Below are 57671 nucleotides of genomic sequence, written 5' to 3'. Positions count from 1 at the left end.
GTGCTACCTCGCTAAAATCCTGTATGGAGGTGTTTAGAAAATAGTACAAAAAATAAAGAGGTATAATGGCAAAAATGCATAAAAAAGAGGGGGTTAGGTTTTAAGATGAGAGTAAAAACAAAAATGGGGAAGAAATGGTTGAGTATACTATGTACAGTTGTTTTTTTATTGAACATTTTGTTTATAGCAAATGTAACGAATTTACCCAAAGTTGGTGCGGCTACATCTAATGATGGAGTAGTGAAGATAGATACTAGCACATTAATAGGAACAAATCACGCACATTGCTGGTACAGAGATAAACTTGAGACGGCATTGCGAGGAATAAGGTCATGGGGTATGAACTCTGTGAGGGTAGTGTTGAGTAATGGCTATCGATGGACGAAGATACCAGCAAGTGAAGTAGCAAATATTATATCATTGTCAAGAAGTCTTGGATTCAGAGCCATTGTATTAGAAGTTCACGACACGACAGGATATGGTGAGGACGGTGCAGCATGTTCATTGGCGCAAGCAGTAGAATATTGGAAAGAGATAAAGAGTGTGTTAGAAGGCAATGAGGATTTTGTTATAATAAACATTGGTAATGAGCCGTATGGGAACAATAACTATCAAAACTGGATTAATGACACGAAGAATGCTATAAAAGCGCTAAGGGATGCAGGGTTCAAGCACACGATAATGGTTGATGCACCGAACTGGGGGCAGGATTGGTCTAATACTATGAGAGACAATGCCCAGAGCATAATGGAAGCAGATCCGCTGCGCAATTTGGTATTTTCGATTCATATGTACGGTGTATACAATACAGCGAGCAAGGTAGAAGAATATATCAAGTCATTTGTGGAGAAAGGGCTGCCATTAGTTATTGGGGAGTTTGGGCATCAGCATACAGATGGTGACCCTGACGAGGAAGCTATTGTCAGGTATGCAAAACAATACAAGATAGGACTTTTTAGCTGGTCTTGGTGTGGCAATTCGAGCTATGTAGGGTACTTGGACATGGTAAACAATTGGGACCCCAATAATCCAACTCCATGGGGGCAATGGTATAAAACTAATGCGATTGGTGCCTCTTCAGTACCTACTTCAACACCAACACCGACACCAACTGCTACACCAACAGCAACACCAACACCAACACTGACTCCAACACCGACACCTACACCAACACCAACGTCAACACCAACTGCTACACCAACAGCAACGCCAACACCAACACCGACGCCGAGCAGCACACCTGTAGCAGGTGGACAGATAAAGGTATTGTATGCTAACAAGGAGACAAATAGCACAACAAATACGATAAGGCCATGGTTGAAGGTAGTGAACACTGGAAGCAGCAGCATAGATTTGAGCAGGGTAACGATAAGGTACTGGTACACGGTAGATGGGGACAAGGCACAGAGTGCGATATCAGACTGGGCACAGATAGGAGCAAGCAATGTGACATTCAAGTTTGTGAAGCTGAGCAGTAGCGTAAGTGGAGCGGACTATTATTTAGAGATAGGATTTAAGAGTGGAGCTGGGCAGTTGCAGGCTGGTAAAGACACAGGGGAGATACAGATAAGGTTTAACAAGAGTGACTGGAGCAATTACAATCAGGGGAATGACTGGTCATGGATGCAGAGCATGACGAGTTATGGAGAGAATGTGAAGGTAACAGCGTATATAGATGGTGTATTGGTATGGGGACAGGAGCCGAGTGGAGCGACACCAACACCGACAGCAACACCAGCACCAACACCAACCCCGACCCCAACACCAACTGCTACACCAACGCCAACACCGACTCCAACACCAACACCAACTGCTACCCCAACACCGACGCCGAGCAGTACACCTGTAGCAGGTGGACAGATAAAGGTATTGTATGCTAACAAGGAGACAAATAGCACAACAAACACGATAAGGCCATGGTTGAAGGTAGTGAACACTGGAAGCAGCAGCATAGATTTGAGCAGGGTAACGATAAGGTACTGGTACACGGTAGATGGGGACAAGGCACAGAGTGCGATATCAGACTGGGCACAGATAGGAGCAAGCAATGTGACATTCAAGTTTGTGAAGCTGAGCAGTAGCGTAAGTGGAGCGGACTATTATTTAGAGATAGGATTTAAGAGTGGAGCTGGGCAGTTGCAGGCTGGTAAAGACACAGGGGAGATACAGATAAGGTTTAACAAGAGTGACTGGAGCAATTACAATCAGGGGAATGACTGGTCATGGATGCAGAGCATGACGAGTTATGGAGAGAATGTGAAGGTAACAGCGTATATAGATGGTGTATTGGTATGGGGACAGGAGCCGAGTGGAGCGACACCAACACCGACAGCAACACCAGCACCAACACCAACCCCGACCCCAACACCAACTGCTACACCAACGCCAACACCGACTCCAACACCAACACCAACTGCTACCCCAACACCGACGCCGAGCAGTACACCTGTAGCAGGTGGACAGATAAAGGTATTGTATGCTAACAAGGAGACAAATAGCACAACAAACACGATAAGGCCATGGTTGAAGGTAGTGAACACTGGAAGCAGCAGCATAGATTTGAGCAGGGTAACGATAAGGTACTGGTACACGGTAGATGGGGACAAGGCACAGAGTGCGATATCAGACTGGGCACAGATAGGAGCAAGCAATGTGACATTCAAGTTTGTGAAGCTGAGCAGTAGCGTAAGTGGAGCGGACTATTATTTAGAGATAGGATTTAAGAGTGGAGCTGGGCAGTTGCAGGCTGGTAAAGACACAGGGGAGATACAGATAAGGTTTAACAAGAGTGACTGGAGCAATTACAATCAGGGGAATGACTGGTCATGGATGCAGAGCATGACGAGTTATGGAGAGAATGTGAAGGTAACAGCGTATATAGATGGTGTATTGGTATGGGGACAGGAGCCGAGTGGAGCGACACCAACACCGACAGCAACACCAGCACCGACAGTGACACCGACAGCAACACCAGCACCAACACCAACCCCGACCCCAACAGTAACGGCAACCCCGACACCGACACCAACACCGGTGCAGACAGTAATACCAATGCCAACAGTAACTCCAAATCCAACATCAACACCGAGTATTCTTGATGATACAAATGATGATTGGCTTTATGTAAGTGGTAATAAAATAGTTGATAAAGATGGTAAACCGGTATGGTTAACAGGTATTAACTGGTTTGGATACAATACAGGTACAAATGTTTTTGATGGTGTATGGAGTTGCAATCTAAAAGATACTCTAGCTGAAATAGCCAATAGAGGCTTTAATTTGCTAAGAATTCCAATATCAGCCGAGATTATACTGAACTGGTCGCAAGGTATTTATCCAAAACCAAATATAAACTACTACGTTAATCCAGAGCTTGAGGGCAAAAACAGTCTTGAAGTATTTGACATAGTTGTACAAATATGTAAAGAAGTTGGTTTGAAAATTATGTTGGATATTCACAGCATAAAAACAGACGCAATGGGACATATCTATCCAGTATGGTATGATGATAAATTTACTCCAGAGGATTTTTATAAGGCGTGTGAGTGGATTACAAATAGATATAAAAATGATGATACTATTATAGCTTTTGACCTAAAAAATGAGCCACATGGAAAACCATGGCAAGACACAACATTTGCAAAATGGGATAATTCAACAGATATTAATAATTGGAAATATGCGGCTGAAACATGTGCGAAACGTATACTAAATATAAATCCAAACCTTCTTATTGTAATAGAAGGAATTGAAGCGTATCCAAAAGATGACGTTACATGGACATCAAAATCCTATAGCGATTACTATTCAACATGGTGGGGCGGTAACTTGCGAGGTGTTAAAAAGTATCCTATTAATCTGGGTAAATATCAAAATAAAGTAGTATATTCACCTCATGATTACGGACCCTCTGTTTACCAGCAGCCGTGGTTTTATCCAGGCTTCACAAAAGAATCTTTACTACAAGATTGTTGGCGTCCGAATTGGGCTTACATCATGGAAGAAAACATTGCGCCGCTGCTGATAGGTGAATGGGGTGGTTATCTTGATGGAGCTGATAACGAAAAGTGGATGAGATATCTACGAGATTATATTATAGAGAATCATATTCATCACACATTTTGGTGCTTTAATGCTAACTCAGGTGACACTGGAGGTATGGTTGGATACGATTTTACGACATGGGATGAAAAAAAATACTCATTTTTAAAGCCGGCTCTTTGGCAAGACAGTCAAGGTAGGTTTGTTGGATTAGATCACAAGCGACCCTTAGGTACAAATGGGAAAAACATTAATATTACAATATACTACAACAATAATGAACCAGCGCCAGTTCCAGCCGCAAAATGATAAAATACGGTAAATGGGAATTTGTAGATATATAAGAAAGATTTGAGGACAGTAAAGGACTGCAAAGTTGAAGTTATAAACAAGTAAATTTAAAAAAAGAAGGGGTGATCTAAAACAGATAGAAATATATGTAATTATATTAAGTAACTATTAAACATTTATTTGTGGGAACAAAGTATGAGTTTCGAAATCATAACATCCAATACGATTAATTAAAAATTAACTATCAGATCAAAAAAGGGGGTTAGGATTAAAAATGCTTAAACTAAAAAGAGCAATAAAAATGATTACATTTTGTGTTGCTATGGTATTTCTATTGCAGGTTTTCTTTCTATTTTCAGGATATAATAACAGTGAAGTAAAAGCAGCAACAACCTTTAACTATGGTGAAGCTCTTCAAAAAGCGATCATGTTTTATGAATTTCAGATGTCAGGTAAACTACCATCATGGATCCGTAACAACTGGCGCGGGGATTCTGGTCTAAATGATGGCAAAGATGTAGGTTTAGATCTTACTGGTGGCTGGCATGATGCGGGCGACCATGTAAAGTTTAATCTACCAATGTCATACAGTGCATCAATGCTTTCGTGGGCAGTTTATGAGTACAAAGCAGCATTTGAGAAAAGTGGTCAGCTTGAACATATACTTAACCAGATTGAATGGGTAAACGACTACTTTGTAAAATGCCATCCATCAAAGTATGTATACTACTATCAAGTTGGTGACCCAATTGAAGATCATAACTTCTGGGGTCCAGCAGAAGTTATGCAAATGAAACGACCAGCATACAAGTGTGACTTAAATAATCCAGCAAGTTCGGTTGTTGCAGAAACAGCAGCATCCTTAGCTGCAGCTTCAATCGTCATACGTGAAAGAAATAGTCAAAAGGCAGACACATATTTGCAGCATGCGATGGTACTCTTTGATTTTGCCGATAGAACTCGTAGTGATGCAGGGTATACCGCAGCAACAGGCTTTTACACATCAGGTGGTTTTATTGATGATCTTGGTTGGGCAGCAGTGTGGTTATATCTTGCGACAAATGACAAATCATATTTAGATAAAGCTGAGGCACTTATGGCAGAATATGCCGGTGGCACAAATACATGGACACAGTGCTGGGACGATGTAAGATACGGAGCAATATTGCTTTTAGCAAAAATTACTAATAAAGACATATATAAAGGTGCTGTTGAAAGAAATCTTGATCATTGGACATATAACATAACCTATACACCTAAAGGTCTTGCATGGATAACAGGGTGGGGCTCACTTAGGTATGCCACAACTGCAGCTTTCTTAGCGTTTGTTTATGCAGATTGGTCAGGATGTCCAGAAAATAAGCGAACAGCTTATCTAAAATTTGGTGAGAGTCAGATTAACTATGCATTAGGTTCAACAGGAAGAAGCTTTTTGGTAGGATTTGGGCAAAATTATCCACAACATCCACATCACAGAAATGCACACAGTTCATGGGCGAACAGTATGCGAATACCTGAATATCATCGACACATACTTTATGGTGCATTAGTAGGCGGACCAGGCTCTGATGATAGTTACAATGATGATATTACTGACTATGTTCAAAACGAGGTGGCTTGTGACTACAATGCTGGTATTGTAGGTGCTCTGGCAAAAATGTACCTTATGTATGGAGGAGACCCAATACCTAATTTCAAAGCTATCGAAAAGCCAACTAATGATGAAATTTTTGTTGAATCCAAGTTTGGTAATTCACAGGGTACAAACTATACCGAAATAATTTCATACATTTATAACAGAACGGGATGGCCGCCTCGAGTCACAGATAATCTAAACTTTAAGTATTTTATTGACCTAAGTGAGTTAATCAAGGCTGGGTATGGTCCTGATGTTGTTAAAGTAGAGACATATTATTCAGAAGGTGGAAAAATATCTGGACCATACGTATGGAATGCATCAAAGAACCTTTACTATATATTAGTTGATTTTACAGGAACAAAAATATATCCAGGTGGGGAAGTAGAACACAAAAAACAAGCTCAATTTAAGATATCTGTGCCACAAGGTGTTCCATGGGATCCAACTAATGACCCATCTTATGCAGGATTAACAAAAGAACTTAGTAAAAATAAGTTCATAGCAGCTTATGAAGGTAACGTGCTGGTATGGGGACAAGAACCAGAGGGTTCGTCAAGTTCAACCCCAACCCCAACACCAACACCAACACCAACACTGACTCCAACACCGACATCAACTGCTACACCAACACCGACACCTACACCAACACCAACGTCAACACCAACTGCTACACCAACAGCAACGCCAACACCAACACCGACGCCGAGCAGCACACCTGTAGCAGGCGGGCAGATAAAGGTATTGTATGCTAACAAGGAGACAAATAGCACAACAAACACGATAAGGCCATGGTTGAAGGTAGTGAACACTGGAAGCAGCAGCATAGATTTAAGCAGGGTAACGATAAGGTACTGGTACACGGTAGATGGGGACAAGGCACAGAGTGCGATATCAGACTGGGCACAGATAGGAGCAAGCAATGTGACATTCAAGTTTGTGAAGCTGAGCAGTAGCGTAAGTGGAGCGGACTATTATTTAGAGATAGGATTTAAGAGTGGAGCTGGGCAGTTGCAGGCTGGTAAAGACACAGGGGAGATACAGATAAGGTTTAACAAGAGTGACTGGAGCAATTACAATCAGGGGAATGACTGGTCATGGATGCAGAGCATGACGAGTTATGGAGAGAATGTGAAGGTAACAGCGTATATAGATGGTGTATTGGTATGGGGACAGGAGCCGAGTGGAGCGACACCAACACCGACAGCAACACCAGCACCGACAGTGACACCGACACCAACACCAGCACCAACACCAACCCCGACTCCAACACCAACTGCTACACCAACGCCAACACCGACTCCAACACCAACACCAACTGCTACCCCAACACCGACGCCGAGCAGCACACCTGTAGCAGGTGGACAGATAAAGGTATTGTATGCTAACAAGGAGACAAATAGCACAACAAACACGATAAGGCCATGGTTGAAGGTAGTGAACACTGGAAGCAGCAGCATAGATTTAAGCAGGGTAACGATAAGGTACTGGTACACGGTAGATGGGGACAAGGCACAGAGTGCGATATCAGACTGGGCACAGATAGGAGCAAGCAATGTGACATTCAAGTTTGTGAAGCTGAGCAGTAGCGTAAGTGGAGCGGACTATTATTTAGAGATAGGATTTAAGAGTGGAGCTGGGCAGTTGCAGGCTGGTAAAGACACAGGGGAGATACAGATAAGGTTTAACAAGAGTGACTGGAGCAATTACAATCAGGGGAATGACTGGTCATGGATGCAGAGCATGACGAGTTATGGAGAGAATGTGAAGGTAACAGCGTATATAGATGGTGTATTGGTATGGGGACAGGAGCCGAGTGGAGCGACACCAACACCGACAGCAACACCAGCACCGACAGTGACACCTACACCTACACCAACTCCAACTCCAACGCCGAGCAGTGGAATAGTGAAGATAGATACTAGCACATTAATAGGAACAAATCACGCACATTGCTGGTACAGAGATAAACTTGAGACGGCATTGCGAGGAATAAGGTCATGGGGTATGAACTCTGTGAGGGTAGTGTTGAGTAATGGCTATCGATGGACGAAGATACCAGCAAGTGAAGTAGCAAATATTATATCATTGTCAAGAAGTCTTGGATTCAGAGCCATTGTATTAGAAGTTCACGACACGACAGGATATGGTGAGGACGGTGCAGCATGTTCATTGGCGCAAGCAGTAGAATATTGGAAAGAGATAAAGAGTGTGTTAGAAGGCAATGAGGATTTTGTTATAATAAACATTGGTAATGAGCCGTATGGGAACAATAACTATCAAAACTGGATTAATGACACGAAGAATGCTATAAAAGCGCTAAGGGATGCAGGGTTCAAGCACACGATAATGGTTGATGCACCGAACTGGGGGCAGGATTGGTCTAATACTATGAGAGACAATGCCCAGAGCATAATGGAAGCAGATCCGCTGCGCAATTTGGTATTTTCGATTCATATGTACGGTGTATACAATACAGCGAGCAAGGTAGAAGAATATATCAAGTCATTTGTGGAGAAAGGGCTGCCATTAGTTATTGGGGAGTTTGGGCATCAGCATACAGATGGTGACCCTGACGAGGAAGCTATTGTCAGGTATGCAAAACAATACAAGATAGGACTTTTTAGCTGGTCTTGGTGTGGCAATTCGAGCTATGTAGGGTACTTGGACATGGTAAACAATTGGGACCCCAATAATCCAACTCCATGGGGGCAATGGTATAAAACTAATGCGATTGGTGCTGAATAAAGGGAGGTGCGAAAATTATTTGAAAAGTATGATAATTTAATAGGCACTAATGTATGAATTATCAGTCAAATGACAGGGTGGGTTTTCTACACGCCCGCCCTGTTGATTTTATGAAACACACATTATGCAAAAAATATCAAAAATTTGAACCATTAACTTAACCACAACTGAATAGAATGCTTTTTATTCGTATTTATCCAGATTACCCATTCCATAAAAGTTTTATGCATTATCGATTGTTAAAAATGTTGCATTATAGAGTGCTAAATGTATAATTACTAAAATGTCATCATAAGAACTCTGTGCAACTAATGTTATGCTTTTTTAATTGCTAAAACAATAAAAAAATTAAAAAAATTTTTAAACGGTATGATTGTCGACATATACAGTAAAAGTAAAGGAGTGAAAAATTAATGAAGGGAAAAAATGTATTATTATTACTCTCAATTCTGATTGCCACAGGATACTTTATTCTTCAGGTTATTTCCATTGGCTCAAGAGAAATACCAACAACATATTGGGCATCCAAAGAAGAGGGCAGTACAATTGAAGTGAGAATTTCACCTAAGATGTTTATAAAAGACTTCTTTATCTATTTTGGTTATGGAGACGGGAAAGTTGATATACAATTTTTGAACGATAACTCGGTAATATTCCAACAATCTGTCCAATCAGCCTTTTTTCAAGGTAAGGTAATATTAGTTAATAACGTCGTTGACAAAGTGCTTATCGTGACACATGGAAATGGTCTTGAGATTAGAGAAATTGCAGCAAAAAAAGATGACAAACAGTTTATAGATTTTTCAAAAGCAGAAATTGTTATTTTAAAAGGCTTCAAATATTTAGGAAATCCTTATAATTTAGTTGATGAGCAAGCTAAAATGAGAAGTATAGTAAGTTACCGTTACAGTTCATATTTTGATGAGATATATCATGCAAGAACAGCCTACGAACTGTTAAAAGGGCTGCCACCTTATGATTTAGTTCATCCACCCTTAGGTAAATGGCTAATATCAGTTGGAATGGCAGTATGGGGAGTGAACCCATTTGGATGGAGAATTGTTAATTTAATTTTTGGTTCAATTGCATTGGTTCTTATATTAATTTTATTTACTAAGCTACACAAACCCTCATTTTGGTGCGGAATAGCAATTATAATATTGATGGCAAGTGACTTTTTGCATAATAGCTTGTCGAGAACAGCAAACCTTGATACATTCAGTTTGTTTTTTATTCTTTTATGTTCAATTTTTGGAATGTCTTACATTAGTAGCATACTAAAAAAGAAAGAAAAATTATCTAAAACGAATTTAGCATACTTTTTGACATTTTCAACTGGAGGGTTAGCATTTGCTTGTAAATGGAATGCTTTGTATTCAATTATACCTATTTTAACAATTTCATTCTCATATAGAGTGCATAATCTTATAAAAAATAATGACAAAAATTGGGTTGTAAAGGTGATCAAAAATGGATTATTATCCATCATAGCTTTTTTAATACCTTATTATCTTACATACCTTCCAATAACAATAAAATACCCATATCATAATTTACCAGGGGCAGTTATAAGTGATTTTATAATGTTGCAAAACCATATTTGGAAATACCATTCGACATTAGTAGCAACGCATCCATTTTCTTCTGAGTGGTATCAATGGTTATTGGCAACGAAACCACTATGGGCTTATTATGACAATTCGTTGCCAAGTAATTTACGTTCGACTATTGCATATTTAGGGAATCCAGTCATATGGGGTCTGGGGTTGTTAGCACTGGCATATTTATTGATAGTGGCTCTGAAAAATCCAAAAGACAATTTGAGTTCTTTTATAGTAATTACAAGCTATATATCTTCAATTGTTCCATGGATGTTTATAGGTAGAATTAAGTTTATATATCATTATTACCTCGCATTACCTTGGCTTTACATAGCGATAGCTATGGCAATTGATAATCTAAGACTAAAGCAGGGATTAAAAGAAAAAGTTGCAATGACAGTAAGTAGTTTAGCTCTGATTATGCTTATCATATACTATCCTGCTGTGAGCGGTTTGACTGTGTCAGCAAAATACATTAATATGCTAAAGATAATGAAGAGTTGGATATTCTAACAAAGTTGTGTAAATAGAGAAGGGGAGAATGAAAAACAAGATGTCAAATAGAAAGTATGAAGCAGTAAACAAGCTTGACGTTGCAAATAAAAAAGTTGTAGCAATAATAATATACAGTATACTAATTACAATATTGCCGTTAGGCTGGTGGATGGCTAATTTCGGTGAAGTGATGTTTAAAAGCAGGCAGCCGAATAGAATAATAGTGAGCATTATAACAATAAGTGGAATTATTTTTTACAGCTACTATTTAAACTTTTACAACAACAAATCGCAGATTTCAAGAACAGAATTCATATGGATGCTATTTACCGCATTTTTTGTAAGATTGGCTTTAGGCGGTGCAATATCAGGACATCCGATAGATGTAAATTGTTTCAAGACATGGATGAACATTGCTTCACCTGATATTTTCAACATTTACGAGAAGAACATTTTTATTGACTACCTGCCAGGATATTTAATCATCTTAGCATTATTTAAATACATTGCTTCGGTAGTCCACTGTACAATTTCAGAGGACCTACTTATTAAATTACCAAACATTTTAGCTGACATTGCCATTGGAGTAATGGTGTTAGGCCTTAAGCAAAAGTGTGGAAGTCGACCAACTCGTGAGGAAAGTACAATAATTTTGTTTAATCCCGCACTAATTTTGCTCTCATCACTGTGGGGACAGAGTGACAGCTTTGTACTGATGTTGCTGGTTATGCTATTTGTTGGTTTAGTTTACAATACCTATATTTTAGCTGGATGTGTAACAGCCTATTTATTATTCACAAAACCTCAATTTATACTATATTTTCCACTAATAGCACTATACTGGGTATACAATCTTTGGCTTAGAAATAGAACAGTGGACATAATAAAACAAATAATTTCTTTTTGCGTTGTAAGCGGCGTTTTGTATTTTCTTTTCATGCCTCATAAGGAAATTTTATGGCTTCTAAAGTTCTTTATAAAAATAGCAGGAGAATATCCTTATTACACAGTAAATGCATTTAATATCTATTATGCTGGAGGCTTAAATTGGGTCAAAACAGGAGGAATGTACGATTACATAAATATGATTGCTTTAGCAATTGCCTACATTTTGGTTTTGGCGCAGATTGGTGTTAGGTTGGAAAAACCAAGAGATCATTTAATCCAAGTGAGGTATCTCCTGCAAGGTGGTTTTTTAGTTGGATTACTTTCATATAACCTTATGACAGGTATGCATGAAAGATATTCGATATTTGCATGGTTATTTTGTCTTATGGTATATGTACTGATTAATGACATAAGATGGTTAAGGATATCAATGATTATTTCCTTGCTAACCTTTCTGAATATATCGAAGGTTTTGGATCTATCTCTTTCAAACATTTATTTTGTTCAACGAGATCTTTCGAACTTTATAGTGGCAATAGCGAATATTGTCATTCTTTTTGCATCACTTTATATTATTACTAACAGCCTATTAAAGCACAAAAATAATGCAAAAGTATGACAGCATGAATATTCGAAAATAAAATAACATACTTTAGGAGGGTGGCAAAAATGAATAGTAAAAAGAAGAACAAAAGAAAAAAAAACAAGCAAAAAAAACAGCAAACGAAAGTTCAATTCAAAGAATTTTTGAGGTTGCCTATTGTAAAAAGTTTTATAATCGTATTAATTTTGACCTTATTGATAACGACAATATATAGCACAGCAACAATTGTAATTAGAAAAAATATTGCCAAACATTTTTTCACAATCTCAGATGAAAATTATCAAAATGTAGCATATCTTAACAATAAATTGGTTATGTTTGAAAAGAATAGTAAATGGGGGATAATGGATATACAAGGAAAAATAGTAGTAAAGCCTACATATGAAAGGATACTATTAGAAAGTGAAGGAATGATTCCAGTTAAGCTTAAAAATAAATGGGGCTTCATTGATATCTATGGAAAAGTTAAGATAAAACCCCAATTTGACAATGTAACTGCATTCACAGACCAGCTTGCAGCTGTGTGTGTGAACAACAGGTGGGGAATTATAGATAAGTCAGGTAAATATACTATAAAACCTCAGTATCAAGACATAATTATACATCCAAACAAAATGATTCAAACTAAAAAGTATAATAAATGGGGAATTATTGATGAGAAAGGAAATCAAATTATACCATATAAATACAAAGAAATACAAATTTTGAATTATAAGGGAGTCATTGTTGCTAAAGAAAAAGATAGTTACAAAATAATATCGATCAAAAATAAAAAGGAAAGTAAGGAAAACTATAGCAACTTTTCATTAAACATTGGGAAAATGTTACCTGTTATGAGAAACAATAAGTGGAGCATTTTAAATCTTGAAACGTTATCAGAAGTTTTTCCGTTGATTTATGATGAAATATGGGTCCACAATGAAGGCTGGATAGAGCTTAAAAAAGATAAAAAGTTGTACATTATGTTTTCTGACGGTAAAATATTAGATAAAACTTTTAAAAGGGATTCAGTAGTTGTTTCCTCAAACAAAATGATTTCAATAAATCAAAATAATGGAGTCATAACTTTAGTAAATCTTGATTCACGAAAGACAGTAGATATAAAAGCACATGATATAACAGTATTTAACAATGGTTTTGCGGCAGTCAAGGTTAGGGACAAGTGGGGGTTGATTGCAGAAAATGGGAAGTTTGTTATTAAGCCAAAGTATGATTCTATTTGGATAGCAGACAAAGACATAATTGTAGTTTATCTCAATGGGAAGTGGGGGTTAGCGAAAATAAACGGAGAAACTTTAACACCACTGAACTATGATTTAATAGGCGAAGTAAAAGATGGGTACGTAGCATTTCTGAAAAATGGCAAATGGGGTGTGATGCTAAAGACAGGCAAGATACTGTTGAAACCGAAATTTGATCAAATTACACTTCATACAAAGAACTATATATTTGCTAGACAAAATGATACATGGTTTCTCATAGTAATTAAGAATAATAAAAAATATTTCTATAGATTCAAAACGTTCTCTGTGATAAGAGTTAATGACAATATTTGGGCATATACTACAGAGAAAGGTATGAAAGTTATTATTCTAAAAAAATAGTTATGAGATAATTATAATGATTAACCCACAAAAAATGAGTAAGAAAAAATTTTTAAATTGAGGAGGTTCATTATGAATAAAAAGAATCTATTTTTGGTAGTAGGTATATTGCTTATTTCAATTATCTTGTCGTTGTTTATTTTTAAGGATAAAATAGCGAGTATAATTGATGATCATAGGGTAGTGTTAGAGGTAAATGGAGAACAAGTTACCAAAAGAGAGTACAAAATAAGGTTTAATGCCCTGAAAGAGAATGCAATTCAATTTTCATCACGTACAGACATCTTGGATCAGGTGTTTAACGGAAAAACATATAGAGAGTTATTGAAAGATGAGTTGTTCACAATTTTAACAGAAGAATTGTTGTGCCTACAAGAAGCTAGGAAAAGAAATATTAATCTCACAAAACAAGAAGAAGAAGAAATAAAAAAATATATTCAAGAGCTTAAGGCAAATGAGGAAATGAGAGGTTATTTTAACCAATATCTCCGAAAAATAGATTCTGATGAAAATCATTTTTATAGAGATCTGTATAAAACTAGACTCATTAATAAGTTATATAGTTCTATTACAAGCAAAACAACTGTTAGTGACTCAGAGATAGTTAATTACTATAATACCAATAAGAATCAGTTTAAAAAGAGAAAAATCATAGACATTTTTCTAAAGGTGGAGAATGAAGAGGAGGATGCTCGAAAAAGAGAAATTGCAAATAAAATAGTTTCTGAATTAAAAAAAGGAGAGAATTTTGAAAAATTGGTCAAAAAGTACTCAGAGGATGATAGTGCGAGTACAACAAAAGGAATAATTGATTACTTTAGAAAAGGCGAAAAAGAAGCAGAGTATGGTAGTGTTTTTGAAGAAGAGGTGTTTAAATTAGCTGTTGGACAAATCAGTAATGTAATAAAGACAGTTAAAGGCTATCATATAGTAAAAGTACTTGATGAAAAATATATGCCTCTTGATGAAGTTAAAGAAGAAATTCAATCAAAGTTGATGAAACAAAAGAAAGACGAAGCTTTTAGGTTATACATTGAAAATTTAAAAAAATTATCTAAAATCAATGTTTATAAGGATAGAACAAAAGATCTTTAATCAAAAATTTAAATTGATTCTACTTGCATAGAAGTTTAGGAAAAATGCAACAATTGTTAATATAAAAAAGAGCAATATTGTAATAATTATTTGCAAAATAATGATAGAATTAATTTGCCTTAAAAATATAAAATGATACATGGTAGGAAGCGTGTATAAAATTTAATACAATACGAAAGACAGAAGTGAGGTGATAGAAACTAAAGATAAAGTATAATTTTCAATTACCCAACTCAGACTATTAAATCCATAATTGAAAAGAGGGGGTTAAGATGCGAAGGGGTATAGCGTTATTTATTGCAATTATCTTTTTATGTACAGTAATGTATAGCTTAACTTTTCCAGTGAAGGCAGAGAGTATAGTCACCACTCAAAAATACATTTGGAAAAATGTAAAAATTGAAGGTGGCGGCGGTTTTATTACGGGAATAGTTTTTAATCCTAAAGAAAAAAACTTAGTTTATGTAAGAACAGATATTGGCGGTGCTTACAGAAGTACAGATGGTGGCAATACGTGGACACAGCTTATGAATTGGGTTAGTTTTGATGAGTGGAATTTATTAGGCGTAGAAAGTATAGCAACAGATCCTGTTGATCCAAATCGACTCTACATTGCTGCTGGTACTTACACTAATAGTTGGACAAATATGAATGGGGTCCTTTTACGTTCAAAAGATAAAGGTAATACATTTGAACGTACTCCTTTACCATTCAAATTGGGCGGTAATATGCCTGGTCGAAATATGGGAGAGAGATTAGCTATTGATCCGAATCACAATAATATCTTATATTTAGGTACACGCGAAGGAAATGGACTATGGAAAAGTATAGATTATGGCGTAACGTGGAAAAAAGTAGAGAACTTCCCGAACCCAGGAACATATGTTGAAGACCCGAATTGTCCTCATGATTATTTGAATCATATTACAGGTGTAGTATGGGTTGTATTTGATCCAACGAGCGGTAAACCCGGAGAAGGAAGCAAAGTGATTTATGTAGGGGTAGCTGATAAAAATACAAGCATATACTATACAAAAGATGGTGGGCAAACATGGGAGGCACTACCAGGACAACCTACAGGTTTACTTCCACAACATGCAAAGTTAAGCTCAGATGGGATGCTGTATATAACATATAGCAATACTCAGGGCCCTTACAACGGTGACTATGGAGAAGTATGGAGATATAATACTAAAACTGGCGAATGGAAGAACATAAGTCCAATGCCAGCAAAAGATACTTATTTTGGATATGGAGGATTAGCTGTTGATGCTCAAAATCCAAAGGTGGTAATGGTAGCAGCTTTGAGTTCATGGTGGCCTGATACTTATATTTGGCGTAGTACAGATGGCGGTGAAACATGGAAGTGTATATGGGAATGGGCTGGATATCCTAACAGAACGCTTCACTATACTATGGATATTTCTGCAGCTCCATGGTTGAATTTTGGTATTACGAATCCAATTCCTCCCGAGACAAGTCCAAAGCTTGGTTGGATGGTTGCAGCCCTTGAGATTGATCCATTTAACTCTGATAGAATGTTATATGGGACAGGTGCTACGTTATATGGGTGTGATGATTTAACTAAATGGGATAAAGGTGAAAAGATAACAATTAAAGTAAAAGGAATTGGAATAGAAGAAACATCAGTTGCAGCATTAGTAAGCCCACCAATCGGACCACATTTATTTAGTGCAATATACGATATTGCTGGGTTTAGACATGATGATTTGGAGAAAGCACCCAACTGGACATATACTCAACCCAATATGGGTTCGACTACTGATATAGATTACGCTGAATTGAATCCAAACTTTATGGTGCGTGTAGGGAATGTTGACAAAACATGGAATCCAAACACAAATAGAATTGGTTTTTCGTATGATGGTGGGAAATCATGGTTCCAAGGTAATCAAGAACCTCAAGGAATGACAGAAGGTGGAACAGTTGCTGCAGCTGCTGATGCTAGTGTAGTTGTGTGGGCACCAAAAGGAGCTCCTGTATCCTATTCCACAGACAATGGTAATACATGGTATCAATGTGCCAATGTACCTTCCGGAGCGATTGTATACTCTGATAGAGTTAATCCAAACAAGTTTTATGCTTTTAAAGATGGAAAATTCTACATTAGTAGTGACAAAGGAAAAACCTTTGTTCAATCACCAGCTTCTGGCTTGCCAACAAGCGGGAACTTTAAAGCTGTTCCTGGTCGTGAAGGTGATATATGGTTAGTCGGCAATAATGGAATGTGGCATTCGGTTGATGGTGGTTATACGTTTACAAAAATTGGAAATGTAGAAGAAGCAGCAAGTATTGGGTTTGGTAAACCTGCAGAGGGAAAAACATATCCGGCAATCTACACTTATGCAAAGATAAATGGAATCAGAGGAATATTTAGATCTGATGATGCAGGTGCAAGTTGGGTAAGAATAAATGATGATAATAATCAATTTGGTTGTGCTAATGCAGACATTACTGGAGACCAAAGAGTATATGGAAGAGTATTCGTTGCTACTAATGGTTTAGGAATAAAATGGGGTGAAATTGCTGATAGTGCTACAATTCCAACATCAACGCCAGCACCAACAGTAACTGCTACACTGACCCCAACACCAACTGCTACACCAACGCCAACACCAACACCAACACCAACACCAACATCAACTGCTACACCAACACCGACACCTACACCAACACCAACGTCAACACCAACTGCTACACCAACAGCAACGCCAACACCAACACCGACGCCGAGCAGCACACCTGTAGCAGGTGGACAGATAAAGGTATTGTATGCTAACAAGGAGACAAATAGCACAACAAATACGATAAGGCCATGGTTGAAGGTAGTGAACACTGGAAGTAGCAGCATAGATTTGAGCAGGGTAACGATAAGGTACTGGTACACGGTAGATGGGGACAAGGCACAGAGTGCGATATCAGACTGGGCACAGATAGGAGCAAGCAATGTGACATTCAAGTTTGTGAAGCTGAGCAGTAGCGTAAGTGGAGCGGACTATTATTTAGAGATAGGATTTAAGAGTGGAGCTGGGCAGTTGCAGGCTGGTAAAGACACAGGGGAGATACAGATAAGGTTTAACAAGGATGACTGGAGCAATTACAATCAGGGGAATGACTGGTCATGGATGCAGAGCATGACGAGTTATGGAGAGAATGTGAAGGTAACAGCGTATATAGATGGTGTATTGGTATGGGGACAGGAGCCGAGTGGAGCGACACCAACACCGACAGCAACACCAGCACCGACAGTGACACCGACACCCACACCAGCACCAACTCCAACCCCGACCCCAACACCAACTGCTACACCAACAGCAACGCCAACACCAACACCGACGCCAACACCAACCCCAACCGCGACACCAACAGTAACAGCAACACCAACACCGACGCCGAGCAGCACACCTGTAGCAGGTGGACAGATAAAGGTATTGTATGCTAACAAGGAGACAAATAGCACAACAAATACGATAAGGCCATGGTTGAAGGTAGTGAACACTGGAAGCAGCAGCATAGATTTGAGCAGGGTAACGATAAGGTACTGGTACACGGTAGATGGGGACAAGGCACAGAGTGCGATATCAGACTGGGCACAGATAGGAGCAAGCAATGTGACATTCAAGTTTGTGAAGCTGAGCAGTAGCGTAAGTGGAGCGGACTATTATTTAGAGATAGGATTTAAGAGTGGAGCTGGGCAGTTGCAGGCTGGTAAAGACACAGGGGAGATACAGATAAGGTTTAACAAGGATGACTGGAGCAATTACAATCAGGGGAATGACTGGTCATGGATGCAGAGCATGACGAGTTATGGAGAGAATGTGAAGGTAACAGCGTATATAGATGGTGTATTGGTATGGGGACAGGAGCCGAGTGGAGCGACACCAACACCGACAGCAACACCAGCACCGACAGTGACACCGACACCCACACCAGCACCAACTCCAACCCCGACCCCAACACCAACTGCTACACCAACAGCAACGCCAACACCAACACCGACGCCAACACCAACCCCAACCGCGACACCAACAGTAACAGCAACACCAACACCGACGCCGAGCAGCACACCGAGTGTGCTTGGCGAATATGGGCAGAGGTTTATGTGGTTATGGAACAAGATACATGATCCTGCGAACGGGTATTTTAACCAGGATGGGATACCATATCATTCGGTAGAGACATTGATATGCGAAGCACCTGATTATGGTCATTTGACCACGAGTGAGGCATTTTCGTACTATGTATGGTTAGAGGCAGTGTATGGTAAGTTAACGGGTGACTGGAGCAAATTTAAGACAGCATGGGACACATTAGAGAAGTATATGATACCATCAGCGGAAGATCAGCCGATGAGGTCATATGATCCTAACAAGCCAGCGACATACGCAGGGGAGTGGGAGACACCGGACAAGTATCCATCGCCGTTGGAGTTTAATGTACCTGTTGGCAAAGACCCGTTGCATAATGAACTTGTGAGCACATATGGTAGCACATTAATGTATGGTATGCACTGGTTGATGGACGTAGACAACTGGTATGGATATGGCAAGAGAGGGGACGGAGTAAGTCGGGCATCATTTATCAACACGTTCCAGAGAGGGCCTGAGGAGTCTGTATGGGAGACGGTGCCGCATCCGAGCTGGGAGGAATTCAAGTGGGGCGGACCGAATGGATTTTTAGATTTGTTTATTAAGGATCAGAACTATTCGAAGCAGTGGAGATATACGGATGCACCAGATGCTGATGCGAGAGCTATTCAGGCTACTTATTGGGCGAAAGTATGGGCGAAGGAGCAAGGTAAGTTTAATGAGATAAGCAGCTATGTAGCGAAGGCAGCGAAGATGGGAGACTATTTAAGGTATGCGATGTTTGACAAGTATTTCAAGCCATTAGGATGTCAGGATAAGAATGCGGCTGGAGGAACGGGGTATGACAGTGCACATTATCTGCTATCATGGTATTATGCATGGGGTGGAGCATTGGATGGAGCATGGTCATGGAAGATAGGGAGCAGCCATGTGCACTTTGGATATCAGAATCCGATGGCGGCATGGGCATTAGCGAATGATAGTGATATGAAGCCGAAGTCGCCGAATGGAGCGAGTGACTGGGCAAAGAGTTTGAAGAGGCAGATAGAATTTTACAGGTGGTTACAGTCAGCGGAGGGAGCGATAGCAGGAGGCGCGACAAATTCATGGAATGGCAGATATGAGAAGTATCCAGCAGGGACAGCAACATTTTATGGAATGGCATATGAACCGAATCCGGTATATCATGATCCTGGGAGCAACACATGGTTTGGATTCCAGGCATGGTCGATGCAGAGGGTAGCGGAGTATTACTATGTGACAGGAGATAAGGACGCAGGAGCACTGCTTGAGAAGTGGGTAAGCTGGGTTAAGAGTGTAGTGAAGTTGAATAGTGATGGTACGTTTGCGATACCGTCGACGCTTGATTGGAGCGGACAACCTGATACATGGAACGGGGCGTATACAGGGAATAGCAACTTACATGTTAAGGTAGTGGACTATGGTACTGACTTAGGAATAACAGCGTCATTGGCGAATGCGTTGTTGTACTATAGTGCAGGGACGAAGAAGTATGGGGTATTTGATGAGGGAGCGAAGAATTTAGCGAAGGAATTGCTGGACAGGATGTGGAAGTTGTACAGGGATGAGAAGGGATTGTCAGCGCCAGAGAAGAGAGCGGACTACAAGAGGTTCTTTGAGCAAGAGGTATATATACCGGCAGGATGGATAGGGAAGATGCCGAATGGAGATGTAATAAAGAGTGGAGTTAAGTTTATAGACATAAGGAGCAAGTATAAACAAGATCCTGATTGGCCGAAGTTAGAGGCGGCATACAAGTCAGGGCAGGCACCTGAGTTCAGATATCACAGGTTCTGGGCACAGTGCGACATAGCAATAGCTAATGCAACATATGAAATACTGTTTGGCAATCAATAATTAAGTAGGTAAATGAAAATTTAGCGGGGTAGCACAACTATAAGTATGGTGTGCTACCTCGCTAAAATCCTGTATGGAGGTGTTTAGAAAATAGTACAAAAAATAAAGAGGTATAATGGCAAAAATGCATAAAAAAGAGGGGGTTAGGTTTTAAGATGAGAGTAAAAACAAAAATGGGGAAGAAATGGTTGAGTATACTATGTACAGTTGTTTTTTTATTGAACATTTTGTTTATAGCAAATGTAACGAATTTACCCAAAGTTGGTGCGGCTACATCTAATGATGGAGTAGTGAAGATAGATACTAGCACATTAATAGGAACAAATCACGCACATTGCTGGTACAGAGATAAACTTGAGACGGCATTGCGAGGAATAAGGTCATGGGGTATGAACTCTGTGAGGGTAGTGTTGAGTAATGGCTATCGATGGACGAAGATACCAGCAAGTGAAGTAGCAAATATTATATCATTGTCAAGAAGTCTTGGATTCAGAGCCATTGTATTAGAAGTTCACGACACGACAGGATATGGTGAGGACGGTGCAGCATGTTCATTGGCGCAAGCAGTAGAATATTGGAAAGAGATAAAGAGTGTGTTAGAAGGCAATGAGGATTTTGTTATAATAAACATTGGTAATGAGCCGTATGGGAACAATAACTATCAAAACTGGATTAATGACACGAAGAATGCTATAAAAGCGCTAAGGGATGCAGGGTTCAAGCACACGATAATGGTTGATGCACCGAACTGGGGGCAGGATTGGTCTAATACTATGAGAGACAATGCCCAGAGCATAATGGAAGCAGATCCGCTGCGCAATTTGGTATTTTCGATTCATATGTACGGTGTATACAATACAGCGAGCAAGGTAGAAGAATATATCAAGTCATTTGTGGAGAAAGGGCTGCCATTAGTTATTGGGGAGTTTGGGCATCAGCATACAGATGGTGACCCTGACGAGGAAGCTATTGTCAGGTATGCAAAACAATACAAGATAGGACTTTTTAGCTGGTCTTGGTGTGGCAATTCGAGCTATGTAGGGTACTTGGACATGGTAAACAATTGGGACCCCAATAATCCAACTCCATGGGGGCAATGGTATAAAACTAATGCGATTGGTGCCTCTTCAGTACCTACTTCAACACCAACACCGACACCAACTGCTACACCAACAGCAACGCCAACACCAACACCGACGCCGAGCAGCACACCTGTAGCAGGTGGACAGATAAAGGTATTGTATGCTAACAAGGAGACAAATAGCACAACAAATACGATAAGGCCATGGTTGAAGGTAGTGAACACTGGAAGCAGCAGCATAGATTTGAGCAGGGTAACGATAAGGTACTGGTACACGGTAGATGGGGACAAGGCACAGAGTGCGATATCAGACTGGGCACAGATAGGAGCAAGCAATGTGACATTCAAGTTTGTGAAGCTGAGCAGTAGCGTAAGTGGAGCGGACTATTATTTAGAGATAGGATTTAAGAGTGGAGCTGGGCAGTTGCAGGCTGGTAAAGACACAGGGGAGATACAGATAAGGTTTAACAAGAGTGACTGGAGCAATTACAATCAGGGGAATGACTGGTCATGGATGCAGAGCATGACGAGTTATGGAGAGAATGTGAAGGTAACAGCGTATATAGATGGTGTATTGGTATGGGGACAGGAGCCGAGTGGAGCGACACCAACACCGACAGCAACACCAGCACCGACAGTGACACCGACAGCAACACCAGCACCAACACCAACCCCGACCCCAACACCAACTGCTACACCAACGCCAACACCGACTCCAACACCAACACCAACTGCTACCCCAACACCGACGCCGAGCAGTACACCTGTAGCAGGTGGACAGATAAAGGTACTGTATGCTAACAAGGAGACAAATAGCACAACAAACACGATAAGGCCATGGTTGAAGGTAGTGAACACTGGAAGCAGCAGCATAGATTTGAGCAGGGTAACGATAAGGTACTGGTACACGGTAGATGGGGACAAGGCACAGAGTGCGATATCAGACTGGGCACAGATAGGAGCAAGCAATGTGACATTCAAGTTTGTGAAGCTGAGCAGTAGCGTAAGTGGAGCGGACTATTATTTAGAGATAGGATTTAAGAGTGGAGCTGGGCAGTTGCAGGCTGGTAAAGACACAGGGGAGATACAGATAAGGTTTAACAAGAGTGACTGGAGCAATTACAATCAGGGGAATGACTGGTCATGGATGCAGAGCATGACGAGTTATGGAGAGAATGTGAAGGTAACAGCGTATATAGATGGTGTATTGGTATGGGGACAGGAGCCGAGTGGAGCGACACCAACACCGACAGCAACACCAGCACCAACATCGACATCGACGCCAACACCGACAGTAACACCAACCCCGACCCCAACACCAACTGCTACACCAACACCCACGGCAACGTCAATTCCATTACCAACAGTATCACCATCGTCGGCTGTTATTGAAATAGCAATAAATACAAATAAAGATAGGTCACCAATTAGCCCGTACATTTATGGTGCAAACCAGGATATTGGAGGTGTAGTTCATCCTGCAAGAAGGTTAGGTGGAAACAGACTAACAGGATACAATTGGGAAAACAACTTTTCAAATGCGGGGAACGATTGGTATCATTCAAGTGACGATTATTTGTGCTGGAGCATGGGAATTTCTGGTGAAGATGCGAAGGTTCCAGCAGCAGTGGTATCTAAATTTCATGAGTATTCCCTTAAAAATAATGCTTATTCTGCTATAACTTTGCAAATGGCAGGATATGTGTCAAAAGATAATTATGGTACTGTTAGTGAAAATGAAACAGCTCCATCTAACAGGTGGGCAGAGGTAAAATTTAAGAAGGATGCTCCTTTATCTTTGAATCCAGACTTGAATGATAACTTTGTTTATATGGATGAATTCATAAATTATTTGATAAACAAATACGGAATGGCTTCTTCACCTACCGGGATAAAAGGGTATATACTTGATAATGAGCCTGATTTGTGGGTCTCAACACATCCCCGTATACATCCTAATAAGGTCACATGCAAAGAGTTGATTGATAAATCTGTTGAACTGGCAAAAGTTATAAAAACCCTTGATCCATCAGCTGAAGTTTTTGGATATGCATCATATGGGTTTATGGGTTATTATAGTCTCCAAGATGCGCCTGATTGGAACCAAGTTAAAGGAGATCATAGATGGTTTATAAGCTGGTATCTGGAACAGATGAAAAAAGCATCAGACAGTTATGGAAAAAGATTATTAGATGTGCTTGATTTACACTGGTATCCAGAAGCACGAGGTGGAAATATTCGCGTGTGCTTTGATGGCGAAAATGACACATCAAAAGAAGTTGCTATAGCTAGGATGCAAGCTCCAAGAACACTATGGGACCCGACCTACAAAACATCAGTGAAAGGGCAAATTACAGCTGGTGAGAACAGCTGGATAAACCAGTGGTTTTCAGATTATTTGCCTATAATTCCAAACATAAAAGCGGACATAGAGAAATATTATCCTGGTACAAAACTTGCTATTAGCGAATTCGATTATGGCGGTCGAAATCATATTTCAGGGGGAATTGCTTTAGCTGATGTGCTCGGTATATTTGGTAAATATGGAGTGTACTTTGCAGCAAGATGGGGCGATTCTGGTAGTTATGCAGCAGCTGCATATAACATTTATCTTAATTATGATGGAAAAGGCTCAAAATATGGCAATACAAATGTAGGTGCTAATACAAATGATGTTGAAAATATGCCAGTTTATGCTTCAATAAATGGACAGGATGATTCTGAACTTCATATTATACTAATAAACAGAAACTATGACAGAAAATTGCCTGCGAAGATCAGCATTACAAGTTCAAAAAACTATACAAAAGCAGAAATTTATGGTTTTGATAGCAATAGTCCTACTGTTAGAAAAATGGGAAGTGTGGATAATATCGAAAACAATGTTTTAACTCTTGAGGTACCTAATTTAACAGTTTTCCATATCGTTTTATATTCAACCTCAGTACAAACTAAATAAATCATTTAACGGTATTTAGACACCTTCATAAGCATGGGTGTTTTTGTTGGCTCTGGCGCCATTGCCAGATTGTTAGCGGAATGTGTAGTATGGCTGTCAGGATTTATGTAACAATGTATGGTATGTATTTAAGCATAGGCGTTACAAAGTGCAGGACAGTGTTTATCCAGCAAATAATGAAGAGACAGGTGTGCAGCTTGGGAAGAGGAAATCTGGACTAAGAGTTTAATGGAGTTATTTGAGAGTTGATACTGTCGAAGCTTGAGAATCGAGTAGACTAAAAGAGTTTCTTTGAGCATGAGATAATTATACCGGATAGGATTTAATGGAAAAACACCAAGTGAAAAGGTAATAAAGAGACGAATTAGGCTTTTAAAGAGATTAAGGAGAAAGTAAAACAGGATCTAAGTTTGCAGCAGTTAGAGTTGACGTGTGAATCTTGGCAGGCACCAGAGCTTAGGTTTTACAGGCTTTAGTTTATAGCGCGGAATTGTAGCTATTATTGGAACTTATGAAATATTATTCATAATGATTTATAATGATTATATCTAAATGTAAAATAAAAAATAAAATAGAAAGAGGAGGTTAGTAGATAATATGATGAAGAAATTAGTTAAAATTATAACTCACGTGGTATTGATTACATTTATAGCAGGTGTTTGTTTGTTTGGTACGATGAGTTATTATCCAATTGAAACCAAAGCAGCACCTGACTGGAACATTCCAAGTTTATATGAGAGTTATAAGAATGATTTTAGGATAGGTGTAGCAATACCTGCAAAATGTTTGAGCAACGATACAGACAGAAGGATGGTATTGAAACATTTTAACAGTATAACAGCAGAGAATGAAATGAAGCCAGAAAGTTTATTAGCTGGGCAAACAAGTACAGGCTTAAATTATAGATTTAGCACTGCTGATACCTTTGTAGACTTTGCGAATACGAACAATATAGGAATTAGAGGACATACTTTAGTGTGGCACAGCCAGACGCCTGATTGGTTTTTTAAAGACAGCAGTGGACAAAGGTTAACCAAGGATGCGTTGTTAGCAAGATTGAAGCAATATATATATGATGTTGTAGGAAGGTATAAGGGAAAAGTATACGCATGGGACGTTGTAAATGAAGCCATTGATGAGAATCAGTCTGATGGTTATAGGCGGTCGACATGGTATGAGATTTGTGGACCAGAATACATTGAGAAAGCATTTATATGGGCACATGAAGCAGATCCCAACGCAAAGCTATTTTATAATGACTATAATACTGAGATTTCCAAGAAAAGAGATTTTATATACAACATGGTTAAGAATTTAAAATCAAAAGGAATACCAATACATGGTATTGGAATGCAATGCCATATAAATGTTAACTGGCCTTCAGTTAGCGAAATAGAGAACAGCATAAAGTTATTCAGTTCAATACCGGGCATAGAAATTCATATAACAGAGCTTGATATGAGTTTATACAATTACGGATCAAGCGAAAACTATTCGACACCCCCACAGGACTTACTTCAGAAGCAAGCTCAGAAGTACAAAGAATTATTTACAATGTTAAAGAAGTATACGAATGTTGTTAAATGTGTAACATTTTGGGGATTAAAAGATGATTATTCATGGTTAAGATCTTTTAACGGCAAAAATGATTGGCCATTATTGTTTTTTGAGGATTACAGTGCAAAACCAGCTTATTGGGCAGTAATAGAAGCATCAGGGACATCAACAACACCAGCTCCAACTACAACTATTACGCCGACCCCAACACCAACACCAACACTGACTCCAACACCGACACCTACACCAACACCAACGTCAACACCAACTGCTACACCAACAGCAACGCCAACACCAACACCGACGCCGAGCAGCACACCTGTAGCAGGTGGACAGATAAAGGTATTGTATGCTAACAAGGAGACAAATAGCACAACAAACACGATAAGGCCATGGTTGAAGGTAGTGAACACTGGAAGCAGCAGCATAGATTTGAGCAGGGTAACGATAAGGTACTGGTACACGGTAGATGGGGACAAGGCACAGAGTGCGATATCAGACTGGGCACAGATAGGAGCAAGCAATGTGACATTCAAGTTTGTGAAGCTGAGCAGTAGCGTAAGTGGAGCGGACTATTATTTAGAGATAGGATTTAAGAGTGGAGCTGGGCAGTTGCAGGCTGGTAAAGACACAGGGGAGATACAGATAAGGTTTAACAAGAGTGACTGGAGCAATTACAATCAGGGGAATGACTGGTCATGGATGCAGAGCATGACGAATTATGGAGAGAATGTGAAGGTAACAGCGTATATAGATGGTGTATTGGTATGGGGACAGGAGCCGAGTGGAGCGACACCAACACCGACAGCAACACCAGCACCGACAGTGACACCGACACCTACACCAACACCAACGTCAACACCAACTGCTACACCAACAGCAACGCCAACACCAACACCGACGCCGAGCAGCACACCTGTAGCAGGTGGACAGATAAAGGTATTGTATGCTAACAAGGAGACAAATAGCACAACAAACACGATAAGGCCATGGTTGAAGGTAGTGAACACTGGAAGCAGCAGCATAGATTTGAGCAGGGTAACGATAAGGTACTGGTACACGGTAGATGGGGACAAGGCACAGAGTGCGATATCAGACTGGGCACAGATAGGAGCAAGCAATGTGACATTCAAGTTTGTGAAGCTGAGCAGTAGCGTAAGTGGAGCGGACTATTATTTAGAGATAGGATTTAAGAGTGGAGCTGGGCAGTTGCAGGCTGGTAAAGACACAGGGGAGATACAGATAAGGTTTAACAAGAGTGACTGGAGCAATTACAATCAGGGGAATGACTGGTCATGGATGCAGAGCATGACGAGTTATGGAGAGAATGTGAAGGTAACAGCGTATATAGATGGTGTATTGGTATGGGGACAGGAGCCGAGTGGAGCGACACCAACACCGACAGCAACACCAGCACCGACAGTGACACCGACACCCACACCAGCACCAACTCCAACCCCGACCCCAACACCAACTGCTACACCAACAGCAACGCCAACACCAACACCGACGCCAACACCAACCCCAACCGCGACACCAACAGTAACAGCAACACCAACACCGACGCCGAGCAGCACACCGAGTGTGCTTGGCGAATATGGGCAGAGGTTTATGTGGTTATGGAACAAGATACATGATCCTGCGAACGGGTATTTTAACCAGGATGGGATACCATATCATTCGGTAGAGACATTGATATGCGAAGCACCTGATTATGGTCATTTGACCACGAGTGAGGCATTTTCGTACTATGTATGGTTAGAGGCAGTGTATGGTAAGTTAACGGGTGACTGGAGCAAATTTAAGACAGCATGGGACACATTAGAGAAGTATATGATACCATCAGCGGAAGATCAGCCGATGAGGTCATATGATCCTAACAAGCCAGCGACATACGCAGGGGAGTGGGAGACACCGGACAAGTATCCATCGCCGTTGGAGTTTAATGTACCTGTTGGCAAAGACCCGTTGCATAATGAACTTGTGAGCACATATGGTAGCACATTAATGTATGGTATGCACTGGTTGATGGACGTAGACAACTGGTATGGATATGGCAAGAGAGGGGACGGAGTAAGTCGGGCATCATTTATCAACACGTTCCAGAGAGGGCCTGAGGAGTCTGTATGGGAGACGGTGCCGCATCCGAGCTGGGAGGAATTCAAGTGGGGCGGACCGAATGGATTTTTAGATTTGTTTATTAAGGATCAGAACTATTCGAAGCAGTGGAGATATACGGATGCACCAGATGCTGATGCGAGAGCTATTCAGGCTACTTATTGGGCGAAAGTATGGGCGAAGGAGCAAGGTAAGTTTAATGAGATAAGCAGCTATGTAGCGAAGGCAGCGAAGATGGGAGACTATTTAAGGTATGCGATGTTTGACAAGTATTTCAAGCCATTAGGATGTCAGGATAAGAATGCGGCTGGAGGAACGGGGTATGACAGTGCACATTATCTGCTATCATGGTATTATGCATGGGGTGGAGCATTGGATGGAGCATGGTCATGGAAGATAGGGAGCAGCCATGTGCACTTTGGATATCAGAATCCGATGGCGGCATGGGCATTAGCGAATGATAGTGATATGAAGCCGAAGTCGCCGAATGGAGCGAGTGACTGGGCAAAGAGTTTGAAGAGGCAGATAGAATTTTACAGGTGGTTACAGTCAGCGGAGGGAGCGATAGCAGGAGGCGCGACAAATTCATGGAATGGCAGATATGAGAAGTATCCAGCAGGGACAGCAACATTTTATGGAATGGCATATGAACCGAATCCGGTATATCATGATCCTGGGAGCAACACATGGTTTGGATTCCAGGCATGGTCGATGCAGAGGGTAGCGGAGTATTACTATGTGACAGGAGATAAGGACGCAGGAGCACTGCTTGAGAAGTGGGTAAGCTGGGTTAAGAGTGTAGTGAAGTTGAATAGTGATGGTACGTTTGCGATACCGTCGACGCTTGATTGGAGCGGACAACCTGATACATGGAACGGGGCGTATACAGGGAATAGCAACTTACATGTTAAGGTAGTGGACTATGGTACTGACTTAGGAATAACAGCGTCATTGGCGAATGCGTTGTTGTACTATAGTGCAGGGACGAAGAAGTATGGGGTATTTGATGAGGGAGCGAAGAATTTAGCGAAGGAATTGCTGGACAGGATGTGGAAGTTGTACAGGGATGAGAAGGGATTGTCAGCGCCAGAGAAGAGAGCGGACTACAAGAGGTTCTTTGAGCAAGAGGTATATATACCGGCAGGATGGATAGGGAAGATGCCGAATGGAGATGTAATAAAGAGTGGAGTTAAGTTTATAGACATAAGGAGCAAGTATAAACAAGATCCTGATTGGCCGAAGTTAGAGGCGGCATACAAGTCAGGGCAGGCACCTGAGTTCAGATATCACAGGTTCTGGGCACAGTGCGACATAGCAATAGCTAATGCAACATATGAAATACTGTTTGGCAATCAATAATTAAGTAGGTAAATGAAAATTTAGCGGGGTAGCACAACTATAAGTATGGTGTGCTACCCTTTTTTGTTTGAATACATAAATTTTAGTAAATAAAAATATATGGTAAAATTGCTTAGATAAAGTTGTATAATTTGAAATATGTTTTAAGCTACGAATTTACTATAACATACATATTAAAAAGTAATAACCAACATATAAAATTGCTGTAATATGGTAAAAACTATTTTTAAAGATGCTTAAAATTTTCCTGTCCAAAATAAAATTTTCTTGCTTTAACTGTGACAAGTTGTGTTATAAACTTTATTGTGAAATAGCTTTAGCAGATAAAATTAAAATTCATATAAAATCCAACCATTTTTAGTATTAGGGGTTAGGGGGTTTATGTAGGAAAATGGGAAGAACCATATGTATTAAAAAAAGTGCAAATATGTTCTTAATATTTTTAGTTATGGTTTTTCTTTTTCATTTTCTAATGTCAGTTTTCTTATTATATATGACTAAAGAACTTATTTTGAGAGACATAATTAATGATAAGTCACTTCAATTAGATAAACTTCGCGAAAAAATAGACAATGAACTAAAGAAAATGAATGAGATAGTTACACGTATTCTTACTGATGATGAATTAAAATGGGTAGGGAATCTAAGGGGGTTAAGAGAAAATTCTTTAGATTTATGGGAGTACTTTGAATATTATAAACACTTTAAAGACATAGGCATGATTAATGGAGAGTTAAAACCTATCATTGTACTTTTTTTACGCGAGGGAGAAATAGTATATTTTGCTTCCGAAGAATTTGGCTCTTTTTTTACATTTGGATTTGAAAATTTTTGTAATTACTTTTCACCTGACAGAATGAACTGCCGCGTTTGGCTCAATAAAATATTCGATAAAAACAACAGTAAATGCAAAAATAAGTTAATATCACAAGAATATTCAATTAGTGGCCAAAGAATATTGGCATTGCATGAAACATATTACTTTCCATTTGATAACATTGGAAATCAATTGGCAATTCTTCTGGTAATTATTGATGTTGCTAAATTTTGTAAGCTACTAAAGGAAAACAAATTAAACAGCCAAGATTCAATAATTTTAATTTATGATAGGTGTGAGAAAAAAATATTAACTTCAAATAAAGCAGATATTAATAATACAATAAATAACATATTAGAAAAACTTAGCAAAAATAAGAAATATATTTCTAATCTGTATAATGTAATAACAATACGAAATAAAAAGTATATATTTTTACGGTTGGCTTCAAATGTATATGATTGGGATTATGTTTATCTAGTACCATATAACAGCATAAAAAGTGAAATATACATTTCAAGAACTGTTTATACATTGTATCTAACGGAGTTTACACTTTTCATAATTATTATAAGTTTATATGCTATTTATATCAAATTATATAAAGTAAGGACATATAAAATAACTAAGGGCTTAAAAAATGTAAACGAGGAGAATGAGAATAAAATACTTACTTTTAGGTGCATAAACAAGTTAAAGGAGAAAGACCGTAGGTTAATACACACTAAAATTACAAGTTACAGGATTCTTAATAAAATAACCAGTAAACAAGAATTATTAAACGATATGATAATAGAAAAGCTTATTTATGGTTGGTCTTATAGCAAAGGGGCAATAGAAGAAAAAATCCAAAGTATAGGCTTAAAAATTGGAGGTAAAAAATTTTTAGTTGCCATAATCAAAATGCTCTCTCTTACCAAACAAGTTAGAACAAGAGATATAATAAAAAATGAGTTAGAAAGTATTAGGGTTGACTCAAAAATTAACTTGGTATTTTATTATGTTTACCAACTTGCAGATAGTGATCTTGCTTTAATTTTAGCATTTGATGAAGATGAAGATGAAAAAGTAAGTCAAAATGTAAATCTATGGCTGAGATTGATAGGTGATAGATTAGTAATTAAAATATGTCACAAATATTTAATTGCAGTTGGTCGTATAGTTAATAACATTGACGAATGTAGAATTTCATTTTTAGATGCAAAAGAAATTATTGAAGCTAATAAATTAATCACAACAGAGAACGTTGAGAATGGCATACTGTGGTATTATAATGTTGTTAAGAAAGATAATAATATATGGTATCCAATAGAAATAGAAGAGAGATTAATGTTGCTAGTTAATCTTGGGAAAATATCTGAGATTGAAGAAATTCTACACCTATTATATTATAAAAACTTTGAAGAAAAAGATATATCACTGAGTTTAAAGTATGTGCTAATTAGTGAGTTAATTGGAACAATTATTAAAATTGCAAATATGACAAAAGTAAATATTGACAATCTATTTGACATTAAGAACTTTATTTTTATTGAAGAAAATGACTTTGACAGGTTATTTGAAGATATAAAGCAAGTATTTATTAATATAACAGAACAAATCAAGAGAAACAGGAAGGCTTCTAAGGAAAAATTAATAGAGGAGATATTAGAATTTATAAACAAAAACTTATTTAATCCAAACATGAGTATATCCCTTGTCGCTGAAAGATTTAATTTATCTGAATCTTATTTTTCTAATATTTTTAAAAATGCAGTAGGTATAAAGTTCAGTGATTATGTAGAAAAGTTAAGAATAGAAGAAGCATATAAATTGATAAAGCAAAAAAAGTGGAATTTAGACGATATTAGTAAAATGGTAGGATATACTAACATTAAAACCTTTAGAAGAGCTTTTAAAAGGGTAAAAGGTTGTTTACCCAGTGAAATTTTAAACATAAATGAACATGATATATAGAGAACCATATGTATTTAAACATACCTTAATAAAATCCTATCACATTAAAATTTTCTTTATTCAAAATAAACAAATTAGTAATATAAAATTGTTTAACCATATTATAAAACTAAAGAAGTGTCCCTTGAAAAAAAAATCAAATTAATTATTATTAATAATAACAGTGGAGTAGAGGAGTAAAAGAGAATATTTCTACTCCATACTGTGGATTCAAAAGAATAAGAACACTAAGGGAGGGATGAATTTGTTAGCACATTTTTTGTAAGCAACAGTTAAAGAACTATTTTCAACAAATTTTTGATGCAGACCGTAAATAATTATAACAAAAAAGAGGAGGTTTGGGTGATGAGTAACAGGAAGATTTTAGCCATTGTAGTCAGTTTGATAATGGTTGTTTCATTGTTTACAGGGATTGGGTTGCGTAATGAAGTTGCAAAGGCAGCGACACTTTTAACAGATGATTTTGAAGATGGCAACAGAGATGGATGGTCGACATCGAACGGTAGTTGGAGTGTAGTAGTGGATGGGAGCAAGGTTTTAAAGCAGGCTAGCACAGGTTCTGAGGCGAGAGCATATACTGGTTCATCTGATTGGAGTGATTATACAGTTGAAGCGAAAGTTAAAGTATTAAATGTGAAGGATTCGAGTTCAGGTGCGGGAGTGATAGTGAGATATAAAAACTCAGGTAACTTTTATGCGTTGGTGCTAAGGGGTTCAAAGATAGAAATAGGGAAGAAATTAAACAGTAACTGGAGTACATTGGCGTTCAAGTCATTTACGTTGGATCAGGATACCTGGTATAATGTGAAATTAGAAGTAAATGGGAGCAAGTTAGTTGGATATGTTAATGGGAGTCAAGTATTAAGTGCAAGTGATTTATCGATTACGACAGGAAAAGCAGGTTTAATAGCTGACAGGTGTGTTGCTGAATTTGATGATGTTGTTGTAAATTCAAGTGTGAGCGGTACAGCACCTACTCCGACACCAACACCGACTTCATCAGTGACACCAACACCGACATCGACTCCAACGCCAACCAAAACACCTACTCCAACTTCCACACCAGTACCAACACAGACCCCAGCAGTAACACCGACGCCGACCCCAACGCCGACGACAGTTCCAACACCTGCCCCGACACCTGTACCTGGGGTGAATGCTATTTATGTGGCACCAAGTGGGAGCTCAGATAATCCTGGTACCATTGATCGACCTACTACATTAGAAAAAGCAATCACGATAGTACAACCTGGGCAGATAATCTACATGAGAGGTGGGACGTATAAGTATTCTGCGCAGATCACAATTGAAAGAAATAATAGTGGTACAAGCAATGCAAGAAAATGTATTTATGCATTTCCAAATGAAAGGCCAATATTGGACTTTTCATCTCAAACATATGGGAGTGTGGACTCAAATCCAAGAGGATTACAGATTAATGGGAACTATTGGCACATAAAAGGATTAGAAGTCATGGGAGCTGCGGACAACGGAATCTTCGTAGGAGGCAGCTACAATATAATTGAACAATGTGAAATTCATCATAACAGAGATTCAGGTTTGCAGATAAGCAGGTATATAAGTTCTGCAACCAGAGATGAGTGGCCAAGTTATAACTTGATATTGAATTGTACATCACATGACAATATGGATCCAGATAACGGTGAAGATGCAGATGGTTTTGCATGCAAACTAACAGCAGGACCAGGAAATGTATTCCGAGGTTGTGTAGCGTACTACAATGTTGATGATGGTTGGGATTTATACACAAAAAGTGAGACAGGAGCTATTGGTGAAGTATTAATTGAGGATTGTGTGGCATATGGTCACGGGCAAACATCAACCGGGAGTGCCACATCTAGCAGTGATGGAAATGGCTTTAAGCTAGGAGGCAGTAATATAAAGGTCAATCATACAGTGAGAAGATGTATAGCATTTAATAACAACAAACATGGATTTACTTATAATAGTAATCCGGGTAGCATAACAGTGGAAAATTGTACGGGCTATAATAACGGTTTAAAGGTAAGTGGAAGGAACTTTTATTTTGAAGAAGGTACACACGTGTTGAAGAATTGTTTATCCTACAAAGAGAGTGCATCGAGTGATTTGGTAAGTGGAACGATAATTAATTGTGTTTTGTGGAGTAATAGGCAAGCAATAAAGCTAAATGGTCAACTGGTAACCGATAATGACTTTTACAGCTTAACACCAACCATAACAAGGAATAGTGATGGGGGTTTAAACTTAGGAGACTTTTTAAAGCCAAAGCCTGGTAGTGGTTTAGAAGGAATAGGAGCAAGGTAATTACCTTACCCTCTCCGCTTGAAAACAAAAAATAGAAAGGTCAAGCGGAGAGGGTAATGATAAAATCTAAGAATAAAAAAGAGGAGGTTTGGGTGATGAGTAACAGGAAGATTTTAGCCATTGTAGTCAGTTTGATAATGGTTGTTTCATTGTTTACAGGGATTGGGTTGCGTAATGAAGTTGCAAAGGCAGCGACACTTTTAACAGATGATTTTGAAGATGGCAACAGAGATGGATGGTCGACATCGAACGGTAGTTGGAGTGTAGTAGTGGATGGGAGCAAGGTTTTAAAGCAGGCTAGCACAGGTTCTGAGGCGAGAGCATATACTGGTTCATCTGATTGGAGTGATTATACAGTTGAAGCGAAAGTTAAAGTATTAAATGTGAAGGATTCGAGTTCAGGTGCGGGAGTGATAGTGAGATATAAAAACTCAGGTAACTTTTATGCGTTGGTGCTAAGGGGTTCAAAGATAGAAATAGGGAAGAAATTAAACAGTAACTGGAGTACATTGGCGTTCAAGTCATTTACGTTGGATCAGGATACCTGGTATAATGTGAAATTAGAAGTAAATGGGAGCAAGTTAGTTGGATATGTTAATGGGAGTCAAGTATTAAGTGCAAGTGATTTATCGATTACGACAGGAAAAGCAGGTTTAATAGCTGACAGGTGTGTTGCTGAATTTGATGATGTTGTTGTAAATTCAAGTGTGAGCGGTACAGCACCTACTCCGACACCAACACCGACTTCATCAGTGACACCAACACCGACATCGACTCCAACGCCAACCAAAACACCTACTCCAACTTCCACACCAGTACCAACACAGACCCCAGCAGTAACACCGACGCCGACCCCAAATACGGGTGGTGTTTTAGTTATTACAGATACAATAATTGTAAAATCCGGTCAAACATATGATGGTAAAGGAATAAAAATAATAGCTCAAGGAATGGGTGACGGAAGTCAATCTGAAAATCAAAAGCCCATATTTAAACTTGAAAAAGGGGCAAATTTGAAAAATGTAATAATTGGAGCGCCAGGTTGTGACGGGATACATTGTTATGGTGATAATGTGGTTGAAAATGTTGTATGGGAAGATGTTGGAGAGGATGCGTTGACTGTAAAAAGTGAGGGGGTAGTGGAAGTTATTGGTGGTTCAGCAAAAGAAGCTGCTGACAAGGTGTTCCAACTTAATGCACCGTGTACATTCAAAGTAAAAAACTTCACAGCTACAAATATAGGAAAGCTTGTAAGACAAAATGGTAATACTACTTTCAAAGTAGTTATTTATCTTGAAGATGTAACATTAAACAATGTAAAAAGCTGTGTTGCAAAATCTGATAGTCCAGTATCAGAACTGTGGTATCATAACTTGAATGTAAACAATTGTAAAACATTATTTGAATTTCCGTCCCAATCACAGATACATCAATACTAATCGTTCTTTTAAGATAAGGAATAATGACGTTTTAGTGAGTAAAATAGAGAAAAAAGTAGATGAGAGTGTGTGTGATGAATTTGATATTTATATGAAGTCCTCAAATTCATCACACGCCACTTTTTGGATGAGTCTTTTGTAGATTATTATAATTGAAGATAAAGAGAAAGGTTTTGGAGGGGAGTTTCAATGTTAACTAATAAAAAGCTTAGGGAGTATGTATATTTTGTATCGATTATTTTTTTCATGACTATTATATTGTTAAATGGACAGATAAATGTGAGCAAAAGTAATTTAGCAATGGCGGCAACAGGAAGTCAAATTGAGAAGTTAAATAGAGGATTAATTGCAATAAAAGTAACCAACGGAGTATTTTTGAGTTGGAGAATGTTTGGTTCAGATTTAGCGAATATAGGGTTTAATATTTACAGAAATGGAGTGAAGATAACTAATACGCCGATTCAGAACAGCACAAACTATGTTGATACTGCTGGGACAGCTGCTTCGAAGTATTATGTAAAAGCAGTGATAAATGGTGTAGAGGTAGAGCAATCTGAAGAAGTAAGTGTGCTTAGTAGCAATTATATTGAAATAAGATTAAATAAACCAGCGAATTCTCCACTCGGTGCTTCATATTCGCCAAATGATGCAAGTGTTGGCGATTTAGATGGTGATGGGGAATATGAGATTGTTCTGAAATGGGATCCAAGTGATTCAAAGGATAACTCACAATCTGGATACACAAGCAATGTGTATTTAGACGCTTACAAATTAAATGGCAAGTTTTTATGGAGAATTGATTTGGGTAGGAATATAAGAGCAGGAGCACATTATACACAATTTATAGTATATGATTTAGATGGTGACGGAAAAGCTGAAGTTGCATGTAAAACAGCTGATGGAACAATAGATGGACAAGGGAATGTGATAGGTGATCCAAATGCTGATTGGAGGAATTCCTCTGGTTATATTTTATCAGGGCCTGAATATTTGACTATATTTGAAGGTGCGACAGGACGAGCAATAAAGACGGTTAATTATATTCCGCCACGAGGGAATGTTTCATCATGGGGTGATTCTTATGGAAACAGGGTTGACAGGTTTTTAGCAGCAGTAGCTTATTTGGATGGGAATAGACCTAGCTTAATTATGTGCCGAGGATATTACACAAAAACATATATAGTTGCTTGGAATTGGCGAAATGGTGAGTTAACAAAGTTATGGCAATTTGACACAGGAGAGATTAGAGATGGATATAGAGATGATTACGAAGGACAAGGAAATCACAATTTGAGTGTGGCTGATGTTGACAATGATGGTAAAGATGAGATAATATATGGTGCTATGGTAGTAGATGATAATGGAGCACCATTATATTCAACTAAATTAGGTCATGGTGATGCAATGCATGTGACAGATATTGATCCAGACAGGCCAGGATTAGAAGTTTGGCAGTGTCATGAAGGAAGTACAGGAGCGAGTTTAAGGGATGCACGAACTGGACAGATATTAGTGAGAGTTTTAACATCTGGAGATAGTGGACGTGCTTTGACGGCAGATATTAACCCGCGATATAGAGGATTAGAAATGTGGGCGGCAGGTGGAATAAGTGTTAGAGATTGTAGAGGTAATGTAATCAGTAATGCGACACCACCAATTAATTTTGCAATATGGTGGGATGGAGATTTAGGTAGAGAATTGTTGGATAATGTATATATTTATAAATGGGATTATAACAATAATAGGAGTAATACTATATTCACAGCAAGTGGATGTTCATCAAACAATGGCACAAAAGCAACACCTTGCTTGAGTGCAGATATACTTGGGGATTGGCGAGAAGAGGTCATATTTAGGACTAGTGATAACAATGCAATCAGGATATATACAACCACCACATTGACAGATTATAAGATACCTACGCTTATGCATAACAGGCAATATAGGGTGTCTATAGCATGGCAGAACGTTGCATATAATCAACCACCTCACGTAAGTTTTTATTTAGGGTATGAGACTAATGTGAATAACATATATCAATATTTTGAAGGTTATGGGCAACAACCAATTGTTACACCGTCGCTAACCCCGACAAAAACACCAACGCCTACATCAACTCCATTGCCAACATCAACTGCAACATCTACGCCAACTCCAACAGCAACAGCAACACCAACACCGACACCAACAGCAACACCAACACCGACGCCGAGCAGCACACCTGTAGCAGGTGGACAGATAAAGGTATTGTATGCTAACAAGGAGACAAATAGCACAACAAACACGATAAGGCCATGGTTGAAGGTAGTGAACACTGGAAGTAGCAGCATAGATTTGAGCAGGGTAACGATAAGGTACTGGTACACGGTAGATGGGGACAAGGCACAGAGTGCGATATCAGACTGGGCACAGATAGGAGCAAGCAATGTGACATTCAAGTTTGTGAAGCTGAGCAGTAGCGTAAGTGGAGCGGACTATTATTTAGAGATAGGATTTAAGAGTGGAGCTGGGCAGTTGCAGGCTGGTAAAGACACAGGGGAGATACAGATAAGGTTCAACAAGAGTGATTGGAGCAATTACAATCAAGGGAATGACTGGTCATGGATGCAGAGCATGACGAATTATGGAGAGAATGTGAAGGTAACAGCGTATGTAGATGGGGTGCTGGTATGGGGGCAAGAACCAAAATAATAGGTTTATAGAAAACTATTTAATGATAAAAAATTGTTAATTGCAAATTAAAAGAGACTGTAAATAATTTTGTGTAAAGCATAAAAACCTCCTTCTTGGTAAGAATCAGAATATAAACAAAAATATCCAAGAAGGAGGTTTTTTGATATGGAAAATGTTTTAACGTGTAAATGTCAATATAAAAATGGTTCTTTCCTAACTTAGTTGAAATTAAATAATAAAACCTTACTTCTTAACATTTCAAAACTACAGCGACCATACATAATTCTCTTAATAACTTTTATCTTATTTATAATCCCCTCTGCTAAGCCGTTACTGTATTCATACATAATACAATTTCTTACAGCTTCATAATCTCTCTTTACCCCTGAAACAAAACTATTCAACTCGGGAATATCTAACTCTTCACTCTCTTTAAGCCACTGCTCTACCTTAAACACGTCTTTATTCAATAAGATTTCTTTAAACTGCTTGACTAATCGGTAGATTATCTTTAATTGAGGATAAATCTCCATTACTTTTTCCAATTCCTCCGCTGTTATAGCTTTTTCTTCTTCTATCCCTCTATAAAGCAAACTTATCAGACTCTTTCTCTCGACTATTTTAATTGTCTCACTTCTATCTTCTAAAAATATCCTTTCTTTATTCGTATTAGCAATAAAGTATCTTACTAACGAATATGAACTATCGTATCCCATTTGCTTTATCTTTTCAAATAATTCTTGCGCCACTATATCCCTTTGAAAAAAGTTCTAAAATGCATTCTTTATAATTGTCTAACTTACTTTTAAATTTTCTTCCTTTCGATGCATGATTAAATCTACCATCTGATTCAAGATATTTTTTTACTGTTTTTCGATCTAAACCTAATTCTCTCGATATCCCAGTAATGCTATATCCTTTCCTTCTAAGCAATTTGGCCTGTTCAATTAATTCTTCCTTTCGTTTACAAATATTTTCCTGCTTCGATTTCCCAATCAGCTCCTTGTCATATTTTTCTTTTTTGTTAATGATAAAATAAAATCATCAGAAATGACACTAAAAATTCCCCACCTGCCACTTAAAAAGAAGCCTTCTGTAGTGTAGAATGGAAAGTATGGGAAAACTACAGAAGGAGAAGATAACAAGAAAATGTTGGGGGTTGCAATGCACACAACAATCTACACACTTTTCAAACGGGGATACAACAAAAGTCGAATAGCAAAATTGTTAAACGTGGATAGAAAAACTGTTAGAAAAGTAATTCATGACATTGAACAGAAAGGAGAAGTCAAGAGAAAATCAAAAGGTTCTGTATTAGATAATTACAGGGAGTTCATTGAGGCAAAGGTTAATAAAGGACTTTCAGCAAAGAAAATATATCAAGATCTACAAGCGGAATTTGATTTTGAAGGAAGCTACTCGAATGTAAGAAGATATGTCCAAAAGGTAAAACAAAAGATAGCAAATTCAAAGGTGTACATGGTTTTAACAACACTGCCTGCAGAAGAAGCTCAAGTTGATTTTGGATATATAGGTAAGATAAAAGTTGATGGTAAATTCAAAAAAGCATGGGTATTTACAATGGTTTTAAGTTATTCAAGATATATGTATGCAGAGATAGTATTTGACCAGACAGTTGAAACATTTATACAGAGTCATAAGAACGCATTTAAGTATTTTGGTGGAGTAGTAGAAGTTGTGAAGATAGACAATTTAAAAGCAGGGGTATTGAACGTTGATTTTTATTGATGTGCAGATACAAAAGGACTATGCAAGTTTTGCAAGCCACTATGGATTTTTACCTCAGCCATGCAGGGTATACACACCGACTGATAAAGGCAAGGTAGAATCGGCAGTTAAGTATGTTAAGCAAAACTGTTTTTCTGGGGAAGAATTTAAGGATATTGATGAGGCGAGGGAGCATTTAAAAAACTGGCTTGACGATGTAGCAAATGTGAGAGTACATGGCACAACTAAGAAAGTTCCCAAAGAAGTTTTCATCTCAGAAGAGAAAGAAAAGTTAATAGCTCTTCCTATTGAGGAATACCACATATCAAGGAGTTCAATTCATAAAGTAGCTACTAACAGTCATCTCATATACAAAGGGAACTATTATTCAGTGCCATATGAGTATGCAGGATATGAAGTAGAGGTAGTTGAGATGGGCAGTTTTTTGAGGGTGTTCTTTGAAGGTAAAGAAATAGCCCTTCATCAAATTGTCAAAAACAATGAGAAGGGCAAATACGTAACCAACAAAGAACACTATCCCTCGTCCAAGAATATAACAATTGAGGATATATTGTCAAGACAGAGGGGTAAAATGTCAGAAATTGGCAATTGGGCGCTGAAGTTTTTTGAGGAATTTATTAAGCAAGAAGGATTTAAAAAGTATGATTACAGGAGCATAAGTGGGATAATAGCACTAAAAGAAAGATATGGAGCTGAGGCAGTAGACAATGCGTGTAAGAGGGCTTTAAAATTTGGAGGGTTGAGCTACAAGGTTGTTAAGAATATATGCGAAAAAGGGATAAGCGATTTGCCCGAGTATGAAGATGAGAGCTATATTAATGAGGAAAGTACAGAGCTTTACAGGGATATCAGGGAATACGACAAATTGCTTGAGATGGGAGAATTGCAAAGATGAATGATCTTTTGTTGGGGAAGCTAAAGGATTTGAAATTATCTGGGGTAATAAAGAGTTTTGATTTAAGGGTAGAGGAAGCTATTAAGAATAACTTTTCGTATCAAGAGTTTTTTGAGATATTGATAAATGATGAAGTGAGTAACAGGAGAATAAACAGTAATCAAAAGAGGATAAGCAAAGCGAGGTTTCCATGGCACAAGACATTAGAAGAATACAATTTTAGTTATCAGCCTTCAATTAATAAGAGGTTTATATACAATTTGGCGACCTGTGAATTTGTCCGCAAGAAAGAAAATGTGGCCTTCATAGGACCGCCAGGAACGGGAAAAACACATCTTGCAATAGCGATAGGACTTAAAGCCGTAGCACTTGGATATAGAGTTTTGTTTACCACAGCAAATGAGATGTTAGAAGAGTTGTATATTTCAAGAGCGGATAATTCGTATCAACAAAAGTTAAAAAACTATGTTAATGTGGATTTGTTAATAATAGATGAGCTGGGCTTAAGGAAATTTAATCAAAGCAGTGTAGATGATTTTTATGAGATAATATCAAAGAGGTATGAGAGAGGATCGATAATAATAACTACAAACAAGGTATTTGAAGAGTGGCCGAGGATATTTTATGATCCAGTTTTAGCGACAGCGATTTTAGATAGATTTGTACATCACTGTCATTTTGTAGTTATCAAAGGTGAAAGTTATAGGATGAAGCAAAGGGAGGGTGCTATAAAAGCTTTAACAGATGATTCCAAGAATGAGTCAAATCAGTTAAATAATGATAATTAAATTTTTTTGAAAACAGGTGGGGAAAAAATGTTATCAAAAGTGGGGAAAAGGTATTGACAATAACATCTTTTTCGCTCTCATTTATTTTTGAGTACTTTATAACAGTTTTATTCCCAAGTCCTAAAACTCTACATACTTCATTTATTGTACAACCATCCGAAATCATCTCTTTCACAGCAAGTATTAATTCCCATTTTGTCTTATAATGGTATTTCACATTTGTCTCAGTTGAATATTTTGTTTCTGCCTCTCTTACCATTGGCATTTCTATTTTTATCTTATTTTTAATCTCTATTCTTATATATTCTTTGCAATAATCGGTTAAATTTTTTAATAAATGAAATCTATCACTTATTTGAATTGCTTCACAATGTGAATCTTTTATTGCTTTAGAATAAGTTACAGAACCATCTCTACATACAACCTCTATATTTGGATATTCTCCCAACCATTGTTTTACATCGTCGTAGTCTCTGGAATTTAAAATATCAATAACCTTCCCGCTTTCAATATCTATCATTGACTTTGCATATTTCTCCCTGCGCTTTAGGGCAAAATCGTCAATATAGACTCTTTTAACTGTATCTCTGTCAATTAGAATTGTTTTTTTTATCATTTCACAAATTGTGCTCTTGAGTTTGTTTGCAATGTTTCTCCTTAATATCTTTGACGCACCTACAGAACTCATATTCATTGAAATGTTTAATATTTCATCTTCAAGTCTTTTAGTTCTTTTTGCGTTATCAGAGATAAATTGAAATCTTTCAGCAAATGTTTTTTTCTGCACTCAGGATTTTTACAAAAGAATTTCCTATTCTTGAGAACTATAACAACTTTTTTATCTTGTATTGGAAGATCTTGAAAACTTCTCGAATAGTAAGAATGTATTTTATTAGAACTTTGATTGCAATAAGGACACGTAGCTTGGGAATTTTTAGATTTAACATAGATGTAAATTGTATCATCAATTATTTCGTATTTCTCCATGACAAGATTATTATTCTTTTAGGTTTATTATTGACTCCATTGTATTGATTTCTCCTTTGATCTAATAGTCCTTTCATTATAGCCGAAAAATAAAATTTATTCAACTGACTTCGGAAAGAACCATTAAAATGAACAAAAATCGAAAATAAAAATGTACAAAAAATAAACTTAACTTTGCTGGTTTGTATTGCTAAAATATGCTGTTTTTGACTGCAATCTGTATGGAGGTCATTTTATGAAAATCACGTAAGAATGATGGAGTAGCCTATCTAGAATTGCAATTGCTATTGTCGCTCTACCAAATATCTTTCCCAATTCTGAGAATACAACATTAGTTTTTATTATTGTACTGCTCTTCTCATTTCTGCTTGATATCAACTGGAAAAAATAAATTCGCTCCATCATTGTCTATTGGCAAATAACCTATCTCGTCTATTATTAAAACTTAATATTTTGAAAAATGTTTAAGCCTGTATTCTAAGTGGAACAGAGTATTTACTTCCCTTGTAGTAAATCAGAGAGTCCTTTTGGACTTTAACTGACTTGTAGGAATTTAGGTAACTGTCTATTAACCTTTTGTCTGGCAAGGGTTGTAAATACTCTTTTTCTATCCTCTTCTGTTTCAAATTCACCCTGATATGGCAGTATCCAATCTATGAACTTGTTTGCTGCTTCAACTTTTCCTTTTGTGTACGAATGTCTTGGTTTGCACAGTTTCACTTCAAACCCAAAGTCTTTTGCAAAACTTTTAAATCTTGAATTTACTTTAATTTTCTCACCTGTTATATCAACAACTGCTGCTGTATTGTCAAATAAAATCTCTCTCGGTACTCCGCCTATATCTTTGAATATTCTTATTAGAGTTTCTATTAATTCTTCTTGAGTTTTTGTCCTGTTTATCTCAAAGCAGCAATACCTTGAATAACCTAATTTAAAATCAAGAACATTAATGATAAACTCCTCTCCATTTCTTGAGACAAGCTTTATATTCTCTTTCCAATCAACTTGCGCTTGCTCACCTGGATCTGTCTCAAATCTTGGGTGACCTTTTATTTTCTTCTCTGGCTTTAATCCTTTTTTCTTAACATACTTATTGAAGTTTGAATATGTTCCTATTGTCTCATCTTTTGATTTTAAATACTCATAAACACCCTTGACTGTAACTCCTTTGATAGCAAGCTTTGATTTTATCTCATCATAGTATTTGTCCAATTTACTTGGTTTATTTCTATTCTTAGGTTTTCCTTCATAACCCTCATAATATTTTTTAACTGTTCTTCTATCCATCCCATATATTCTTGCAAGTTCTGAAAAGTTAGGTTTCATTTTCATCGCCCTTATCATGTTTAAATGTGCTGTTAAGTTCTGCATTTGATATCCCTCCTCACTATGAGAAAGGATATCATATCAATGTACAATTTTGTACATCATTATATTCCTACTTTCAACAGAATTTTAATTTATCATTGAAAATAATATCTTGTATTCTGCTTTTTAAGGAAATGTTACATTAGTAAAATACTTTATGCTCAAACAATAGAGTTGATCTAACTTATCAAAAACTTTTTAAATGAAGCTATTTCAGTCTTGATACTGCACTCATCATCAATTAATTTGCTCCATTTTTCTGACATTTCAATATAATACTTTGCTTGGTCTTTTTGCGAAGTTTTTAGATAAGTTTTTGCTAAGAGAAAATAGCACTTTGCAAGTTCTAAGGCAGAACCACTTGTTTCACTAAGTTTTATTGCATTTTTGAAGCATTCTATTGCTTCACTATACTTTTCAGCAGCAGAAAGTATTTCCCCTTTCTTTCTTATGCATTCTATTTGTCTGAATATGTTTTTTTCTGCAAACTTTAATGAAATATCAATTTCTCTCTCTGCATCCAAAAAATTGTTTGACAACATAAAAAACTCTGCCTTAGTTAGATGATATTCATAAGATATATCTATGTCTTTTAAATTTTCAATAAAACTTGTTGCTTTATTAAGAAATTCGTCAGCAGCTTGCCAATTTTTCATAAGGATCAAAACTTTTGCGAGATTTATAAAACTCAAAGCTTTTTCGGCAGTAAACATTTTTGTTTCGCTGATATTTAGTGAGGCTAAAAACAATTCATAGCTATGTATTAATAAGCCTTTTTCAATGTAGATTTCGCCTATATTAAGTAGGCAAGCACATTCTTCATACGAGAAATTCCATTTTTCAGCATTTTCATAAGCTTGGTTTAGATATTCGTGTGCTTTTTTAAGAAGTCCTTTCTTTGTATAAATTATCCCTAAATTTATCAAAATATGAATTTGTGTATGTCTATCGGAAATTTTTTTGCTTTCTTCTAAGGCTGATGTTAAATTTTGTATTGCACTATTAATTTGACCAGTTTGAAAATAAAGAATACCAAGATTACTGGTAAGTTTGACACGTAAAGCAATATTATTAGTTTTAATTGCGGCAGATTTAGCTTTTTGTAAGTAATTTATTGCCTTATTAATATCTCCATAGTTTCTATAAAATGTATATGCAACTATATTAAAGACTTTCACAAGATTCTCAATCTCATTATCTTGCATTATTATAGTTTCTGCCTCTTCCAAAATATGGTTAATATCTGAAGCCCCAGTATAACATTGAAATAGACTCTTGAGGTAGACTAATTTTGAATATAAGGTACTATTCCTGTCAATATTTTTTTCAAGCCCTATGAGTATTTCTTTCGCTTTAGCAAAGTCAGCAGTAAGGATGAGAGATTCACATATTTCGCTTTTTATAAATAGACTTTTTTCGGCATCTGCTACACTATCTAAGATAATTAAGTACTTAAGAGCTTCAACATAGTTACCCATTTGTTTTTCTAAACTTGATAATTCTTCAAGTGCTCTTGTATATAGATTGTTTTTTTGTTGGTTGTAATTTTCTAACATTTCAATTGCAATTTTAAAGTATTTTACTGCGTACTTGTACAAAAGCTGCTTTTTGTAATAATTTGCAAGTGATATACAATATTTGGAAGAATTTATTATATCGTTCGCTTCACGGTAATGATAAATCAAAAGCTCGTAATAATAACTAATATTTTCTCTGAATAGTTTTTCAATAGATTTGGCAATTTTAAGATGAAAATTTATTTTAGTACTTTTTGGTATTGATCTCAGGACTGCTTCAAAAATAATATTATTTGCAAATTCGAAGATTTTGTCTGCTGTTGAAGATTGATAAGTTATGTCAACAAATTTAATGAAATTACTTTTTGAAAGAGTTAAGATGATATCATTTTCAGATTTTGAAGGTTTTAGAACATTTAATACTATACGTAAATTAAATCTTTGTCCAAAAACAGCAGCTATTTTCAAAAATTGTATTAATTCCTTATCGAGTTGAGAAAGTCTGTGTTCAACAATTTTATAAAATATTTCTGAAGCATTTATATTAGTGTTTTGAAGAAACAGCTTATTGTTCTGAATGCACAACTGATGATTCAAATAAAGCCATCTACAAACCTCTTGAAGGTAAGAAATTTTTCCTTCTGATATGTCCACCATTAGCTGGGTAAATTTTTCATCAACAGTATTAACATTAAAGAAAGATTTCAGAAATTCCTCTGTTTCCTGAAGTGACAATTTCTGTACATAGATGGTTTTTTCGGCATTAAGGTGGATACTTTCATTTTCTGAAGTTATAATAAAGATTACTTTATCACAATACAAATTTGTCTTTAAATATTCCAGGATTTGAATTGATTCAATGTCAGCATAATGGATGTCATCTATTAAAAAAATAGAAAAATTTGAGCTCAAAAAAGCATCAAAAAATAGAAGTACATTTTGCCGAATTTCAAATTCCAAATCTTCTTTGGTCATGGATGAAACAATATTTCTAAAATCATCCTCGATATCTAATTGCAGAATGATAGAAAGAAAATTGAAACAAGTTTCTTTTTTTTCTAAGTCATCTTTAAATAAAAAGTCAAGAAAAGAGATTAATCGATGTTGCTTTATGGTTTGCACATCGTCTACACTCACATTTAATACTTTACATATTATTTGCGAAATTAACAAGTAAGGGCGCGAATAATTATTAAAACTGCATCTAATGTAATACGTTTTTATATTGTTTGCAACTAAATGATTAGTTAATTTTTCTAAAAGAGAAGTTTTTCCAATACCGTTTGGCCCCAGTAAAAGAACGCTATTTGTATCTTTTGATGCGATTATATTAAATAGTTTTGATAAATAGCTATCCTGGATACGAGAAATTACATCAAATGTTGTAGCTTCATTGATAATTTCTAAAGGTATATAACACCTTATGGGATTGCTTTTATTTTTAACATAAATTTCTTTTGCCTCTGAATATAGGAATAAATCAAAAGTCTCTCTATAAATACTCTCTGATACATAAATAGTATTCTCAGGTGCTGCTGCTTGTAATCTCTGAGCAACATTAACGACTTCACCAATAACAGTATAATCCTTTTCATAATATCCTCCGACTTTGCCAATTGCAACTATACCATAATTTATGCCGATACTCATTGATATTTTTAAATTTTTTTGTACTGAAAACTCGTTACAGAGCTTCAACATTTCAAGAGCACACAACACAGCACGCTTTGGGTCATCCAAGTGAGAGTTTTTTGCACCAAATAGTAGCATAACACAATCTCCAATGAATTTATCTATGGTACCTTCATAGTAGTAAACAGGCTTTAAAATATATTCAAAAAATTCATTGATTATATCATTAACCTCATCAGGGCTTATTTTTTCGGAAAGCTTAGTAAATCCTGATATATCTGCAAATAGCACGGCTACCTTTTTTAGTTCGTCAGCAGATTGTTGATTAGCTTCACCTTGTCTTACAAATTCCCCACAATTAGGGCAGAAATTAATGTAGGTAGGTAATAATGAATTGCAATATGGACACACACCCTTAAATTTCATTCCGCAAAAGATACATTTTTCAGCATTAGGAGATTGAATTTTATTGCCACAGTTAAAACAAATCATAGTTTTTCACAACCCAAAAATTTTTTTAAAAAGCTATTGAAAATTTAAAAATTTATGCGATAATATAATTAGAGAAATACATAAAAATTATACACAAAGAATGCTAATTTGAACAGAGCTTTTAAAAATAAGTGAAGCATATGTCGATAAAGGCAAACCTGTCGAAAGGCAGGGGCGCAAAGCCATGGGTCTGTCGGAAAAGGGTTTTTACCTTTTCCTATGATTGCCAGGCTGCCGAAACATATGTCCAAGGGTAAAGGGAGTAAAAAAGAGTATTTCCCTTTGGTAGAGAGGCACCTGGCAGTAAAGCCAGGTGCCTTTTGATATATTAATGAGCAAGATTTTGCTTGCTCAACTTAAAGGAGGTGTAAAAAGTTATGAAGCATCATGTTTTGAAGAAATGGTCAATTGCTGTACTTTTGGTAATTACTTTATCATTAGGTTTGAGTAGCATTGCTTTTGCACAAGATGAAACTCCTATTCAATTTAGTGGTAGTTTTACTGTAACAAATGAAGGAGGAAAATTTCAGGTAGGCTTTGTAGAAATTGATTTTAAGAAAGACTCGCTACCTGATGGAATAGATGCAATTACCTTTTATGCACAGATATATGCTGAAAATGGAACTGTGTACATTGAATTTTCACCAGATGCTAAGTTCAAAAAAGATGTGCACCTAAGATGTGAAGGATATAAAGGGTACATCTATGATAGGTCTGCGGGGAAGAATATTTATGTCAAACTTAAAAAACAACAGCTGAAAACAGATCATTTTTCAAGGTTTGTATGGTCATTCTAAGATAATCCCTCTATCCTCATAACCCCTCGAACTCCTTTATATATTTTGAACGACCCTCATAATTAATATGAGGGTCGACTTTTTTTCTTTTCTTTCTTGACCTTATACATATTCTCATCAGCTATTTTAATCAAGTCTTCGGAGTTCAAATTGGAAGTTGGGGAATATTCAGCAAATCCATAGCTTATTTGAATCTTATAGGGCTTTTGGACTTTTGCGTTAAACTCGTCGATTTTATTTTGGATTCTTGTAAGAACAATATTAGCTTCTCTTATTGTTGCTTTATAAAGTATCAACACAAACTCATCTCCGCCATATCTGAATGCTATATCATAACTTCTGATACTTTCTTTTAGAATTTGAGCAAAGCTTTTTAAAAGTTCATAGCCCTATTTGGTGGCAAAATGTATCGTTTACTTGTTTTAATCTATCGACATCAATAAAGCAAACAACAAAGTGTGTTTCATTCATTTTGGAGAGTTGTATCTGCTTTTCTAAATAAATCATTCCTTCATTTCGCGTAAACAGACCTGTCAGATCGTCCAAAGATGCATATTTTTTAAACTCTTCTTGTTCAATTAAAATATCTTCACTCAAGTTTGCAATCACTTGTTTCATAGAATTAAATAAACTGATTAGAGCATAACGAGTGTTTGCAATATTTTTTTCTATCCTTTGGTAAAGATGAATTCGTTCAATTAATAAAGACGCTTGAGATGCAAGTGACAAAATAATTTCTTCATCTTCTTTTGTAAAGTCAGCAATATTTTGGTAGATGTTGTCTTCTGTTAGCTTAATGGAGTTGTCTTTCTTTTTGTTTATTATCTGCAAAACACCAATCACATTGCCTTGATAATCAATCATGGGTATTGCCATAAGATTTAGGGTTTTATAATGTAAAGCTTGGTCGAAAAGTTTAAACTGCTGCAGGTGAGAATTTTGGATATTTTGAATGTTGTTAATTGTAACAGGAATGCCATTTTGGGCAACGTATCCGACAATGCTTTGATTATCTATAGGTATTTTATAACCAATGTAATTAAAATCAACTGAGTAGTTTTTGGCAAGTGTGATGACTAAATATGTTTGTCCTTCGAATTCTTTTACGATATAGAGGGTACCACCATCACTATTTGTGATGTCAATGCTTTCATTTAAGATCATTTCTAAAATGGTATCGACGTTTTTCTCCCGTGAAATTGTAATTCCAATTTTATTGAGTTTTCTGATTAGTCTTTTTAAATCTTGGGGATTATTATATTCGATCATTTTTTTGCATCCCTCTCAGGTACAATTTCTTAAGGTATATTAAACCCTAAATTTTTAGCTAAATTTATATCAAACCTTTCATCAATATGTATACAATAAACCTGTTTTCTTTTTGAGGGTGGTATTTGTTCTGAAAGTTCCTTTATGGAAAGATGGGGATGATGGTTATGATTTTCTGAACAAGTGTCTTGGAATAAAAAATCTATTTCGCCTTCTAAAAATTTGGTTAGGATATAAAGAGGAATTGATTTTGAGTCCCCACTGTAATAAAATGTTATATTATTCAAGTAAATTAGATATCCAAAACAAGGCAATTCATTTACATGAACTTGTTCTAAGGATATTACCGTAAGTTTACTGAGATAGTTAACAAAGTCCTGAGGGGTTTTCAAAGTGTATATCTCATTTCTGATACCCATATAGTCAAGTAAATTTGATATTATTTCAGGTTGAGGAAAGATAAGAGTTATTTTCTTACTTAGTTGATAATAACAATACAATATTAATTGACCTAAACTTGCAATGTGGTCAGGGTGTGTATGAGTTATTAAAACATTTAAATGCAAATATTTTTCAAGTAGTTTCAAACTCAAAAGGGAGTTAAATATACCTCCACCACAGTCAATTAAAAAAAGATTATCTTCCAATTCAAAGTAAACAGAGGTATTGTTATAATTAGGATTAAAAGCACTTATAATTCCCAGAAATTTTAAAGGGTTTTCCTTTGACATTTTTTCTTCTTCACTACCATTCATTAATTAACAGCTTAAAAGCAATTTAAAGCTCTGCTCCAGTACTTTTTAAACCTTCACATATTTCCTCAAGAGTTTTTTCTTCTGAAGGCTTTATTTCATAGAAACTCCATTTGGTTTTGAATGAAAAGTTATAGTTTTGTGAATTTGCCTTTTCAATCATTTTTCTTTCTATCCTTTTAGCAATCATTTTAGCTTTTATCAAATCGACGTTATAAAGTAGAAGGACATACTCATTTTCTTTTACCATTACAGGAATGTCATATATTCTTATTTCTGATGAAAGTACTTCATAGAATATATTTGATAATTTATTATCTGAAGTTTCAATTGATAAATAACATACAGTTATAATTGTCTCAGTAACTTTTGAGAGTTCAATTTGTTTTTTACAAAGTTCAAATCCTTCCTTAAACTCGAGAACTTTTTTTCTTTTCTCAGCTTGAAGATACTCTATGAACTTTTGCTGACCTGTCAGCATTATATCATTTAAAGTCAAAATTGATTTTTTTACCGAGTCGAAAATATTACTTAGCATCTTTTGAGTATTTGTTATCAGTTGATCATTTTTTTGATAAAGCCAAATTCTGTCTAAAATGATTCCTAAAAGTGCCGAGATTGCTAATATAATTCTTGCATCGTTATCAGTATAGTCAATAGTAAATAGATGAGCATTGTTTTCTTCAAGTTTTAATTGAGGTTTTGCCTTCTTATTAACAACTTGCAAAACTCCTATAACCCTGTTTGTGTAATCAAAAATTGGTACTGTTATAGTGTTAATTGTAATATAATGCAAACTCCTGTCAAAAAATTTGAATTGCCTATATTCATGATTTTCAAGTAAAGATAAAGTGTTATTTATAATCACAGGTTTGCGGTTAGAAGCAACATATCCTGCTATACTAATAGAATTTATGGGCAGTGAGTATCCCAAGTAGAACTCAAAATTGACTGATTGATTTTTTGTAGCTTTGATTACAAGTTTTTCCTCGTTTTCTATTATTTCTTTAAGATAAATTGTGGCACCATCACTTGTTGTAAGTTCTAAACATATATCAATGGTTTGAAGGAGAATATCCTCTATATTTTTTTCAGTTGAGACATATAATATATAAGAACTCAATTTCTCAAGAATATTTCGTAATTTCGAAATTTGGTCATAAAGTTCTATCATAATGTCAAAGTCACCACTTTTGAGAAAATCGCTATATTAAAATTATCGCAAAATTTAGATGGTAAATCAATCAAATAATGAGGTTAGAAATAAATTACACAATTTTGTAATCATTTGATAATATGAATTATAAAAATTATGGCTATAATGGAAGTATCACAATTAAAATAAATTTAAGAAAGGGGTTCAGAGGAGGATGAAATTATTTAAAAAGCGTCTTTTGCTGATATGTGTAATGTTGGTTTTTGCTATAGTACAAATTTTTTCTGCAATTGCTTTTGCGCAAGGCACATCAAATCCTATTTTTTCTGACCTTCCTCAAAATCATTGGGCATACAATGCAGTGAAATTCATGGTAGAAAGAGGAATTATAACAGGTTATCCAGATAACACATTCAGACCAGACAATCCAGTTACAAGAGCTGAATTTGCAAGGATTATGGTAATTAGCTTGAACCTTCCAATCAAAGTGACAGATAATCCATCCTTTAAAGATGTTCCAAAAGACCACTGGGCATATCCACATGTAGAGACTGCAAAATTTTATTTGACAGGTTTTAGAACTCAGAATGGTGACTACTTTAAGCCATCTGACTATGCGGTAAGAGAGGATATGGCAGTTGCCCTTGTAAAAGCAAAGGGATTGCAGAATGAAAATGTTGACCTGAGTATTTTAAGTAACTACATTGATAAAGACCAGATATCAAAGAATCTTGTTAAACATGTCGCAATTGCCATTGCAAAGGGTATTATGGTGGGAAGCCCAGTTTCAAATTCTAATCAATATAAGTTTGACCCGCAAGGAATTCTAACACGTGCACAGGCAGCAGTGCTGTTGTATAATGTTATTAATGCTCAATCAACTGAAGAAAAAGTTACCTATGACGATTCTTCATCAGGTTCTAATCAGCAATATACTTATCCTGTACCCAATGTTACTGCCTATACAAAGGGGGACAGAGTTGTCCTGATATGGAATAGAATAAATGACAAAAAACTGAAAGGATATGCAGTTGTTATCTCAAAAAACAATAGCCAGCCGGGATATCCGCAAGATGGTTATCTTACAATCTTATCTGATAGAAATGCCAATTATATAGAAATTGGAGTAAACTCAAAATATAACAATGGCGATTTTGGAGCTTATATAAAGAGCGGAGAAGAGTATTATTTCAGTGTTACAGCAATCTATGAAGGAAATGTCTACGTAAAAGGCAATGCTGTGAAAATGAGAATGCCAGTTATACCAAATTATTTTGAAAAACCATCTGTTAAGTATGAATATAAAGACAATAAATTTGTTTTAAGCTGGCAAAAGATAGACGATTTCCGACTTATAGGATATTGGATTGTGATATCCAAAAAGACTAAAGAACCTAAATATCCGGACAATGGTTATCTTGTTTTTATCAATGACAAAAATACAACTCAGATTATTATTGACAACACAATTCCTTACAAAAATGGAGATTTCGGTGAGTATTTAAAAGATGGTGAAGAATATTATTTTAGTGTAACAGCTCAGTATCAGGACAGGGTTGTCCCTGGGAATAGCATCAAGGCCATTTATTATTCTAATTTGGAGATTGCAAAATTAAGACCAAAGTTGCAGGCAAAAACAGTAAGATGGAGGGGACAGTGGTATATAAACTTAAGATGGGACAAAATTGATAGCGATAAGCTTCAAGGATATAAAGTTGTAGTATCTGATAAAAACTCAACACCCGACTTAAATAAAGATGGGTTACTGGCAGTAATATCAGATAAAAACGTTACTTCTGTAAATATCAAAGCAAAAGATAAGTATTTACTAAATGGAGAATATAAGGAACTCAAAAGAGGACATTACTATTACTTTACAGTTTATGCTATTTACTCTGATAGAGTAGTAGATGGCAATGTAATTAGAATAAAGATACCATAAGAAGCTAAAGGGGCATACCACAAAATGGTTTGCCCCTCATTTATATTTTTTTCTGGCAACTATTTTATTTTCTCCAGCCTTTCCTTTACACTTTTCAAATCCCTGTAAAAATCCTCTCTTTTGCCTGGGTCTCTTAAAAGTGCTGCTGGATGGTATGTAGCCATAATCAAAAAACTACCTTTTTCAAACCACTTCCCCCTGTCTTGAGTGATTTTAAGGTCTTTGCCAAGAATATATTTCATGGCAGTTGCACCGAGGCAGACAATTATTTTTGGAGAGATGAGTTTTATCTGGGCTCTCAAAAAAGGCAAGCAGTTTTGAGCTTCAAGCTCTGTTGGAACGCGGTTGTTTGGGGGTCTACACTTTAAAATGTTGCAGATATAAAAATCTTTTTCTCTTGAAAGCTCTAAAGAAGCCAAAGCCAAATCCAAAAACTTTCCTGCCCTTCCCACAAAAGGTTTTCCTTGCTTGTCTTCTTCCTCACCCGGAGCTTCACCTACAAACACAAGCTTTGCGTTTTTATTCCCATCACCCACAACAACGTTTGTGCGATTTTTAGAAATAGGACACTTTTCACATGAAAGACATGCATTTTCAAGCTCTTCCCATGTCAGCATACCTTTTCACCACGTCTTTGAAGATTTCCAAAGCTTTATCTATGTGAGTTTTTTGAACAATCAAAGGTGGAGCAAATCGTATTACATTGCCTCCACCACAGCTACTTGTCAAAAGTCCAGTTAACGCTAATTCTTTTACAAGATCTTTTACCGGGAAGGAAAATTCAACACCTATTAAAAGACCTAAACCTCTCACATCTGTTATAAAATCAAATTCTTTTTTTAGCTCAAGAAGTTTTTGCTTTAAGTATGTGCTCATTTTATTTACATTTTCAATTATATTTTCTTCTTCGATTATCTTCAATACTTCTAAAGCTGCTCTTGTTGCAAGCAAATTTCCACCAAAAGTTGAACCGTGCTCCCCTGGTTCAAATGTGGCAACCTCTTTTTTGCAAAGCATAGCTCCAATCGGCACACCATTTCCAAGCCCTTTTGCAAGAGTAATTATATCAGGTGTTATATCATACTGCTCAAAACAAAAAAGACTGCCGCACCTTCCAATACCTGTCTGAACCTCGTCAATTACAAACAAAAGCCCGTGTTCTTTGCAGAGGCTATAAAGCTTTTGTACAAACTCTTTTGAAAGCACCTTTATTCCGCCTTCTGCCTGGACAAGCTCAATCATAACCGCTGCTGTTTTGTCGTCTATGGCATTTTTTATCTTTTCAATGTCTGCCTCAACGTTTATAAATCCTTCTGGCATTGGTTCAAAGGGCTTTTGATACTTTTTTTGACCTGTTGCAGCAGTTGTTGCAAGAGTTCTTCCATGGAACGAATTTTCAAGTGTAATGATTTTATATTTAGAAAGCCCTTTTTTATAAAAATAATTTCTCACAAGCTTTATTGCAGCCTCGTTTGCCTCAGCCCCAGAGTTACAGAAAAATACTTTGTCAAATTTAGAAACTTCAGCAAGTTTTTTTGCCAAAAGTGCTTGAGGTTCAATATAAAACAGGCTTGATGTGTGTATAAGCTTTTCAATCTGTTCTTTCAGGGCAGCAACAAATTTTGGGTGGCTGTGCCCCAAATTGCAGACAGAAATTCCAGAGATAAAATCAAGATATTCTTTGTTTTGGCTGTCATAAAGAATGCATCCTTTTCCTCTTACAAATGCAAGTGGTATTCGACTGCCAAAAACGTTGACATAGTACTGTGAATCATAAGAGATTATCTCATCTAACTTCATTGTTTTGGTCCCTCACTCAAATGTTTTTAATAATTATACATCAACATTTATATTTATTCAATCTCAGCTGACTTTTTGCCTTTAAAGATTTTATAGACAACATAACCCACAATTGCAGCAATTATTAGGGCTAATATAAGATAATCAAAACCTTTTAAATTCTCTTCAATTGACTTCCAATTATCTCCAAGTTTTTTGCCAAGATACACAAAAAGGAAGCACCATGGGAATGAACCAAGGATTGTATAAAAGCAAAACTTTGTAAAATTCATCTTTGCAATTCCAGCAGGAAGTGAGATGAATGTTCTTATAATAGGCAGAAGTCTGCTCAAAAATATAGTAATTTCCCCTCTTTTTTGAAAGAATTTTTCTGCTCTTTCGAAATCGTGCTTTGAGATAAAAAAGTATTTACCGTACTTGAGTATAAATGGCCTTCCGCCAAAATACCCTAATACATAGGCTATTACAGATCCTGCTAAACATCCCAGGGTTGCAACAATGGTCATGGAGAGTACACTTCCAATTCCTTTGTATACAAGATACCCACCAAGTGGCAGGATGACTTCAGAGGGTATTGGAATGCAGGCAGACTCAAGCGTCATTCCTATGAATATACCTAAATGACCAAACTGAGATAGGTATTCAGCAATTGAGATAAATATTTGTTTTATAAACTCCATTTTTTCTTCCTCCAGAATTCTTTCATATAGTATTTTGAATTTAAATATCATGTAAGTTGAGAAATATATGATGGTATTAGGAGAAGCATCGCACATGGGAAGAATTTTTGCAATTATATCAAGCGTCCTTGGCTCAATAATAGGTGCTGGTTTTTCCACCGGTCAGGAGGTTTTCTATTTTTTCTCTCAGTTCAAAGAAACAAGCATTTTTTATATTAGCCTTTCTTCCATTTTGATATTTCTTATTTTGCTTTATCTTATAAACATCAAAATTAAGAACAGAATAATTTTAATTATTTTCAAATCTTACATCTTACTCTTTTCTATAATCACACTAATAGTTATGTTTTCTGCATTTGGTCAGCTTGGAGAAGAATTTTTGGGAGTAAGCAGGTATATATTTACTCTGCTTTGTTTTGTCTTGAGCATTGCAATTTTCAAACATGGTTTGCTGGCAGTTATAAATATAAATAAAGTTGTGGTTAGCATTTTAACTACAACAGTTATTCTAATTTTTCTAAGATCTGTGCATAAAAATGAGATAGTCTTTCAATTTGAAAGTTTAAAATGCACTTTACCAAAAAATATTTC

Annotated in this window: 26 protein-coding genes, 5 pseudogenes and 1 riboswitch (1 of these 32 only partly in view); of the genes and pseudogenes, 19 read left to right on the top strand and 12 right to left on the bottom strand. The window is 36.7% G+C overall.

The window, feature by feature from the left end; translation table 11 throughout:
* Positions 1–105 precede the first annotated feature (105 nt).
* From ATHE_RS14110 to ATHE_RS09305, 14 genes are all read left to right on the top strand, one after another.
* Positions 106–4350, top strand: coding sequence for a cellulase family glycosylhydrolase (locus ATHE_RS14110; RefSeq protein WP_015908249.1), 4245 nt, complete (start codon positions 106–108; stop codon positions 4348–4350).
* A gap of 256 nt (positions 4351–4606) precedes the next feature.
* Positions 4607–8716, top strand: coding sequence for a glycoside hydrolase family 9 protein (locus tag ATHE_RS14305; RefSeq protein ID WP_015908248.1), 4110 nt, complete (start codon positions 4607–4609; stop codon positions 8714–8716).
* Between the two features lie 413 nt (positions 8717–9129).
* Positions 9130–10830, top strand: coding sequence for a glycosyltransferase family 39 protein (locus ATHE_RS09355; RefSeq protein WP_015908247.1), 1701 nt, complete (start codon positions 9130–9132; stop codon positions 10828–10830).
* Positions 10831–10870: 40 nt separating this feature from the next.
* Positions 10871–12319, top strand: coding sequence for a hypothetical protein (locus ATHE_RS09350; protein WP_231503336.1), 1449 nt, complete (start codon positions 10871–10873; stop codon positions 12317–12319).
* Positions 12320–12453: 134 nt separating this feature from the next.
* Positions 12454–13908 (top strand): WG repeat-containing protein, encoded by a 1455-nt coding sequence (locus tag ATHE_RS09345; RefSeq protein ID WP_232421985.1) that lies wholly within the window; start codon positions 12454–12456, stop codon positions 13906–13908.
* Positions 13909–13980: 72 nt separating this feature from the next.
* Complete coding sequence (locus ATHE_RS09340; protein WP_015908244.1) at positions 13981–15003, top strand: peptidylprolyl isomerase; 1023 nt, start codon at positions 13981–13983, stop codon at positions 15001–15003.
* 272 nt (positions 15004–15275) lie between these two features.
* On the top strand, positions 15276–20990 hold the full coding sequence (locus tag ATHE_RS09335) for a glycoside hydrolase family 48 protein (protein ID WP_015908243.1): 5715 nt from the start codon (positions 15276–15278) through the stop codon (positions 20988–20990).
* 155 nt (positions 20991–21145) lie between these two features.
* Positions 21146–25030, top strand: a complete 3885-nt coding sequence (locus ATHE_RS09330; RefSeq protein WP_015908242.1) for a glycoside hydrolase family 44 protein — start codon at positions 21146–21148, stop codon at positions 25028–25030.
* An 89-nt stretch (positions 25031–25119) separates the two neighbouring features.
* The gene (locus ATHE_RS15150) at positions 25120–25251 is read left to right on the top strand and encodes a hypothetical protein (RefSeq protein ID WP_015908241.1); all 132 of its coding nucleotides are present in this window, start codon (positions 25120–25122) and stop codon (positions 25249–25251) included.
* 376 nt (positions 25252–25627) lie between these two features.
* The gene (locus ATHE_RS09325) at positions 25628–30064 is read left to right on the top strand and encodes a glycoside hydrolase family 48 protein (protein ID WP_015908240.1); all 4437 of its coding nucleotides are present in this window, start codon (positions 25628–25630) and stop codon (positions 30062–30064) included.
* A 391-nt stretch (positions 30065–30455) separates the two neighbouring features.
* Positions 30456–32837, top strand: coding sequence for a helix-turn-helix domain-containing protein (locus ATHE_RS09320; RefSeq protein WP_015908239.1), 2382 nt, complete (start codon positions 30456–30458; stop codon positions 32835–32837).
* Between the two features lie 345 nt (positions 32838–33182).
* Positions 33183–35144: a right-handed parallel beta-helix repeat-containing protein gene (locus tag ATHE_RS09315; RefSeq protein ID WP_015908238.1), complete on the top strand. Its 1962-nt coding sequence runs from the start codon at positions 33183–33185 to the stop codon at positions 35142–35144.
* A 95-nt stretch (positions 35145–35239) separates the two neighbouring features.
* Positions 35240–36583, top strand: coding sequence for a pectate lyase (locus ATHE_RS09310; RefSeq protein WP_041727168.1), 1344 nt, complete (start codon positions 35240–35242; stop codon positions 36581–36583).
* Between the two features lie 189 nt (positions 36584–36772).
* The gene (locus ATHE_RS09305; RefSeq protein ID WP_015908236.1) at positions 36773–39274 is read left to right on the top strand and encodes a rhamnogalacturonan lyase family protein; all 2502 of its coding nucleotides are present in this window, start codon (positions 36773–36775) and stop codon (positions 39272–39274) included.
* 200 nt (positions 39275–39474) lie between these two features.
* Here ATHE_RS09305 and ATHE_RS14300 read toward each other — a convergent pair.
* Positions 39475–40276: pseudogene (locus ATHE_RS14300) on the bottom strand (transposase); the annotation flags it as partial.
* A 144-nt stretch (positions 40277–40420) separates the two neighbouring features.
* Between ATHE_RS14300 and istA (ATHE_RS09290) the strand changes: the two are divergent.
* Both istA (ATHE_RS09290) and istB read left to right on the top strand, forming a co-directional pair.
* Positions 40421–41900, top strand: a pseudogene (istA, locus tag ATHE_RS09290) (IS21 family transposase).
* Positions 41897–42688 carry an IS21-like element ISCsa9 family helper ATPase IstB gene (gene istB, locus ATHE_RS09285; protein ID WP_015908233.1) on the top strand — a complete coding sequence of 264 codons (792 nt, stop codon included), beginning with the start codon at positions 41897–41899 and terminating at the stop codon, positions 42686–42688. The pseudogene istA (ATHE_RS09290) and the gene istB overlap by 4 nt, the downstream one beginning before the upstream one ends.
* 64 nt (positions 42689–42752) lie before the next feature.
* Here the strand turns inward: istB and ATHE_RS09280 are convergent.
* The 4 genes and pseudogenes from ATHE_RS09280 to ATHE_RS09270 all read right to left on the bottom strand — a co-directional run.
* Positions 42753–43675: pseudogene (locus ATHE_RS09280) on the bottom strand (ISL3 family transposase); the annotation flags it as partial.
* Positions 43676–43903: 228 nt separating this feature from the next.
* Positions 43904–44156, bottom strand: a pseudogene (locus ATHE_RS14295) (ATP-binding protein); the annotation flags it as partial.
* Position 44157: 1 nt separating this feature from the next.
* Positions 44158–45046 (bottom strand): annotated as a pseudogene (gene istA / locus ATHE_RS09275) (IS21 family transposase); the annotation flags it as partial.
* 176 nt (positions 45047–45222) lie between these two features.
* On the bottom strand, positions 45223–48684 hold the full coding sequence (locus ATHE_RS09270) for an adenylate/guanylate cyclase domain-containing protein (RefSeq protein ID WP_015908231.1): 3462 nt from the start codon (positions 48682–48684) through the stop codon (positions 45223–45225).
* Between the two features lie 141 nt (positions 48685–48825).
* Positions 48826–48923: riboswitch (cyclic di-GMP riboswitch) on the top strand.
* A 138-nt stretch (positions 48924–49061) separates the two neighbouring features.
* On the opposite strand from ATHE_RS09270, the gene ATHE_RS09265 reads away from it, so the two are divergent.
* On the top strand, positions 49062–49481 hold the full coding sequence (locus ATHE_RS09265; protein ID WP_015908230.1) for a hypothetical protein: 420 nt from the start codon (positions 49062–49064) through the stop codon (positions 49479–49481).
* A gap of 62 nt (positions 49482–49543) precedes the next feature.
* Here ATHE_RS09265 and ATHE_RS15145 read toward each other — a convergent pair whose 3' ends face one another.
* From ATHE_RS15145 to ATHE_RS09250, 4 genes are read right to left on the bottom strand one after another with little or no spacing between them, the layout of a single operon-like run.
* Positions 49544–49810: a diguanylate cyclase gene (locus ATHE_RS15145; RefSeq protein WP_252864515.1), complete on the bottom strand. Its 267-nt coding sequence runs from the start codon at positions 49808–49810 to the stop codon at positions 49544–49546.
* Between the two features lie 52 nt (positions 49811–49862).
* Positions 49863–50750: a sensor domain-containing diguanylate cyclase gene (locus ATHE_RS09260; RefSeq protein WP_252864495.1), complete on the bottom strand. Its 888-nt coding sequence runs from the start codon at positions 50748–50750 to the stop codon at positions 49863–49865.
* 29 nt (positions 50751–50779) lie between these two features.
* Entirely contained in the window at positions 50780–51505 is a 726-nt protein-coding gene (locus ATHE_RS09255) for an MBL fold metallo-hydrolase (protein WP_015908229.1), read from the bottom strand.
* Positions 51506–51527: 22 nt separating this feature from the next.
* Positions 51528–52676 (bottom strand): GAF domain-containing protein, encoded by a 1149-nt coding sequence (locus ATHE_RS09250; RefSeq protein ID WP_015908228.1) that lies wholly within the window; start codon positions 52674–52676, stop codon positions 51528–51530.
* Between the two features lie 196 nt (positions 52677–52872).
* Here ATHE_RS09250 and ATHE_RS09245 point away from each other — a divergent pair, with 196 nt between their 5' ends.
* Complete coding sequence (locus ATHE_RS09245) at positions 52873–54600, top strand: S-layer homology domain-containing protein (RefSeq protein WP_015908227.1); 1728 nt, start codon at positions 52873–52875, stop codon at positions 54598–54600.
* A 59-nt stretch (positions 54601–54659) separates the two neighbouring features.
* On the opposite strand, the gene ATHE_RS09240 is transcribed toward ATHE_RS09245, so the two are convergent.
* Genes ATHE_RS09240 through ATHE_RS09230 form a run of 3 tightly spaced genes read right to left on the bottom strand, consistent with a single transcriptional unit; the run spans position 54660 to position 57080 of the window.
* Complete coding sequence (locus ATHE_RS09240) at positions 54660–55217, bottom strand: uracil-DNA glycosylase (protein WP_015908226.1); 558 nt, start codon at positions 55215–55217, stop codon at positions 54660–54662.
* On the bottom strand, positions 55195–56400 hold the full coding sequence (locus ATHE_RS09235; protein ID WP_015908225.1) for an aspartate aminotransferase family protein: 1206 nt from the start codon (positions 56398–56400) through the stop codon (positions 55195–55197). Before ATHE_RS09235 ends, ATHE_RS09240 begins: the two co-directional genes overlap by 23 nt.
* 53 nt (positions 56401–56453) lie before the next feature.
* On the bottom strand, positions 56454–57080 hold the full coding sequence (locus tag ATHE_RS09230; RefSeq protein ID WP_015908224.1) for a DedA family protein: 627 nt from the start codon (positions 57078–57080) through the stop codon (positions 56454–56456).
* Between the two features lie 94 nt (positions 57081–57174).
* Between ATHE_RS09230 and ATHE_RS09225 the strand changes: the two genes are divergently transcribed.
* Positions 57175–57671 carry the 5' portion of a hypothetical protein gene (locus ATHE_RS09225; RefSeq protein WP_015908223.1) on the top strand. It continues 484 nt past the right edge of the window, so the window shows 497 of its 981 coding nt (coding positions 1–497); it begins with the start codon at positions 57175–57177; its stop codon lies off the right edge, out of view.

The organism is Caldicellulosiruptor bescii DSM 6725, from assembly GCF_000022325.1.
Lineage (GTDB): Bacteria > Bacillota > Thermoanaerobacteria > Caldicellulosiruptorales > Caldicellulosiruptoraceae > Caldicellulosiruptor > Caldicellulosiruptor bescii.
Note: the sequence above shows the minus strand (reverse complement) of the source record. Positions and strands in the feature narration are given on the sequence as shown.

Bases quoted from the DNA above. Each gene is read 5' to 3' on its own strand.
- ATHE_RS14110 (WP_015908249.1), top strand. From the start codon at position 106: ATGAGAGTAAAAACAAAAATGGGGAAGAAATGGTTGAGTATACTATGT.
- ATHE_RS14305 (WP_015908248.1), top strand. From the start codon at position 4,607: ATGCTTAAACTAAAAAGAGCAATAAAAATGATTACATTTTGTGTTGCT.
- ATHE_RS09355 (WP_015908247.1), top strand. From the start codon at position 9,130: ATGAAGGGAAAAAATGTATTATTATTACTCTCAATTCTGATTGCCACA.
- ATHE_RS09350 (WP_231503336.1), top strand. From the start codon at position 10,871: ATGTCAAATAGAAAGTATGAAGCAGTAAACAAGCTTGACGTTGCAAAT.
- ATHE_RS09340 (WP_015908244.1), top strand. From the start codon at position 13,981: ATGAATAAAAAGAATCTATTTTTGGTAGTAGGTATATTGCTTATTTCA.
- ATHE_RS09335 (WP_015908243.1), top strand. From the start codon at position 15,276: ATGCGAAGGGGTATAGCGTTATTTATTGCAATTATCTTTTTATGTACA.
- ATHE_RS09330 (WP_015908242.1), top strand. From the start codon at position 21,146: ATGAGAGTAAAAACAAAAATGGGGAAGAAATGGTTGAGTATACTATGT.
- ATHE_RS15150 (WP_015908241.1), top strand. From the start codon at position 25,120: ATGGCTGTCAGGATTTATGTAACAATGTATGGTATGTATTTAAGCATA.
- ATHE_RS09325 (WP_015908240.1), top strand. From the start codon at position 25,628: ATGATGAAGAAATTAGTTAAAATTATAACTCACGTGGTATTGATTACA.
- ATHE_RS09320 (WP_015908239.1), top strand. From the start codon at position 30,456: ATGGGAAGAACCATATGTATTAAAAAAAGTGCAAATATGTTCTTAATA.
- ATHE_RS09315 (WP_015908238.1), top strand. From the start codon at position 33,183: ATGAGTAACAGGAAGATTTTAGCCATTGTAGTCAGTTTGATAATGGTT.
- ATHE_RS09310 (WP_041727168.1), top strand. From the start codon at position 35,240: ATGAGTAACAGGAAGATTTTAGCCATTGTAGTCAGTTTGATAATGGTT.
- ATHE_RS09305 (WP_015908236.1), top strand. From the start codon at position 36,773: ATGTTAACTAATAAAAAGCTTAGGGAGTATGTATATTTTGTATCGATT.
- istB (WP_015908233.1), top strand. From the start codon at position 41,897: ATGAATGATCTTTTGTTGGGGAAGCTAAAGGATTTGAAATTATCTGGG.
- ATHE_RS09270 (WP_015908231.1), bottom strand. From the start codon at position 48,684: ATGATTTGTTTTAACTGTGGCAATAAAATTCAATCTCCTAATGCTGAA.
- ATHE_RS09265 (WP_015908230.1), top strand. From the start codon at position 49,062: ATGAAGCATCATGTTTTGAAGAAATGGTCAATTGCTGTACTTTTGGTA.
- ATHE_RS09260 (WP_252864495.1), bottom strand. From the start codon at position 50,750: ATGATCGAATATAATAATCCCCAAGATTTAAAAAGACTAATCAGAAAA.
- ATHE_RS09255 (WP_015908229.1), bottom strand. From the start codon at position 51,505: ATGAATGGTAGTGAAGAAGAAAAAATGTCAAAGGAAAACCCTTTAAAA.
- ATHE_RS09250 (WP_015908228.1), bottom strand. From the start codon at position 52,676: ATGATAGAACTTTATGACCAAATTTCGAAATTACGAAATATTCTTGAG.
- ATHE_RS09245 (WP_015908227.1), top strand. From the start codon at position 52,873: ATGAAATTATTTAAAAAGCGTCTTTTGCTGATATGTGTAATGTTGGTT.
- ATHE_RS09240 (WP_015908226.1), bottom strand. From the start codon at position 55,217: ATGCTGACATGGGAAGAGCTTGAAAATGCATGTCTTTCATGTGAAAAG.
- ATHE_RS09235 (WP_015908225.1), bottom strand. From the start codon at position 56,400: ATGAAGTTAGATGAGATAATCTCTTATGATTCACAGTACTATGTCAAC.
- ATHE_RS09230 (WP_015908224.1), bottom strand. From the start codon at position 57,080: ATGGAGTTTATAAAACAAATATTTATCTCAATTGCTGAATACCTATCT.